Source organism: Leclercia sp. GLN_9 (genome assembly GCF_043105735.1).
In the GTDB taxonomy this organism is placed as follows: Bacteria; Pseudomonadota; Gammaproteobacteria; order Enterobacterales; family Enterobacteriaceae; genus Enterobacter; species Enterobacter adecarboxylatus.
This window is the reverse complement of the sequence record NZ_JBICLV010000022.1, coordinates 56,888-112,895: the sequence shown is the minus strand read 5'-3', so window position 1 is coordinate 112,895 and position 56,008 is coordinate 56,888. Positions and strand designations below refer to the sequence as shown.

At 54.5% G+C, this 56,008-nt stretch carries 56 protein-coding genes and 2 tRNA genes (1 of these 58 only partly in view); 35 read left to right on the top strand and 23 right to left on the bottom strand.

The window, feature by feature from the left end:
* Positions 1-60: 60 nt before the first annotated feature.
* The 3 genes from ACF8PE_RS15790 to pepA form a co-directional block, all read right to left on the bottom strand.
* Complete coding sequence (locus ACF8PE_RS15790) at positions 61-2,916, bottom strand: valine--tRNA ligase (RefSeq protein WP_059307103.1); 2,856 nt, start codon at positions 2,914-2,916, stop codon at positions 61-63.
* Positions 2,916-3,359: a DNA polymerase III subunit chi gene (gene holC, locus ACF8PE_RS15785; protein ID WP_059307104.1), complete on the bottom strand. Its 444-nt coding sequence runs from the start codon at positions 3,357-3,359 to the stop codon at positions 2,916-2,918. The genes ACF8PE_RS15790 and holC overlap by 1 nt, the downstream gene beginning before the upstream one ends.
* 119 nt (positions 3,360-3,478) lie before the next feature.
* A complete protein-coding gene (gene pepA / locus ACF8PE_RS15780; protein WP_032614499.1) occupies positions 3,479-4,990 on the bottom strand; it encodes a leucyl aminopeptidase in 1,512 nt (503 codons plus the stop codon).
* A gap of 266 nt (positions 4,991-5,256) precedes the next feature.
* Here pepA and lptF point away from each other — a divergent pair, with 266 nt between their 5' ends.
* From lptF to mtgA, 5 genes are all read left to right on the top strand, one after another.
* Complete coding sequence (gene lptF, locus ACF8PE_RS15775) at positions 5,257-6,357, top strand: LPS export ABC transporter permease LptF (RefSeq protein WP_032614497.1); 1,101 nt, start codon at positions 5,257-5,259, stop codon at positions 6,355-6,357.
* Positions 6,357-7,439, top strand: coding sequence for an LPS export ABC transporter permease LptG (lptG, locus tag ACF8PE_RS15770; protein WP_151586564.1), 1,083 nt, complete (start codon positions 6,357-6,359; stop codon positions 7,437-7,439). Before lptF ends, lptG begins: the two co-directional genes overlap by 1 nt.
* A gap of 134 nt (positions 7,440-7,573) precedes the next feature.
* Entirely contained in the window at positions 7,574-9,907 is a 2,334-nt protein-coding gene (arcB, locus tag ACF8PE_RS15765; RefSeq protein WP_059307105.1) for an aerobic respiration two-component sensor histidine kinase ArcB, read from the top strand.
* Positions 9,908-10,135: 228 nt separating this feature from the next.
* A complete protein-coding gene (gene elbB, locus ACF8PE_RS15760) occupies positions 10,136-10,789 on the top strand; it encodes an isoprenoid biosynthesis glyoxalase ElbB (RefSeq protein WP_151586562.1) in 654 nt (217 codons plus the stop codon).
* Positions 10,786-11,511 carry a monofunctional biosynthetic peptidoglycan transglycosylase gene (gene mtgA / locus ACF8PE_RS15755; protein WP_155167431.1) on the top strand — a complete coding sequence of 242 codons (726 nt, stop codon included), beginning with the start codon at positions 10,786-10,788 and terminating at the stop codon, positions 11,509-11,511. The genes elbB and mtgA overlap by 4 nt, the downstream gene beginning before the upstream one ends.
* Here mtgA and npr read toward each other — a convergent pair.
* The 11 genes from npr to ACF8PE_RS15700 form a co-directional block, all read right to left on the bottom strand.
* Complete coding sequence (npr, locus tag ACF8PE_RS15750) at positions 11,508-11,780, bottom strand: PTS phosphocarrier protein NPr (RefSeq protein WP_032614489.1); 273 nt, start codon at positions 11,778-11,780, stop codon at positions 11,508-11,510. The genes mtgA and npr overlap by 4 nt on opposite strands.
* Complete coding sequence (rapZ, locus tag ACF8PE_RS15745) at positions 11,777-12,631, bottom strand: RNase adapter RapZ (RefSeq protein WP_032614487.1); 855 nt, start codon at positions 12,629-12,631, stop codon at positions 11,777-11,779. The genes npr and rapZ overlap by 4 nt, the downstream gene beginning before the upstream one ends.
* 45 nt (positions 12,632-12,676) lie before the next feature.
* Entirely contained in the window at positions 12,677-13,168 is a 492-nt protein-coding gene (gene ptsN, locus ACF8PE_RS15740; protein ID WP_032614485.1) for a PTS IIA-like nitrogen regulatory protein PtsN, read from the bottom strand.
* A gap of 82 nt (positions 13,169-13,250) precedes the next feature.
* On the bottom strand, positions 13,251-13,538 hold the full coding sequence (hpf, locus tag ACF8PE_RS15735; RefSeq protein WP_032614483.1) for a ribosome hibernation promoting factor: 288 nt from the start codon (positions 13,536-13,538) through the stop codon (positions 13,251-13,253).
* 22 nt (positions 13,539-13,560) lie between these two features.
* Positions 13,561-14,994 carry an RNA polymerase factor sigma-54 gene (gene rpoN, locus ACF8PE_RS15730; protein WP_032614481.1) on the bottom strand — a complete coding sequence of 478 codons (1,434 nt, stop codon included), beginning with the start codon at positions 14,992-14,994 and terminating at the stop codon, positions 13,561-13,563.
* 47 nt (positions 14,995-15,041) lie between these two features.
* Positions 15,042-15,767: an LPS export ABC transporter ATP-binding protein gene (lptB, locus tag ACF8PE_RS15725; protein ID WP_032614478.1), complete on the bottom strand. Its 726-nt coding sequence runs from the start codon at positions 15,765-15,767 to the stop codon at positions 15,042-15,044.
* A 6-nt stretch (positions 15,768-15,773) separates the two neighbouring features.
* Entirely contained in the window at positions 15,774-16,349 is a 576-nt protein-coding gene (lptA, locus tag ACF8PE_RS15720) for a lipopolysaccharide ABC transporter substrate-binding protein LptA (RefSeq protein WP_032614476.1), read from the bottom strand.
* The gene (gene lptC / locus ACF8PE_RS15715) at positions 16,318-16,893 is read right to left on the bottom strand and encodes an LPS export ABC transporter periplasmic protein LptC (protein WP_032614475.1); all 576 of its coding nucleotides are present in this window, start codon (positions 16,891-16,893) and stop codon (positions 16,318-16,320) included. Before lptC ends, lptA begins: the two co-directional genes overlap by 32 nt.
* A complete protein-coding gene (kdsC, locus tag ACF8PE_RS15710) occupies positions 16,890-17,456 on the bottom strand; it encodes a 3-deoxy-manno-octulosonate-8-phosphatase KdsC (RefSeq protein WP_077226309.1) in 567 nt (188 codons plus the stop codon). The genes lptC and kdsC overlap by 4 nt, the downstream gene beginning before the upstream one ends.
* 14 nt (positions 17,457-17,470) lie before the next feature.
* On the bottom strand, positions 17,471-18,457 hold the full coding sequence (gene kdsD / locus ACF8PE_RS15705) for an arabinose-5-phosphate isomerase KdsD (protein ID WP_032614472.1): 987 nt from the start codon (positions 18,455-18,457) through the stop codon (positions 17,471-17,473).
* Between the two features lie 13 nt (positions 18,458-18,470).
* Complete coding sequence (locus ACF8PE_RS15700) at positions 18,471-19,448, bottom strand: calcium/sodium antiporter (protein WP_032614470.1); 978 nt, start codon at positions 19,446-19,448, stop codon at positions 18,471-18,473.
* A gap of 229 nt (positions 19,449-19,677) precedes the next feature.
* Here ACF8PE_RS15700 and mlaF point away from each other — a divergent pair, with 229 nt between their 5' ends.
* The 7 genes from mlaF (at position 19,678) to murA (ending at position 24,463) form a co-directional block, all read left to right on the top strand.
* Positions 19,678-20,490 (top strand): phospholipid ABC transporter ATP-binding protein MlaF, encoded by an 813-nt coding sequence (gene mlaF, locus ACF8PE_RS15695; protein WP_032614468.1) that lies wholly within the window; start codon positions 19,678-19,680, stop codon positions 20,488-20,490.
* A 7-nt stretch (positions 20,491-20,497) separates the two neighbouring features.
* Complete coding sequence (mlaE, locus tag ACF8PE_RS15690; RefSeq protein ID WP_032614466.1) at positions 20,498-21,280, top strand: lipid asymmetry maintenance ABC transporter permease subunit MlaE; 783 nt, start codon at positions 20,498-20,500, stop codon at positions 21,278-21,280.
* Between the two features lie 4 nt (positions 21,281-21,284).
* Entirely contained in the window at positions 21,285-21,839 is a 555-nt protein-coding gene (gene mlaD / locus ACF8PE_RS15685; RefSeq protein ID WP_032614464.1) for an outer membrane lipid asymmetry maintenance protein MlaD, read from the top strand.
* Positions 21,840-21,842: 3 nt separating this feature from the next.
* Complete coding sequence (mlaC, locus tag ACF8PE_RS15680; protein WP_144838497.1) at positions 21,843-22,481, top strand: phospholipid-binding protein MlaC; 639 nt, start codon at positions 21,843-21,845, stop codon at positions 22,479-22,481.
* On the top strand, positions 22,478-22,771 hold the full coding sequence (gene mlaB / locus ACF8PE_RS15675) for a lipid asymmetry maintenance protein MlaB (protein ID WP_032614460.1): 294 nt from the start codon (positions 22,478-22,480) through the stop codon (positions 22,769-22,771). The genes mlaC and mlaB overlap by 4 nt, the downstream gene beginning before the upstream one ends.
* 126 nt (positions 22,772-22,897) lie before the next feature.
* Positions 22,898-23,152: a BolA family iron metabolism protein IbaG gene (gene ibaG, locus ACF8PE_RS15670; RefSeq protein WP_032614457.1), complete on the top strand. Its 255-nt coding sequence runs from the start codon at positions 22,898-22,900 to the stop codon at positions 23,150-23,152.
* A 51-nt stretch (positions 23,153-23,203) separates the two neighbouring features.
* Entirely contained in the window at positions 23,204-24,463 is a 1,260-nt protein-coding gene (murA, locus tag ACF8PE_RS15665; RefSeq protein WP_059307107.1) for a UDP-N-acetylglucosamine 1-carboxyvinyltransferase, read from the top strand.
* Between the two features lie 62 nt (positions 24,464-24,525).
* Here the strand turns inward: murA and sfsB are convergent, their stop codons facing one another.
* Positions 24,526-24,810, bottom strand: a complete 285-nt coding sequence (gene sfsB, locus ACF8PE_RS15660) for a DNA-binding transcriptional regulator SfsB (RefSeq protein ID WP_032614453.1) — start codon at positions 24,808-24,810, stop codon at positions 24,526-24,528.
* A 229-nt stretch (positions 24,811-25,039) separates the two neighbouring features.
* Positions 25,040-26,011, bottom strand: coding sequence for an octaprenyl diphosphate synthase (ispB, locus tag ACF8PE_RS15655; protein ID WP_059307108.1), 972 nt, complete (start codon positions 26,009-26,011; stop codon positions 25,040-25,042).
* 256 nt (positions 26,012-26,267) lie between these two features.
* Here ispB and rplU point away from each other — a divergent pair, with 256 nt between their 5' ends.
* The 4 genes from rplU to cgtA all read left to right on the top strand — a co-directional run bounded on the left by rplU (position 26,268) and on the right by cgtA (position 29,109).
* On the top strand, positions 26,268-26,579 hold the full coding sequence (rplU, locus tag ACF8PE_RS15650; RefSeq protein ID WP_015960603.1) for a 50S ribosomal protein L21: 312 nt from the start codon (positions 26,268-26,270) through the stop codon (positions 26,577-26,579).
* Positions 26,580-26,598: 19 nt separating this feature from the next.
* Positions 26,599-26,856 (top strand): 50S ribosomal protein L27, encoded by a 258-nt coding sequence (gene rpmA / locus ACF8PE_RS15645; RefSeq protein WP_007673187.1) that lies wholly within the window; start codon positions 26,599-26,601, stop codon positions 26,854-26,856.
* A gap of 96 nt (positions 26,857-26,952) precedes the next feature.
* Complete coding sequence (locus ACF8PE_RS15640; RefSeq protein WP_032614449.1) at positions 26,953-27,918, top strand: DMT family transporter; 966 nt, start codon at positions 26,953-26,955, stop codon at positions 27,916-27,918.
* A 15-nt stretch (positions 27,919-27,933) separates the two neighbouring features.
* Positions 27,934-29,109 carry an Obg family GTPase CgtA gene (cgtA, locus tag ACF8PE_RS15635; protein WP_032614446.1) on the top strand — a complete coding sequence of 392 codons (1,176 nt, stop codon included), beginning with the start codon at positions 27,934-27,936 and terminating at the stop codon, positions 29,107-29,109.
* A gap of 36 nt (positions 29,110-29,145) precedes the next feature.
* Here the strand turns inward: cgtA and pmrB are convergent, their stop codons facing one another.
* Genes pmrB through dacB form a run of 3 tightly spaced genes read right to left on the bottom strand, consistent with a single transcriptional unit; the run spans position 29,146 to position 32,284 of the window.
* Positions 29,146-30,189, bottom strand: a complete 1,044-nt coding sequence (pmrB, locus tag ACF8PE_RS15630) for a two-component system sensor histidine kinase PmrB (protein WP_032614444.1) — start codon at positions 30,187-30,189, stop codon at positions 29,146-29,148.
* Positions 30,186-30,848, bottom strand: a complete 663-nt coding sequence (gene pmrA, locus ACF8PE_RS15625; protein ID WP_032614441.1) for a two-component system response regulator PmrA — start codon at positions 30,846-30,848, stop codon at positions 30,186-30,188. Before pmrA ends, pmrB begins: the two co-directional genes overlap by 4 nt.
* 2 nt (positions 30,849-30,850) lie before the next feature.
* Entirely contained in the window at positions 30,851-32,284 is a 1,434-nt protein-coding gene (gene dacB, locus ACF8PE_RS15620) for a serine-type D-Ala-D-Ala carboxypeptidase (protein WP_150872558.1), read from the bottom strand.
* Positions 32,285-32,530: 246 nt separating this feature from the next.
* On the opposite strand from dacB, the gene greA reads away from it, so the two are divergent.
* Positions 32,531-33,007, top strand: a complete 477-nt coding sequence (gene greA / locus ACF8PE_RS15615) for a transcription elongation factor GreA (RefSeq protein WP_032614436.1) — start codon at positions 32,531-32,533, stop codon at positions 33,005-33,007.
* A 152-nt stretch (positions 33,008-33,159) separates the two neighbouring features.
* Here the strand turns inward: greA and yhbY are convergent, their stop codons facing one another.
* The gene (gene yhbY / locus ACF8PE_RS15610; RefSeq protein ID WP_032614629.1) at positions 33,160-33,453 is read right to left on the bottom strand and encodes a ribosome assembly RNA-binding protein YhbY; all 294 of its coding nucleotides are present in this window, start codon (positions 33,451-33,453) and stop codon (positions 33,160-33,162) included.
* Positions 33,454-33,575: 122 nt separating this feature from the next.
* Between yhbY and rlmE the strand changes: the two genes are divergently transcribed.
* The 6 genes from rlmE (at position 33,576) to ACF8PE_RS15580 (ending at position 39,167) form a co-directional block, all read left to right on the top strand.
* Positions 33,576-34,202, top strand: a complete 627-nt coding sequence (rlmE, locus tag ACF8PE_RS15605) for a 23S rRNA (uridine(2552)-2'-O)-methyltransferase RlmE (protein WP_032614435.1) — start codon at positions 33,576-33,578, stop codon at positions 34,200-34,202.
* Positions 34,203-34,304: 102 nt separating this feature from the next.
* On the top strand, positions 34,305-36,239 hold the full coding sequence (gene ftsH, locus ACF8PE_RS15600) for an ATP-dependent zinc metalloprotease FtsH (RefSeq protein ID WP_032614434.1): 1,935 nt from the start codon (positions 34,305-34,307) through the stop codon (positions 36,237-36,239).
* A 96-nt stretch (positions 36,240-36,335) separates the two neighbouring features.
* Entirely contained in the window at positions 36,336-37,184 is an 849-nt protein-coding gene (folP, locus tag ACF8PE_RS15595) for a dihydropteroate synthase (RefSeq protein WP_077226312.1), read from the top strand.
* Positions 37,177-38,514, top strand: a complete 1,338-nt coding sequence (gene glmM, locus ACF8PE_RS15590; RefSeq protein ID WP_032614429.1) for a phosphoglucosamine mutase — start codon at positions 37,177-37,179, stop codon at positions 38,512-38,514. The genes folP and glmM overlap by 8 nt, the downstream gene beginning before the upstream one ends.
* Positions 38,515-38,734: 220 nt before the next feature.
* On the top strand, positions 38,735-39,067 hold the full coding sequence (gene secG, locus ACF8PE_RS15585) for a preprotein translocase subunit SecG (protein WP_032614427.1): 333 nt from the start codon (positions 38,735-38,737) through the stop codon (positions 39,065-39,067).
* 13 nt (positions 39,068-39,080) lie between these two features.
* Positions 39,081-39,167, top strand: a tRNA-Leu gene (locus tag ACF8PE_RS15580).
* Positions 39,168-39,360: 193 nt separating this feature from the next.
* Here ACF8PE_RS15580 and argG read toward each other — a convergent pair.
* Positions 39,361-40,707, bottom strand: a complete 1,347-nt coding sequence (gene argG / locus ACF8PE_RS15575) for an argininosuccinate synthase (RefSeq protein WP_032614424.1) — start codon at positions 40,705-40,707, stop codon at positions 39,361-39,363.
* 286 nt (positions 40,708-40,993) lie between these two features.
* Here argG and ACF8PE_RS15570 point away from each other — a divergent pair.
* From ACF8PE_RS15570 to mtr, 12 genes are all read left to right on the top strand, one after another.
* Positions 40,994-41,070 (top strand) — tRNA-Met (locus tag ACF8PE_RS15570).
* 207 nt (positions 41,071-41,277) lie between these two features.
* On the top strand, positions 41,278-41,730 hold the full coding sequence (rimP, locus tag ACF8PE_RS15565; protein WP_032614627.1) for a ribosome maturation factor RimP: 453 nt from the start codon (positions 41,278-41,280) through the stop codon (positions 41,728-41,730).
* Positions 41,731-41,757: 27 nt separating this feature from the next.
* Complete coding sequence (gene nusA / locus ACF8PE_RS15560; protein WP_032614421.1) at positions 41,758-43,245, top strand: transcription termination factor NusA; 1,488 nt, start codon at positions 41,758-41,760, stop codon at positions 43,243-43,245.
* Between the two features lie 24 nt (positions 43,246-43,269).
* Positions 43,270-45,966, top strand: coding sequence for a translation initiation factor IF-2 (gene infB / locus ACF8PE_RS15555; protein ID WP_032614419.1), 2,697 nt, complete (start codon positions 43,270-43,272; stop codon positions 45,964-45,966).
* A gap of 103 nt (positions 45,967-46,069) precedes the next feature.
* Complete coding sequence (gene rbfA / locus ACF8PE_RS15550; RefSeq protein WP_032614418.1) at positions 46,070-46,471, top strand: 30S ribosome-binding factor RbfA; 402 nt, start codon at positions 46,070-46,072, stop codon at positions 46,469-46,471.
* Positions 46,471-47,415, top strand: coding sequence for a tRNA pseudouridine(55) synthase TruB (gene truB / locus ACF8PE_RS15545; RefSeq protein ID WP_032614417.1), 945 nt, complete (start codon positions 46,471-46,473; stop codon positions 47,413-47,415). The genes rbfA and truB overlap by 1 nt, the downstream gene beginning before the upstream one ends.
* A gap of 151 nt (positions 47,416-47,566) precedes the next feature.
* A complete protein-coding gene (gene rpsO / locus ACF8PE_RS15540; protein ID WP_032614416.1) occupies positions 47,567-47,836 on the top strand; it encodes a 30S ribosomal protein S15 in 270 nt (89 codons plus the stop codon).
* A 241-nt stretch (positions 47,837-48,077) separates the two neighbouring features.
* Positions 48,078-50,210 carry a polyribonucleotide nucleotidyltransferase gene (gene pnp / locus ACF8PE_RS15535; protein ID WP_077226313.1) on the top strand — a complete coding sequence of 711 codons (2,133 nt, stop codon included), beginning with the start codon at positions 48,078-48,080 and terminating at the stop codon, positions 50,208-50,210.
* 110 nt (positions 50,211-50,320) lie between these two features.
* On the top strand, positions 50,321-51,205 hold the full coding sequence (gene nlpI, locus ACF8PE_RS15530) for a lipoprotein NlpI (RefSeq protein WP_059307114.1): 885 nt from the start codon (positions 50,321-50,323) through the stop codon (positions 51,203-51,205).
* A gap of 106 nt (positions 51,206-51,311) precedes the next feature.
* The gene (yrbN, locus tag ACF8PE_RS15525) at positions 51,312-51,392 is read left to right on the top strand and encodes a protein YrbN (RefSeq protein WP_098946273.1); all 81 of its coding nucleotides are present in this window, start codon (positions 51,312-51,314) and stop codon (positions 51,390-51,392) included.
* Entirely contained in the window at positions 51,385-53,301 is a 1,917-nt protein-coding gene (locus tag ACF8PE_RS15520; RefSeq protein WP_032614409.1) for a DEAD/DEAH family ATP-dependent RNA helicase, read from the top strand. Before yrbN ends, ACF8PE_RS15520 begins: the two co-directional genes overlap by 8 nt.
* Positions 53,302-53,443: 142 nt before the next feature.
* On the top strand, positions 53,444-54,685 hold the full coding sequence (gene mtr, locus ACF8PE_RS15515) for a tryptophan permease (RefSeq protein WP_392495062.1): 1,242 nt from the start codon (positions 53,444-53,446) through the stop codon (positions 54,683-54,685).
* A 78-nt stretch (positions 54,686-54,763) separates the two neighbouring features.
* On the opposite strand, the gene ACF8PE_RS15510 is transcribed toward mtr, so the two are convergent.
* Together ACF8PE_RS15510 and ACF8PE_RS15505 are read right to left on the bottom strand one after the other, a co-directional pair.
* Positions 54,764-55,771, bottom strand: coding sequence for a luciferase-like monooxygenase (locus ACF8PE_RS15510; RefSeq protein ID WP_392495061.1), 1,008 nt, complete (start codon positions 55,769-55,771; stop codon positions 54,764-54,766).
* An 88-nt stretch (positions 55,772-55,859) separates the two neighbouring features.
* Positions 55,860-56,008, bottom strand: the 3' end of a protein-coding gene (locus ACF8PE_RS15505; protein ID WP_262658800.1) for a U32 family peptidase. Its footprint extends 730 nt past the window's final position; 149 of the gene's 879 nt are visible here — the last part of the coding sequence; the start codon falls outside the window, past its right edge — the gene reads right to left on this strand; its stop codon occupies positions 55,860-55,862.

The window sequence follows — 56,008 nt, the reverse complement described above, 5'->3', positions numbered from 1 at the left end:
CAAGCGAGGAGTTTTCAGGAAGAATCCCCCTTACGCCCTGAAGCGTAAGGGGGTAACGCTTTACAGCGCGGCGATAACCGCCTGCTGCTCAATCAGCTTCGCTTTAGCATCCGCGAAACCAACCAGACGTTCACGCTCTTTGGCGATGACCGCTTCCGGGGCGCGGGCAACAAAGCCTTCGTTAGACAGTTTACTTTCGATCTTACCGATTTCGACTTCGACTTTGGCCACTTCTTTTGCCAGACGCGCCAGCTCAGCATCTTTATCAACCAGGCCAGCCATCGGGATCAGCAGCTCGGCGCCGTCGATGATTTTGGTCACGGAGACCGGACCTTTATCATCCGCAGGCAGCACGGTGATGCTCTCCAGACGGGCCATAGTCTGCAGGAAGGTGTTGTTCTCGGTCACGCGACGCACCGCAGCTTCACTGCAACCGCGCAGCAGCAGCGCCAGTGGTTTACCCGGGGAGATGTTCATCTCGGCACGGATGTTACGCACGGCAACGATCGCCTGCTTCAGCCACTCGGTATCGGCAGCCGCGGCTTCATCAACCTGCGCGGCATCGAAGGCCGGGAACGGCTGCAGCATGATGGTATCGGCATTAATGCCAGCAATCACCTTCACGCGCTGCCAGATGGTTTCGGTGATGAACGGGATGATCGGGTGCGCCAGGCGCAACAGACCTTCCAGAACGGTGATCAGGGTGTTGCGCGTACCGCGCAGTTCCGCTTCAGATCCGCCATTCATTACCGGTTTGGTCAGCTCCAGGTACCAGTCACAGAACTGGTTCCAGGTGAACTCGTACAGGATGCCTGCCGCGATATCGAAGCGATAGCTATCCAGCGCCTCGCGGAACGCTTTGGTCGTCTGGTTGAATTCAGCCAGGATCCAGCGGTCTGCCAGCGACAGGGTCATTTCGCCGCCGTTAAAGCCGCAATCCTGATCTTCGGTGTTCATCAGCACAAAGCGGCTGGCGTTCCACAGCTTGTTACAGAAGTTGCGATAACCTTCCAGACGTTTCATGTCCCAGTTAATGTCGCGGCCGGTTGAGGCCAGCGCTGCCAGGGTGAAACGCAGGGCGTCGGTGCCGTGTGGCTCGATACCGTCCGGGAACTGCTTCTCGGTGCGCTTGCGGATCTTCTCAGCCAGCTGCGGCTGCATCATGTTGCCGGTACGTTTCTCCAGCAGATCTTCCAGGGAGATACCGTCCACCATGTCCAGCGGGTCGATAACGTTGCCCTTGGACTTGGACATCTTCTGGCCTTCGTCGTCGCGGATCAGACCGGTCATGTAGACGGTATGGAACGGAACCTGCGGCTTGCCATCTTCATCTTTGATGAAGTGCATGGTCATCATGATCATGCGGGCGATCCAGAAGAAAATAATGTCGAAGCCGGACACCATTACGCTGGTTGGGTGGAACTGACGCAGCGCGTCGGTGTTTTCTGGCCAGCCGAGGGTGGAGAAAGTCCACAGCGCGGAGGAGAACCAGGTATCCAGCACGTCTTCGTCCTGACGCAGCGCCACGTCAGCGCTCAGGTTGTTTTCCTGACGCACTTCGTCTTCAGTACGGCCAACGTAGACGTTGCCGTCGTTGTCGTACCACGCCGGGATGCGGTGACCCCACCACAGCTGACGGGAGATACACCAGTCCTGAATATCGCGCATCCAGGAGAAGTACATGTTTTCGTACTGCTTTGGCACGAACTGAATGCTACCGTTCTCAACCGCTTCTACAGCCGGTTTCGCCAGCACGTCAGCACGGACGTACCACTGGTCGGTCAGCATCGGCTCGATCACCACGCCGCCACGGTCGCCGTAAGGAACGGTCAGATCGTGAGGTTTGATCTCTTCCAGCAGGCCCAGGGCATCAACAGCGGCAACCACTGCTTTACGCGCGGCAAAACGTTCCAGCTTCTGGAACTCAGCCGGGATATCGCTTGAGTAAACGTCGGACTCTTCGCCTTTGGTGTCGTACACTTCCGCGCTTTCACGGATGTCGCCATCAAAGGTCAGGATGTTGATCATCGGCAGGGCGTGACGACGGCCAACTTCATAGTCGTTAAAGTCGTGCGCGGGGGTGATTTTCACGCAACCAGTGCCTTTTTCCATGTCGGCGTGTTCATCGCCCACAATCGGAATGCGGCGGTTAACCAGCGGCAGCACCACGAATTTACCAATCAGATCTTTATAACGCGGATCTTCCGGGTTCACGGCCACGCCGGTATCGCCCAGCAGAGTTTCTGGACGCGTGGTAGCGACGACCAGATAATCTTTACCGTCTGCGGTTTTCGCGCCGTCGGCCAGCGGATAGCGGATATGCCACATGGAGCCTTTAGACTCGCGGTTTTCCACTTCCAGGTCTGAGATGGCGGTGCGCAGTTTCGGATCCCAGTTTACCAGGCGCTTGCCACGGTAAATCAGATCTTCTTTATACAGACGGACAAATACTTCTTTAACGGCGTTAGAAAGGCCTTCGTCCATGGTGAAGCGCTCGCGCTCCCAGTCCACGGAGTTGCCGAGACGGCGCATCTGACGGGTAATGGTGCCGCCGGATTCTGCTTTCCACTGCCAGATTTTGTCGATAAAGGCGTCGCGACCGTAGTCGTGGCGGGTTTTACCTTCTTCAGCGGCAATTTTACGCTCAACCACCATTTGGGTCGCAATACCCGCGTGGTCCGTCCCCGCTTGCCAGAGGGTGTTTTTACCCTGCATGCGCTGGTAACGGATCATGGTATCCATGATGGTCTGCTGGAAGGCATGACCCATATGCAAACTGCCGGTGACGTTCGGCGGCGGGATCATGATGCAGAAGGACTCTTTGCTTTCATCGCCGTTAGGCTTGAAATAGCCCTGCTGTTCCCAGTGCTCGTAAAGCGGCTGTTCGATATCGCGTGGGTTATATGTCTTTTCCATTATTTCCAGGTTGCCGTATTCAGGTTAAAACCAGCCAGGCGGTACGCTTTATAGCGTTCGCGCGCCAGTTGTTTCAAAGAATCTTCGTGAGGGACAAAGTCTACCACTTCTGTGAAAGCGGTGGCAAAATCTGCAAAGCCGATGCGCAGGCTGATTAAAATATCCCGCGGGCTGCTGTTGCGTTTTTGCGGCCAGGCGATCTCCACCGGCGCGCCACCGCGCGGTCCTTCTCCCGCAAGATTATGCGGAACAAAGCTTTCAGACGGTCGTGCCCACAGGGCTTCATCCAGACGGATGGCCTGCTGCTCATCTTCGCAGGCAATCAGCACGCGAAGACCTGCGCGCCAACGTTCTGCGGCAATCTCACACACCAGCTGTTCAACGGCGCTTAAGCCATCCTGTTGGGTGTCATTGTCCAGAAGATAGAACGTTGCGTTTTTCATATATGGGGCTTCTTGTGGTGGATTTAAATGCAAAGCCGGGTGGCGCTGCGCGTACCCGGCCTACGGTTAAATGCCGTTTGCAGGCCGGGTAAGGCGAAGCCGCCCCCCGGCGTTTTACATTACTCTTCGCCGTTAAACCCGGCACGATTGAGCAGGAACTGCGAGAGCAGGGCCACAGGGCGGCCAGTGGCGCCTTTGGCTTTACCGGAACGCCATGCCGTACCGGCGATATCCAGGTGCGCCCAGTTGTATTTGCGGGTAAAGCGCGCCAGGAAGCAGGCTGCAGTAATTGCACCGCCAGGACGCCCACCGATGTTAGCCATATCCGCAAAGTTGGACTCCAGCTGCTCCTGGTACTCATCGGCCATTGGCAGACGCCAGGCACGGTCGCCCGCCTGTTCAGAGGCGCCGATCAGCTCATGTGCCAATGGATTGTGGTTCGACATCAGGCCGGTGATGTGATGGCCCAGCGCAATCACGCAGGCACCAGTCAGGGTGGCCACGTCGATAACCGCTTCTGGCTCGAAGCGTTCAACGTAGGTCAGCACGTCACACAGCACCAGACGGCCTTCAGCATCGGTGTTCAGCACTTCAACAGTCTGCCCGGACATGGTGGTCAGCACGTCGCCAGGGCGATAAGCACGGCCGCCCGGCATGTTTTCACAGCCTGCCAGTACGCCAATTACGTTGATAGGCAACTGGAGTTCCGCGACCATGCGCATCACGCCGTAGACCGCCGCTGCACCGCACATGTCGTACTTCATCTCATCCATGCCTTCGGCCGGTTTGATGGAGATACCGCCGGAGTCGAAAGTCAGGCCTTTACCGACCAGCACAATTGGACGCACGTCTTCAGACGGGTTGCCCTTGTACTCAATGACTGACATCAGGGATTCGTTTTGTGAACCGTTGCCGACCGCCAGATAGGAGTGCATACCCAGTTCTTTCATCTGCTGCTCGCCAATCACGCGGGTGACGACGTTTTGGCTGTAGGAGTCCGCCAGCTGGCGCGCCTGGGAGGCGAGATAACCGGCATTACAGATGTTTGGCGGCATGTTGCCGAGGTCTTTCGCGGCTTTGATACCGGCAGCGATCGCCAGACCATGCTGAATGGCGCGCTCGCCGCTGGTCAGTTCACGGCGGGTTGGTACGTTAAAGACCATTTTACGCAGCGGACGGCGAGGTTCGCTTTTGGTGGTTTTTAGCTGATCGAAGCTGTACAGCGTCTCTTTCGCTGTTTCAACGGCCTGACGCACTTTCCAGTAGGTGTTGCGGCCTTTGACGTGCAGTTCGGTCAGGAAGCACACGGCCTCCATTGAGCCAGTATCATTCAGCGTATTAATCGTTTTCTGAATAACCTGTTTGTACTGGCGCTCATCCAGCTCGCGCTCTTTGCCACAGCCAATCAGCAGGATGCGCTCGGACAATACGTTCGGCACATGATGCAGCAACAGCGTCTGTCCTGGTTTGCCCTCCAGCTCGCCACGGCGCAGCAGGGCGCTGATGTAGCCATCGCTGATTTTATCGAGTTGTTCTGCGATCGGAGAGAGTCTGCGGGGTTCAAACACGCCGACGACGATGCAGGCACTCCGCTGTTTTTCCGGGCTACCGCTTTTTACACTGAACTCCATGAACTACGCTCCTGAATCTTAAAGACAACAGCGGCAGCTACGGATAGAATTGAAACCTTTCGTAACTCATGCCCGCTGTTGCGGTGACTTCGTGTTAATCTTACGTTATTACGGTTTCGACACGTCATAACAACTGCTGAAGCGCGAATCCGCCGGGTGTTGTAATCTTAGCGATGATTTCGACGACTCAAGAGAATAAATGACGTTTAAGCCATGAAACAAGCGATTTTCCTGCAAAGAGACGGGTTTTTACGGGCGTATTTAATGTGATAATCATAAGATATCTGGTGCGGGAGACGCTAAAAAGCCAGTTGGCGATACTCTTCATCCTGCTTCTGATCTTTTTCTGTCAGAAACTGGTGAGGATCCTCGGCGCGGCTGTCGACGGCGAAATTCCCACAAATCTGGTGCTTTCTCTGCTCGGGTTAGGCGTGCCTGAAATGGCGCAGCTTATCCTGCCATTAAGCCTTTTCCTCGGACTGCTGATGACGCTCGGTAAGCTTTATACCGAAAGTGAAATCACCGTCATGCATGCATGCGGTCTGAGCAAAGCGGTACTGATTAAAGCCGCCATGGTTCTGGCGCTGTTTACCGGCATCGTGGCCGCGGTGAACGTGATGTGGGCCGGGCCTGTCTCCTCGCGTCATCAGGATGAGGTGCTGGCTGAAGCGAAAGCGAACCCCGGCATGGCCGCACTGGCGCAGGGGCAGTTCCAGCAGGCGACCGACGGTAACTCCGTGCTGTTTATTGAAAGCGTGGATGGCAGCCGCTTTAACGACGTCTTCCTCGCGCAACTCCGCCCCAAAGGTAATGCCCGCCCATCCGTGGTCGTGGCCGATTCCGGTCAGCTCACCCAGGGTAAAGACGGTTCGCAGATCGTGACCCTGAACAAAGGCACCCGCTTCGAAGGCACAGCGTTGCTGCGTGATTTCCGCATTACCGACTTCCAGAACTATCAGGCGATTATTGGTCATCAAACGGTGGCGCTGGATCCTACCGATACTGAGCAGATGAGCATGCGTACGCTGCTTAATACCGATACCAATCGCGCCCGTGCGGAGCTGCACTGGCGAATCACGCTGGTATTCACCGTATTTATGATGGCGTTGATGGTCGTGCCGCTCAGCGTGGTAAACCCACGTCAGGGCCGGGTGCTCTCTATGCTGCCCGCGATGCTGCTTTATCTGGTGTTCTTCCTGCTGCAGACCTCGATCAAATCGAATGGCGGTAAAGGAAAAATCGACCCGGTTATCTGGACCTGGGTGATTAACGGACTCTACCTGCTGTTGGCCGTCATCCTCAACCTGTGGGATACCGTGCCGATGCGCCGTGTACGAGCCAGGTTTACGCGTAAAGGAGCGGTGTAATGCAGGCGTTTGGCGTTCTTGACCGCTATATCGGTAAAACTATTTTTACCACCATCATGATGACGTTATTCATGCTGGTGTCGCTCTCCGGCATCATCAAGTTTGTCGACCAGCTGAAAAAGGCCGGGCAGGGGAACTATGATGCAATGGGCGCGGGCATGTATACCCTGCTCAGTATTCCAAAAGATGTGCAAATCTTCTTCCCGATGGCGGCACTGTTAGGCGCGCTGCTGGGGCTGGGGATGCTGGCGCAGCGCAGTGAGCTGGTGGTGATGCAGGCGTCGGGCTTTACCCGTATGCAGGTTGCCCTGTCGGTGATGAAAACGGCGATCCCGCTGGTATTTCTGACCATGGCAATGGGCGAGTGGATTGCACCGCAGGGCGAGCAGATGGCGCGTAACTACCGCGCACAGATGATGTATGGCGGCTCGCTGCTCTCGACCCAGCAGGGTCTGTGGGCGAAAGATGGCACTAACTTTGTCTATATCGAACGTGTGACGGGCGATAACACGCTCGGTGGCGTGAGTATCTACAGCTTTAACGATCAGCGTCGTCTGCAGGCGGTACGTTATGCCACGTCGGCCACCTTCGATACCGAGAAAAAAGTCTGGCGTCTGTCTCAGGTGGACGAGTCCAACCTGCAGGATCCGAAACAGATCACCGGTTCGCAGACGGTCACTGGCACCTGGAAAACCAACCTGACCCCCGATAAGCTCGGTGTGGTGGCGCTGGATCCTGATGCGCTCTCCATCAGCGGCCTGCACAACTACGTGAAGTACCTGAAGTCGAGCGGCCAGGACGCCGGACGTTACCAGCTCAATATGTGGAGCAAGATCTTTCAGCCGCTCTCCGTGGCGGTCATGATGCTGATGGCGCTGTCATTTATCTTCGGCCCACTGCGTAGCGTTCCCATGGGGGTACGTGTCGTAACCGGTATCAGCTTCGGCTTTGTCTTCTACGTTCTCGATCAGATCTTCGGTCCGCTGACTCTGGTTTACGGTATCCCGCCAGTTATTGGTGCGTTGCTGCCGAGCGCCTCCTTCTTCCTGATCAGCCTCTGGATGCTCCTGAAGCGCTCCTGACCCCTGACACCTCATCTCCCTCTTTGGGAGGTGAGGTGTATCCTCTGTTTTACCCCTCACTTTTTTGCACAACCTTCAACGTCTTGCCTGAAATTTGAGTATTATTGTGCGATGACGTCGTGAAGAGATCCCCTATGAAGCAAATTCGGTTACTGGCGCAATATTATGTCGATCTGATGATGAAGCTCGGCCTGGTACGCTTCTCCCTGTTGCTGGCGTTGGCGCTGGTGGTTCTGGCGATTGTGGTGCAGATGGCTATTACCATGGTGCTGCACGGTCAGGTTGAGAGCATTGACCTTATTCGGTCGATTTTCTTTGGCCTGTTGATCACCCCCTGGGCGGTCTATTTCCTCTCCGTCGTGGTTGAACAGCTGGAAGAGTCGCGCCAGCGGCTGACCCGGCTGGTGGAAAAGCTGGAAGAGATGCGCGAGCGCGACCTGAAGCTCAACGTGCAGTTAAAAGACAACATTGCTCAGCTGAACCAGGAGATTTCAGATCGTGAAAAAGCCGAGGCCGAGCGCCAGACCACGCTGGAACAGCTGAAAATTGAAATGAAAGAGCGCGAGCAGACGCAAATTCAGCTCGAGCAGCAATCGTCGTTCCTGCGCTCTTTCCTCGATGCCTCCCCGGATCTGGTCTTCTACCGCAATGAAGACAAAGAGTTCTCCGGCTGTAACCGGGCGATGGAGCTACTGACCGGCAAGAGCGAAAAGCAGCTCGTCAGCCTGCGCCCGCAGGATGTCTATTCACCCGAGGCGGCAGCCAAAGTTATCGAAACTGACGAGAAGGTCTTCCGGCATAACGTCTCACTGACCTACGAACAGTGGCTCGACTACCCGGACGGGCGCAAAGCCTGCTTCGAAATCCGCAAAGTGCCTTACTACGATCGCGTCGGTAAACGCCACGGGCTGATGGGCTTCGGGCGTGATATTACCGAGCGTAAGCGCTATCAGGATGCCCTGGAGCGCGCCAGCCGCGATAAAACCACCTTTATCTCTACCATCAGCCATGAGCTGCGTACCCCGCTCAACGGCATCGTGGGGCTCAGCCGCATTCTGCTCGATACCGAACTCACGACCGAGCAGGAGAAATATCTGAAAACGATCCATGTTTCAGCGGTCACGCTCGGCAATATCTTCAACGATATTATTGATATGGATAAGATGGAACGACGTAAGGTTCAGCTGGATAACCAGCCGGTGGACTTCACCGGTTTCCTTGCCGATCTGGAGAACCTCTCCGGCCTGCAGGCCCAGCAGAAAGGGCTACGCTTTGTGATGCAGCCAACGCTGCCACTGCCGCATAAGGTGGTGACTGACGGCACACGCCTGCGTCAGATCCTGTGGAACTTGATCAGCAACGCGGTCAAGTTCACCCAGAGCGGCCAGGTTGCGGTTCGCGTGCGTTACGGCGAGGGCGAGATGCTGCACTTCGAGGTAGAGGATTCCGGTATCGGTATCCCGCAGGAGGAGCAGGACAAAATCTTCGCCATGTATTATCAGGTTAAAGATAGCCACGGCGGCAAGCCCGCCACCGGAACCGGTATTGGCCTGGCGGTATCGCGCCGCCTGGCGAAGAGCATGGGGGGCGACATCACGGTGAGCAGCAACCCAGGTCACGGCTCCGTCTTTAAACTGAGCGTTCGTGCCCCGGCGGTTGCGGAGGAGGTCGAAGACACCTTCGACCACGACGCGATGCCGCTGCCTGCCCTGCATGTGCTGCTGGTGGAAGATATTGAGCTGAACGTGATTGTGGCGCGGTCGGTGCTGGAGAAACTCGGCAGCAGCGTGGATGTCGCCATGACCGGCAAGGCTGCGCTGGAGATGTTCACCCCAGGAGAATACGACCTGGTGCTGCTGGATATCCAGCTCCCGGACATGACCGGCCTGGACATCTCGCGTGAACTCACCAGCCGTTATGCCAGTGATGAACTGCCGCCGCTGGTGGCACTCACCGCCAACGTGCTGAAAGACAAGAAAGAGTATCTGGATGCCGGTATGGACGATGTACTGAGCAAACCGCTGGCGGTGCCGGCCTTAACCGCCATGATTAAGAAGTACTGGGACACCTGTGACGAAGAGGAGAGCACCATGACGACGGTAGATACGGAAAAAGCGCAGTCTTTGCTGGATATCGACATGCTTGAGCAGTACATCGATCTGGTGGGGCCGAAGTTGATTACCGACGGCCTGGCCATTTTCGAAAAGATGATGCCGGGTTATCTGAACGTGCTGGAGTCCAACCTGACGGCGCGGGATCGGAAAGGTATCGTAGAAGAGGGCCATAAGATCAAAGGTGCGGCCGGCTCGGTCGGTTTGCGTCATCTGCAGCAGCTTGGTCAGCAGATCCAGTCCCCGGATTTACCAGCGTGGGAAGATAACGTGGGTGAATGGGTTGAAGAGATGAAGCAGGAGTGGCAAAACGATGTGGCCGTTCTGAAAGCCTGGGTGGAAAGCAGAAAAAAATGACCCCGGCTAAACCGGGGTGCGCGAATACTGCGCCAACACCAGGGAAATCGTGGCTGCGCCTGAAGATGTTTTTTTAAGATAATGGCGTAGCCGGAAAATTTAGGCCGCACGCAGTTAAGATAGCAAAACTTAAATACTTTGTTACATGAATCAGTTAAATGTGTGAAGCACACCATTTTAATCAGAATTTTTAATGTGCATGTAACATTTTTCGAGAGGGATCGCAGGATGAAAAAGGTTGGCGTGGTACTGAGCGGTTGCGGGGTTTACGATGGTTCTGAAATTCATGAAGCGGTTCTGACGCTGCTGGCGCTGACGCGCAACGGCGCAGAAGCGGTCTGTTTCGCCCCGGACAAAGCCCAGTCTGATGTCATTAATCACCTTACCGGTGAGCCGCTGGCGGAAAGCCGAAATGTCCTGATTGAGGCGGCGCGAATTGCACGCGGCCAGATCCGCCCACTCAGTGAAGCGCGTGCCGCCGAACTGGATGCGCTGATTGTACCGGGCGGTTTTGGTGCCGCAAAAAACCTGAGCAATTTTGCCCATGAAGGCAGCGCCTGCCAGGTAGAGAGCGATTTAAAAACCCTGGCGCTGCAGATGCATGAGGCCGGTAAACCCTTGGGCTTTATCTGTATCGCTCCGGCTATGCTGCCCGCCATCTTCGATATCCCGCTGCGTCTGACCATCGGCACTGACATTGATACTGCCGAGGCCATTGAGGATATGGGCGGCGAGCACATCCCTTGCCCGGTGGACGATATCGTGGTCGACGAAGATAACAGGATCGTGACTACCCCTGCGTACATGCTGGCGCAGAACATTGCGGAAGCCGCGACCGGTATCGAGAAGCTGGTTACCCGTGTGCTGGTGCTGGCTGAATGAGATTGAAGCGTCCCCGATGTGGCTGGGTAAGACGGATCGTCATCCGCGTTCTGCTGGTGCTGGCGGTCTTCTGGGGCGGCGGTATCACCCTGTTCAGCTTCGTGCCGGTGCCGTTTTCCGCAGTGATGATTGAACGTCAGCTGGGGAGCTGGCTGCGAGGGGATTTCAGCTACGTTGCCCACTCTGACTGGGTGAGCATGGATGAGATCTCGCCGTGGATGGGACTGGCCGTTATTGCTGCTGAAGATCAGAAATTCCCGGACCACTGGGGATTCGACGTTGGGGCGATAGAGAAGGCGTTAGCGCATAACGAGCGCAATGAGAGCCGTATTCGCGGCGCATCGACGCTTTCTCAGCAGACGGCGAAAAACCTGTTTTTGTGGGACGGACGTAGCTGGATGAGAAAAGGGTTTGAAGCCGGGCTGACGCTGGGGATCGAAACGGTGTGGAGTAAAAAACGCATCCTGACGGTGTACCTGAATATTGCAGAGTTTGGCGAAGGGGTGTTTGGTGTTGAAGCCGCTGCCCAGCGCTATTTCCATAAACCTGCGAGCCGACTGTCAGCATCAGAGGCCGCGCTGCTGGCCGCCGTGTTACCGAACCCCATTCGCTTTAAGGCCAGTGCGCCTTCAGGCTATGTTCGCAGCCGTCAGGCGTGGATCCTGCGCCAGATGCGTCAACTGGGCGGGGAATGGTTTATGCAGGCCCATAAGCTGCATTAATCTTCATCAAACCCGGCGTTGAACAATGCAATCACCGCCGCCAGCGCCTCGACTTCCTGTGGGCCGGTCGCTTCGATTTCGATCTGTCGGCCCTTGGCGGAGTCCAGCATCAGCAGCGCAATCACGCTATTGGCTTCGGCTTCAGTGCCTTCGTCATTACGCAGCAGAACTTCCGCGTCAAACCCCTGCATCAGTTCAAATAACTTCATCGCCGGGCGTGCATGCATGCCCAGCTTATTGGTGATCTCAACGGTCTGCTTTACGGTCATGTTTTACGTTTTTCCAGCGTACGATGACGGGACTGCACATTTTTGCCGCGCGAGCGGAAATAGTCAGCCAGTTGCTCAGCAATATAGACCGAACGGTGTTTGCCCCCGGTACAGCCAATCGCCACCGTCAAATAGCTGCGATTGTTTGTTTCCAGCATCGGCAACCAGAGTTCAAGGTAGCTGCGCGTCTGATAGATAAAGTTGTGGACTTCCGTATGCCTGTCAAGGAACGCGGCAACAGGTTTATCGAGGCCGGTCATTGGACGCAGCTTCGGATCCCAGTGCGGGTTCGGCAGGAAACGCACGTCAAACACATAGTCTGCATCGATAGGAATACCATGCTTAAAGCCGAAGGATTCAAACACCATCGTCAGCTCACGCTCGCGTTTGCCCAGCAGACGGGTACGCAGCATCTCCGCCAGCTCATGCACGGACATTTCAGAGGTATCAACGATCAGATCGGCACGAGAGCGCAGCGGCTCCAGCAGATCGCTTTCCTGGTCGATGGCACTTTCCAGCGACAGATTTTTGCTGGAGAGCGGATGCAGACGGCGGGTATCACTATAGCGACGGATCAGTGTATTGCGATCGGCATCAAGGAACAGCAACTGAGGTGAAAACGCCTCTGGCAAATTGCTCATCGCCTGCTCAAAGATCTCCGGCGATTCAGGCATGTTACGCACGTCGATGCTGACCGCGGCGGAGATCTGTCGATCCGCCAGCGATCTCGCCAGCTCAGGCAGCAGCACCACCGGCAGGTTATCCACGCAGTAAAAGCCCATATCTTCCAGCGCACGCAGGGCAACCGATTTGCCGGATCCCGAACGACCGCTGACGATCATCAGCACCATGTACCGTTTCTCCTCAGGACTACAGATGTCAAAGCCATCACCCGATTACGCATCATCCTGACTGCCTTCCGTTTCCGTAATGATTTGATAAAGCTCCTCATCGCTCTGTGCCGCGCGCAAACGGCGACAGATGGTTTTATCCGCCAGACGTTTGGCCACCAGCGAGAGGGTGTGCAAATGTGTTTTGGTCTGATCGGCTGGCACCAGCAGGGCAAACAGCAAATCGACAGGCTGGTTATCAATGGCATCAAAGGCGATAGGTGTTTCCAGCTGAACAAACACGCCTACAGCGCGCAGCGTATCCTCTTCAAGTTTGCCATGGGGAATGGCGATGCCGTTGCCGATGCCGGTACTGCCCATTTTTTCACGGGTCAGGATCGCTTCAAACACCACTTGCGGCGGCAGGCTCAGCTGTTTTGCAGCCAGTTCACTGATGATCTCCAGCGCACGTTTTTTGCTCTGGCAGTGGACGGCACTGCGGGTACATTCCTGATTAAGGACACTGCTCAGTTGTAGAGTTGAATCGTTATTCATCATAATTTCACCTAAGCGCTAACTGTACAAAGGGCCCGTTGTGTTTCACAACAGGCCAACCTGCACCCGTTAACTGCCCGGACAATTAGTGTTGTTTCAGTTTGTCTTTATGTTTGTTTAGCTGTCGTGCCAGCTTGTCAATCAAGCCGTCGATAGCCGCGTACATGTCTTGTCCTTCCGCACTGGCATGAATTTCGCCTCCGTTAACGTGCAAGGTCGCATCCGAGATATGCGTCACTTTCTCCACTTTTAACACAATGTAGACCTGGTTGATCCTCTCGAAATACTGCTCAAGCTTGGCGAACTTAGTGTTCACAAAATCGCGCAGGGCCTCAGTAATTTCGACGTTGTGTCCAGTGATGTTGAGCTGCATAGTGTCTTCCTTATCGGTTGTGTCAGACCAGTTGTTTACGCTGGTTGGACGGCGGAATGGATAAAGACTCTCGATACTTCGCAACAGTACGGCGTGCCACCATGATACCTTGATCGGACAGCATGGTGGTTAACTTACTGTCGCTCAGTGGTTTCGCGGGGTTTTCCGCGGCGATCAATTTTTTCACCAGCGCCCGGATGGCTGTAGAAGAAGCTTCGCCACCGCCTTCGGTATTGACATGGCTGGAGAAAAAATACTTAAGCTCAAAAATACCGCGCGGGCTGTGCAGATACTTCTGCGTCGTCACGCGGGAAATCGTTGATTCATGCATCTCGACGGCCTGGGCGATATCCGCCAGCACCATCGGTTTCATAAATTCTTCACCTTGTTCAAAGAAGGCCTGCTGTTGCTCTACGATGCAGCGGCTCACGCGTAGCAGCGTATCATTGCGGCTCTCGAGGCTTTTGATCAGCCAGCGCGCCTCCTGCAGGTTGCTGCGGATAAATTGGTTATCCGAGTCGTTGCGCGAACTGGTGCACATCGAGGCGTATTGCTGATTAATTTGCAGGCGCGGGATGCTGTCGGAATTCAGCTCCACGGTCCACAGGCCGTTATGCTTGCGTACCAGTACATCGGGAATAACGTACTCAGGCTCGCTTGTCTGGATGGATTGCCCCGGACGCGGATCCAACGACTGAATAAGATTGACCGCCTCTTTCAGGATCTCTTCTTTCAATCGCGTCACGCGCATCAACGAGCGGAAGTCGTGGTTGGCCAGCAGATCCAGATGCTCGCTGACGATCAGACGAGCCTCTTCCAGCCACGGCGTCTCTTTGACGAACTGCGAAAGCTGAATCAGCAGGCAGTCACGTAAATCACGTGCCGCAACGCCAATCGGATCAAAACGCTGCACGCGCTTCAGGACCGCTTCGACCTCTTCAAGATCGATCTCATCATCACCGATGCTTTCCAGAATGTCGTCCAGCGGCACGGTTAAATAGCCGGTCTCATCGACGGCATCGACAATGGAGGTGGCAATGGCGCGATCGGTATCGGAAAACGGTGTTAGCTCCACCTGCCACATCAGGTAATCCTGGAGGGACTGGGTGGTTTCGCCCTGATACACCGGTAACTCATCATCCTGGTAATCGGCGCGCGTACCGGATGGCGTACCGGCGGTGTAGATCTCATCCCAGCTGGCATCAAGAGGAAGCTCGTCAGGCATCTCTTTTTGCTCCAGCGCGTCGACGCTGTCGAGCGTTTCGTTATCCTGCGTTTGCTGGGTTTCTACCTCGTCGTGAAGATCGGTTTGCTCAAGCAGGGGATTACTGTCCAGCGCTTGCTGAAGCTCCTGCTGAAGTTCTAGCGTCGACAGCTGCAACAGACGAATGGCCTGTTGTAACTGCGGCGTCATTGCCAGCTGTTGGCTGAGCCTTAATTGCAAACCTTGCTTCATGTTCAGAGCATTTTTCTCCGTTTAGGCGAGACTGAACTTCTACCCTATCAGAGTCTGAAGTCTTCCCCAAGATACACGCGCTTAACATGATCGTCTTCGAGGATCTGCTGCGGTGTACCGTGGGCGATAAGATGGCCCTGGCTGACGATGTAAGCACGTTCACAGACTGCCAGCGTCTCACGAACGTTGTGGTCGGTGATCAGTACGCCCAGACCACTGTCGCGCAGATGCTCAATAATCCGTTTAATGTCGATAACCGAAATCGGGTCAACGCCCGCAAAAGGCTCATCGAGCAGAATGAATTTTGGGTTAGCGGCCAGCGCGCGGGCAATTTCCACACGGCGGCGTTCACCACCGGAGAGCGCCTGGCCCATGCTGTCGCGCAGATGTTCGATATGGAACTCTTCCATCAGCTCGTTGGCGCGATCCTGACGCTGCTCAGAGGTCAAATCGTCACGAATCTGCAGTACCGCCATCAGGTTGTCGAAGACGCTCAGACGACGGAAGATCGAGGCTTCCTGCGGCAGGTAGCCGATACCGCGACGCGCACGCGCGTGGAGGGGCAGCAGGCTGATGTCTTCGTCATCAATAATGATGTTACCCGCATCACGCGGCACAATCCCTACCACCATATAAAAGGTGGTGGTTTTACCTGCACCGTTAGGACCCAACAGGCCGACAATTTCGCCGGAGTTGACGGTCAAACTGACATCTTCCACTACGCGACGGCCCTTGTAGGCTTTGGCGAGATTCTTTGCAGTTAATGTTGCCATAACGAATTAGTTACTCTTTTTCTGTGCCGGGGCCTGAGGGTTCTGTGCCGGAGCCTGAGTGCTGTTTTTGTCCTGCAGCTGCGATGGGACCAGGACGGTCGTCACGCGTTTGCCTTTTTCACTGAAGGCCTGCATTTTTTGTTCTTTCACCAGATAGGTGATCTTGTCGCCCTTGATGTTGCTGTCGAGCTGCTCCAGGTACGCATTCCCGGTCAGCACCACAAAGTCTTTCGCCAGCTCGTAGTGCATCTGGGAAGCGTGGCCTTTCACCGGCTTGCCGTTGTCCTGCATCTGGTAGAAGGTGGCCGGGTTGCCGTAGCCATCGATAATCTCTTTACCGTCTTCCCCGCCAGGACGTGTTACCACCACCTTATCGGCGTTGATTTTGATAGTGCCCTGAGTCACCACAACATTGCCGGTAAAGGTCACTACATTGCCCTGCATATCGAGCGACTGCGTATCGGATTCGATATGAATCGGCTGCTCGGTATCACCCGTCACAGCAAGCGCAGGCACGCTGACGGCCAGCAGCGCGCTGGCAATAACAACATTAAGGCTGAGTTTGTTTGCTTGGAATTTCATAGGAGGTTCTAACCTTTTCAATCAGCTCTGCGTTCTTGCTGCGTAAGTTCCCGCGCATTCTCAGACCGCTGGAATTAAATGTGGTGCCGTATAACGTAACCAGATCCTGCGACGTTACATCCTGAGTCACAAGGTTAATCTGTGCGTTATCGGTTGTGATTTTGCGCAGCTGTGCGTCTGCGGTCAGCGCATTCACCTCAACATGACCATACAGATAAAGCATACGGTCATTCGTCAGTTTTGCCCGGTCTGATTTAATCGACCATGTTGGAACTTTATTGGTATCAAACGTGGTCATCACCGGTTGGGTAAACCATGAGACGCCCTGTTCGGAAAAATACTCAACATGTTGAGCGATAAGGCGGTAATTCAGCGCCCCTTCCGGGCTGTACACCACGGTATCGCTGTGATCGCTTTTGTATGTTGGATCGTTAGTATTGACCGTCGGCGCTTGTTCGTCGTCCTTGTCAGCGAGATTCACGCCAATCAGTACCAGTGCTACCAGCGAAAGCAGAATAATAACCCAACGTCTGGTTTTACTCATATCGATTGCCCTTTGGCCTCATCAAGCTTACCTTGCGCCAGCAGCAGCAGGTCGCAGACTTCTCTCACTGCGCCGCGGCCACCGTTGATACGGGTGACGTAGTCAGCGCGCGGGATCAAAAGTGGATGGGCATCAGCCACGGCGACGCTCAGGCCCACTTCCGCCATCACTGGCCAGTCAATGAGATCGTCTCCGACATAGGCGACATTTTCCGGGGCGATGGCAAGTTTACCAAGTAAGTCCCTGAAAGCGACCATCTTATCGGATTGTCCCTGATAGAGATGGGTGATGCCCAGCGTTTCGCAGCGATCTTCTACTAGTTTAGCCTTACGCCCGGTGATAATGGCGACTTCTATGCCAGAAGTGAGCGCACAGCGAATGCCATAGCCATCACGGACGTTAAAGGCCTTCAGCTCTTCGCCATTGTTGCCCATATAAATCAGGCCATCAGAGAGCACGCCATCCACATCCAGGATCAGCAGGTGAATGTTTTCGGCCTGCGACATCATCTGCGCACTGACCGGGCCATAACAGGTTGCAAGGGATGCACCCGTATTACTCATTGTCTTATCCTTCATTACACTACGCCTGCGCGCAGCAGATCATGCATATGTATCACACCCAGCAACTGGTCGCCATCGGCAACCATAACGGAGGTGATATGGCGGGACTGCATCAGGTTTAACACTTCGACAGCCAGCGTACCGGGACGCACCCGGATCCCCCCGGCCGTCATCACATCGGCGATACCCAACTTACGGACATCGACTCCCATGTCAAAGACGCGGCGTAGGTCGCCGTCGGTAAAGATTCCTTCGATCGTCATCTGGTCGTTACAGATGACAGTCATGCCGAGATTTTTACGGGTAATCTCCAGCAGCGCATCGCGCAAAGAGGCGTCTTTGCTGACATGCGGAATTTCATCCCCGGTGTGCATGATGTCATTCGCCCGCAGCAGCAATTTACGTCCCAGCGCACCGCCCGGATGGGAAAGGGCGAAGTCTTCGGCGGTAAAACCGCGGGCTTCGAGCAGGGCGACAGCCAGCGCATCACCCATTACCAGCGCAGCGGTGGTACTGGAGGTCGGGGCCAAACCCAACGGGCACGCCTCTTTTGGCACTTTGACGCACAGATGGATATCCGCGGCGCGCGCCATGCTACTCTCAGGGCGGCTGGTAATACAGATGAGGGGAACGTGGAGCCGCTTCAATACCGGGATCAGCGCCAGGATTTCATTCGATTCGCCAGAGTTCGATAAGGCGATGACGATATCCTGTGCCGACACCATTCCCAGGTCACCGTGCGCCGCTTCTCCGGGATGAACGAAAAAGGCCGTGGTGCCGGTACTGGCGAAGGTGGCCGCCATTTTACGGCCAATGTGGCCGGATTTGCCCATTCCCATCACCACGACTTTGCCGGAACAGTGGAAAATTTTCTCACACGCGAGGCTAAAATCCTGATTAATGTATTGATCTAACTGCGCCAGACCTTCACGTTCTATCTCCAGAACTTGTTTTCCTGCTTTCTGAAAGTCAAAACCCGGCTGCAATTCTATTTGCGACATAATGCGTTTCCGTTTACCCAGAGAGAAGCGGCGAGAGCCAGTACAGCATCGCCATCCATACGACAAATCCCACCGTCAGCAGCGCACCAACGCCCTGACCAATCTGCCTTTTACGCCGCCAGCAGAGCAGGGCGAAGATGGCGCTGACTAACACCATCACGCCATAATCGCGGCTGAACGCGAGCGGATTAAACGCGCCAGGGGCGATCAGGGCCGGCAGGCCCAGCACGATAGCAATATTGAAAATATTGGAACCGATAATATTGCCAATCGCCATGTCATCTTCGCCTTTACGCGCACCGGCAATCGCCGTGGCCAGCTCAGGCAGACTGGTGCCAATGGCAATCACCGTCAGGCCAATGGTGAGCTCGCTCATGGCGAAGTAATTGGCCAGCACCGTGGCGTTATCCACGATCATCTGCGTCGCCATTGGCATGATGATAAGCGCCACACCCAGCCAGAGCAGCGCAACGGGTAAGTTCCCCTCACGCGGCAGCTCTGCTACCTGCTCGCGGGTCAGGGAGTCATTGCCCTGCTTTTCTGCCGCCCGGGCCAGCTTAACAATGTAAAACAACCAGATGACCGCCAGCGCCAGTAAGAAAATGCCATCGCTGAGGGTTAACTGCCCGTCATATAACACATAACCGGCCAGCAAACTGACAATTAACATTAGCGGCAATTCGCGCCGCAGAACATCAGAATGCACGCGAAATGGATGCAGCAGCGCGGCAAGCCCCAGGATGAGCAGGATATTAACGATGTTGGAGCCAATGGCCGTGCCCACGGCGAGATCGACCTGATCGTGCATCGAGGCGGCGACAGAGACGATGATCTCTGGCAGAGAGGTGCCAACGCTGACCACCGTCATCCCAATAATCAGGGGGGGAACGCCAAATAAACGACACAGAATTGATGCGGAAAACACCAGACGGTCGGCACTGTAGACCACCAAAAGTAAACCAATTATTAACAGTGCCGTTGCAAGAAGCATCAAAAGTCCTTTCTTCAGGTATACTCGCCGGTCCACCGAGAAAAAATCTCTGCCGCTGCATACTGTCTGTAGACGTAACGTGTTCCTAATTTTGACTTTATGCGTTGTAAAAGTAAAACAAATGCCAGCTTTCGCTTAGTCGCAGAGATAATATTCTGTAAAAATGTTGGTTTTGCGCCAAAATCAGGCATCAAGCCGATCCTGAACCGGCAACAGAAAGGAAATGTACATGAGCCTGAATGGGGCGAATATAGTCGATGTCCGCGGCGTCAGCTTCACGCGCAGTAGCCGGGTCATTTTTGACAACATCTCTCTCACCGTGCCTCGCGGTAAAATTACCGCCATCATGGGGCCTTCCGGCATTGGTAAAACGACGTTACTGCGTCTGATTGGTGGGCAGATCCCGCCGAGCCAGGGCGAGATCCTCTTTGACGGCGAAAATATCCCGGCGATGTCCCGCTCGCGCCTCTATACCGTACGTAAACGCATGAGCATGCTTTTTCAGTCCGGGGCACTTTTTACTGACATGAACGTCTTTGATAATGTCGCTTATCCGCTGCGCGAGCATACTCATCTGCCGCCAGAACTGTTGAAAAGCACGGTCATGATGAAGCTCGAAGCCGTCGGCCTGCGTGGCGCAGCCAAACTGATGCCTTCCGAACTCTCTGGCGGTATGGCCCGCCGTGCGGCGCTGGCGCGTGCGATCGCGCTGGAACCGGATCTGATCATGTTCGATGAGCCGTTCGTCGGTCAGGATCCCATCACTATGGGTGTGCTGGTCAAACTGATCTCTGAATTGAACAGCGCGCTGGGTGTGACCTGTATCGTGGTGACTCACGACGTACCCGAAGTGCTGAGCATTGCCGATTACGCCTATATCGTGGCGGATAAAAAAATTGTGGCGCACGGTAGCGCACAATCCTTGCAGAGCAACAGCGATGCGCGTGTCCGTCAGTTCCTCGACGGCATTGCCGATGGCCCCGTGCCGTTCCGTTATCCGGCCGGCGATTATCATAAAGATTTATTGGGAATAGGGAGTTAAGCCACTCATGCTGTTAAATGCGTTGGCCGCTCTCGGACACCGTGGCATAAAAACCATCAGGACGTTCGGGCGTGCCGGGTTGATGTTATTCAATGCGCTGGTCGGGAAACCGGAATTCCGCAAACATGCCCCTCTGCTGGTTCGCCAGCTATATAATGTCGGCGTGCTGTCGATGCTCATTATCATCGTTTCCGGCGTCTTCATCGGGATGGTGCTGGGGCTGCAAGGGTATCTTGTCCTCACCACCTATAGCGCGGAGACCAGCCTCGGTATGCTGGTGGCGCTCTCCCTGCTGCGTGAGCTGGGGCCGGTGGTTGCTGCGCTGCTGTTCGCAGGGCGTGCCGGTTCGGCGCTGACGGCGGAAATCGGCCTGATGCGCGCCACCGAGCAGCTCTCCAGTATGGAGATGATGGCCGTGGATCCGCTGCGTCGGGTGATCTCGCCGCGTTTCTGGGCGGGCATGATCTCTCTGCCATTGCTGACTATCCTCTTTGTTGCCGTCGGGATCTGGGGCGGTTCGATGGTTGGTGTGCAATGGAAAGGGATCGATGCCGGTTTCTTCTGGTCAGCGATGCAAAGTGCGGTTGACTGGCGTCTGGACCTGGTTAACTGCCTGATAAAAAGCGCGGTATTTGCCGTGACGATCACCTGGATAGCGCTGTTCAATGGCTACGATGCCATCCCGACGTCTGCCGGTATCAGCCGGGCCACCACCCGCACTGTTGTTCATTCGTCGCTGGCCATACTGGCTCTGGATTTTGTGCTCACCGCACTGATGTTTGGGAAATGAGTTCATGCAAACGAAAAAAGTAGAAATTTGGGTAGGTATATTTGTTTTGCTGGCGCTGCTGGCCGCACTGTTTTTGAGCTTCAAAGTGGCGGATGTCACCACAATCCGCACCGAGCCGACATACCGTATTTATGCCACCTTCGATAATATTGGCGGCCTGAAAAGCCGTTCTCCGGTGCGTATTGGCGGGGTAGTGGTAGGGCGTGTTGCCGATATCACCCTCGACGAGAAAACCTATCTGCCGCGCGTTGCGCTGGATATTGAAGAGCGCTACAACCACATCCCGGATACCAGCTCGTTGTCTATCCGCACTTCTGGCCTGTTAGGGGAACAATACCTGGCGCTGAACGTCGGTTTTGAAGACCCGGAACTGGGAACGACTATCCTTAAAGACGGTGGCGTGATTCAGGATACGAAGTCAGCCATGGTGCTGGAAGACATGATTGGTCAGTTCCTTTACAACAGTAAAGGGGGTGACGAGAATCAAGCTGCTCAGACACCTGCGCAGAGTGACATTACGCCGCCTGTTGGCACGACGAATTCATCTCAGGAGAAGTAATTCATGATTAAACGACTGTTAATGGTTGCCATGCTGATGATTGCCCCTTTGACTGCCGCTAACGCAGCCGATCAGAGCAATCCCTATCAACAGATGAATGAGGCGGCTAAGAAAACCTTCGATCGCCTTAAAAACGAGCAGCCGAAAATTCGTTCCAATCCCGACTACCTGCGCGATATCGTTGATCAGGAGCTGCTGCCCTATGTTCAGGTAAAATATGCCGGGGCACTGGTGCTGGGACGTTACTATAAAGACGCATCACCCGCGCAGCGTGAAGCCTACTTTGCTGCGTTCCGTGAGTATCTGAAGCAGGCCTACGGTCAGGCGCTGGCGATGTACCACGGTCAGACCTACCAGATTGCGCCGGAACAGCCGCTTGGCTCTGCCACCATCCTGCCTATTCGCGTGACCATCGTCGATCCGAACGGTCGTCCGCCAGTGCGTCTGGATTTCCAGTGGCGTAAAAACAGCCAGAGCGGTAACTGGCAGGCGTACGACATGATTGCTGAAGGCGTCAGCATGATCACCACCAAGCAGAACGAGTGGAGCGACCTACTGCGTACCAAGGGCATTGATGGCCTGACTGCACAGCTAAACAGCATCTCACGCCAGCAAATTACCCTGGATGAGAGCAAAAAATGATGTCGCAGCTCAGCTGGTCCCGTGAGGGTGAGACGTTATTACTCACTGGCGAGCTGGATCAGGATTATCTGAATTCTCTGTGGGATGCACGTCATGAAGCCATGCAGGGCGTTTCCTGTATCGACCTCGGCGGCATTTCCCGCGTGGATACGGCGGGCGTCGCGCTGCTGGTTCATCTGGTGGCAACAGGCAAAGGGCAGGGCAAGCAGGTGAGGCTCTCGGGCGTTAGCGATAACGTTATCACCCTGGCCCAGCTCTATAATTTGCCGGAAGACGTATTGCCGCGTTAATTTTTTCAGTACGTTACTATCAAAAGCCCCGACTGTTTCATCGTCGGGGCTTTTTGCTTGTTTAAGACCGCGCCACTTTGCTCTAAGATGTTGGGCTTGTTTTCACTACCAGATGATATAGATCCCATGGAAAATCATGAAATCCAGACCGTGCTGATGAACGCACTTGCCCTCCAGGAAGCCCACGTCTCCGGCGACGGCAGCCACTTTCAGGTTATTGCTGTGGGAGAAATCTTTGACGGCATGAGCCGCGTGAAAAAACAGCAGGCTGTTTATGCGCCGCTGATGGAATATATCGCGGATAATCGCATCCATGCCCTGTCGATCAAGGCGTTCACCCCAACTGAGTGGGCACGCGATCGCAAACTAAACGGTTTTTGAGCTGAGGGTGATTTGCCCGCAGCACGGTTGAATTCATACAGAGAGTAAATCATGGACAAATTTCGTGTTCAGGGGCCTACGCGTCTCCAGGGCGAAGTCACAATTTCCGGCGCCAAAAACGCCGCGCTGCCGATCCTCTTCGCCGCACTGCTTGCGGAAGAGCCGGTAGAGATCCAGAACGTCCCGAAACTGAAAGACATTGATACCACCATGAAGCTGCTTGGCCAGCTGGGTACCAAGGTTGAGCGTAACGGATCCGTGTGGATCGACGCCAGCAACGTGAATAACTTTTCCGCGCCGTATGACCTGGTGAAAACCATGCGTGCCTCTATTTGGGCGCTGGGTCCGCTGGTGGCCCGTTTTGGTCAGGGTCAGGTTTCACTGCCGGGCGGCTGCGCCATCGGTGCGCGTCCGGTCGATCTGCATATTTTTGGCCTCGAGAAGCTGGGCGCTGAAATCAAACTGGAAGAGGGCTACGTCAAAGCCTCCGTTAATGGTCGCCTGCAGGGCGCGCATATCGTGATGGATAAGGTGAGCGTTGGCGCCACTGTCACCATCATGTCTGCGGCTACGCTGGCAGAAGGCACCACCATCATCGAGAACGCCGCGCGCGAGCCGGAGATCGTGGACACGGCGAACTTCCTGAATACCCTGGGGGCGAAGATCACCGGCCAGGGTACCGACCGTATCACCATCGAAGGCGTTGAACGCCTGGGTGGCGGTGTGTATCGCGTTCTGCCCGACCGTATCGAAACCGGGACCTTCCTGGTGGCCGCGGCTATTTCCGGCGGTAAAATCGTCTGCCGTAACGCACAGCCCGATACGCTGGATGCGGTCCTGGCTAAGCTGCGTGATGCCGGTGCAGATATCGAAACCGGAGAAGACTGGATCAGTCTCGATATGCACGGTAAGCGTCCTAAGGCCGTGAACGTACGTACCGCTCCGCACCCGGCATTCCCGACCGATATGCAGGCGCAGTTCACCCTGCTGAACCTGGTGGCAGAAGGGACGGGCTTCATTACCGAAACCATCTTCGAAAACCGTTTTATGCACGTACCGGAACTGATCCGTATGGGTGGGCATGCGGAGATCGAAAGCAACACAGTGATCTGCCATGGCGTAGAAAAACTGTCCGGTGCGCAGGTAATGGCAACGGATCTGCGTGCGTCTGCGAGCCTGGTGCTGGCGGGCTGTATTGCGGAAGGTACAACGCTGGTAGACCGTATTTATCACATCGACCGCGGCTATGAACGCATCGAAGATAAACTGCGCGCGCTGGGTGCAAATATTGAGCGTGTGAAAGGCGAGTAATCGTTAAGGCAGCCCCCTGCCATGTCGACTGGGGGGTTGCTATCCCGTTTAAAGGAGCGTCATTATTGGCGCTCTTTTTGTTGTCTTCTCTGGCGCATCATGCGCGTTCTGTCGACAAACTCGTGGGTTATCGGGTCATGATAGCGTGATGGCCAAATGACCCAGGGATCGGTACCTAATGCCGTGGCAATGATCAGTTCTCCCTTCGGCCAGGGGCGCGTCAGCGCGTTTGCCAGGGTGGATGAACTCAGACCATTACGACGGGATTCCGCCGCCAGTGATGTTCCCTTTTTACGCAGCGCGGCAATGATATCGGCCGAGTGCCAGTCGATAAACTTCTTATCCATTCAGCGATCCCTCTGTTCTGGTACATTCCCGTCATTTCCATTAAATGACGTAGTTACTATACCTTCTTCGAACAGCGGTTCTAAAAAGTTCGCGTTACTGGAAGCAACATTCAGATTTTGCCAGGGCTTTAATCATGCGGCCTGTAAGCGGATTCTTTAGCAATGTTATGGATAATATTTGGAGCTTACAGGAACTCTCTTGTCAGAAAAAAGAGAGTTCCCCTGGCCGTTATCGATCGCGCTGAACAGCAATATGCGCGAGACCAATCAGGGCATCTCGCCATGGGCTGTCAGGGATGACCTGAAGTGCGGCTATGGCTTTATCGGCTTCTTCCTCGGCACGCTGACGCGTCCATTCCAGGGAACCACAGTTGGCCATTGCTTCCAGTACAGGTTCCAGAAGATGTCGGCCGTTTCCTTGCTCGATGGCTTCACGGATGAGGCTTGCCTGTTCAGGAGTGCCGTTACGCATGGCATGCAGCAGCGGGAGCGTCGGTTTGCCCTCATTGAGATCGTCCCCGACATTTTTGCCCAGCGTTTCGCCATCGGCGCTGTAATCGAGCAGGTCGTCGATCAGCTGGAAGGCGGTGCCGAGATAGCGCCCGTAATCCTGCAGGCCACGTTCCTGTTCCTCACTGCAGCCAGCAAGAATACCAGAGCACTGGGCCGCCGCCTCAAACAGACGCGCCGTTTTGCTGTAGATCACCCGCATATAGTTCTCTTCGGTGATGTCCGGGTCGTTGACGTTCATCAGCTGCAGAACTTCGCCTTCCGCGATCACGTTCACCGCTTTGGACATCACTTCGAGTACCTTCAGCGAGCCCAGGCTGGTCATCATCTGGAAGGCGCGTGTATAGATAAAATCACCTACCAACACGCTGGCGGCATTGCCAAACGCCGCGTTGGCGGTGGCTTTACCACGACGCATATCAGACTCATCCACAACGTCATCATGCAGCAACGTGGCGGTATGGATAAATTCGATCAGCGCCGCGATCGTGACGTGCGCATTACCCTCATAACCTACCGCGCGAGCGGCCAGTACTGCGATCATCGGACGGATGCGTTTGCCCCCACCGCTGACGATGTAGTAACCCAACTGATTGATTAGGGAAACGTCAGAGTCGAGCTGTTCCAGGATCGCTGCATTCACACCCGCCATATCTTGCGCGGTTAACTCATTGATTTTTTCTAAATTCATCGCAAAAGCCGGGCTTATAGTCCTGTTTTCCACATTTCAAATGGGTTAACGTAGGGTTCGGTTTATCAATAGTAGCGCTGATTGTACTGAAAAAACGCCCCAGATAAACGTTACCGTACGTGTTGTGTTTTTTTTCTTCATGTATTGACGGTAGCACTTGTCAAAGGCTCGCGTTTTGCGTAATATTCGCGCCCTATTGTGAATATTTATAGCGCACTCTGAATCACACGAGGATGTGCGCGGAAGCGGAGTTTATATGTACGCGGTTTTCCAAAGTGGTGGTAAACAACACCGAGTAAGCGAAGGTCAGACCGTTCGCCTGGAAAAGCTGGACATCGCAACTGGCGAAGCTGTTGAGTTCGCTGAAGTTCTGATGATCGCAAACGGTGAAGAAGTCAAAATCGGCGTTCCTTTCGTTGATGGCGGCGTTATCAAAGCTGAAGTTGTTGCTCATGGTCGTGGCGAGAAAGTTAAAATCGTTAAGTTTCGTCGTCGTAAACACTACCGTAAGCAGCAGGGCCACCGTCAGTGGTTCACTGATGTGAAAATTACTGGCATCAGCGCCTAAGACCTGAGGAGAGATTTAAATGGCACATAAAAAGGCTGGCGGCTCCACACGTAACGGTCGCGATTCAGAAGCTAAACGCCTTGGCGTTAAGCGTTTCGGTGGCGAAACTGTTCTGGCGGGTAGCATCATCGTTCGTCAGCGTGGCACCAAATTCCACGCTGGTAACAACGTAGGTTGCGGTCGTGACCACACTCTGTTTGCTAAAGCAGACGGTAAAGTGAAATTTGAAGTTAAAGGCCCGAACAACCGTAAATACATCAGCATTGTTGCTGAGTAAGGTTTTCTCGGTCCGGTAACGGATTAAAGCCCCGCAACGTGTTGCGGGGCTTTTTACATTGGAAACCCGGTAATTTTTTCTGTAGGGAAAACGGGCATGAAGCAGCAGGCCGGCATTGGTATTCTCCTGGCACTTATCACAGCGATGTGCTGGGGAGCATTGCCCATTGCAATGAAGCAGGTGCTGGAAGTGATGGAGCCACCCACGGTGGTGTTCTACCGCTTTCTGATGGCCGGTATTGGTCTGGGGGCTATCCTGGCAATCAAGGGTAAGCTGCCGCCGATGCGCATCTTCCGCAAGCCGCGCTGGCTTATTGTGCTGGCGATTGCGACAGGCGGTCTGTTCGGTAACTTCATCTTGTTCAGCTCTTCCCTGCAGTATCTTAGCCCTACCGCCTCGCAAGTTATTGGCCAGCTGTCACCGGTTGGCATGATGATCGCCAGTGTCGTTATTCTCAAAGAGAAAATGCGCGGCACGCAGGTGATCGGGGCAATAATGCTGCTCTGCGGTCTGGTGTTGTTCTTCAATACCAGCCTGATAGAGATCTTTACCCGGCTGACGGATTACACCTGGGGTGTGATTTTCGGCGTGGGTGCCGCGGCGGTGTGGGTGAGTTACGGCGTCGCGCAAAAGGTGTTATTACGCCGTCTGGCGTCACAGCAGATCCTGTTTTTGCTGTACACTTTATGTACTATTGCACTGCTGCCGCTGGCGAAACCGGGAGTTATTACCCAGTTAAGCGACTGGCAGTTGGCGTGTCTGATCTTTTGTGGTCTGAACACGTTAGTAGGTTATGGCGCGCTGGCAGAAGCGATGGCGCGCTGGCAGGCAGCACAGGTGAGCGCACTGATTACGCTTACCCCGCTGTTTACGCTGTTATTTTCAGATTTATTATCAATGGCCTGGCCCGATTTCTTCGTCAAACCGATGTTAAACCTGTTGGCTTATCTCGGTGCGTTTGTCGTGGTTGCGGGCGCGATGTATTCCGCCATTGGTCATCGTCTTTGGGGACGTTGGCGCAAAAGTGAAGCGGTTGTAGTTGTCCCCCGCTCAGGCGAATGATTTACGGAGAGTAAAATGAAGTTTGTTGATGAAGCAACGATCCTGGTCGTGGCAGGTGATGGCGGTAATGGTTGCGTAAGCTTCCGCCGTGAAAAATACATTCCGCGTGGCGGCCCTGATGGCGGCGACGGCGGTGACGGCGGTGACGTATGGCTTGAAGCCGACGAAAACCTTAACACCCTGATCGACTACCGTTTCGAAAAAGCTTTCCGCGCAGAGCGTGGCCAGAACGGCCAGAGCCGTGACTGTACCGGTAAGCGCGGCAAAGATGTCAGCGTGAAAGTGCCGGTCGGGACGCGCGTTATCGACCAGGGTACAGGTGAAACCATGGGTGATATGACCAAACACGGTCAGCGCCTGATGGTGGCAAAAGGCGGCTGGCACGGTCTGGGCAACACCCGCTTCAAATCCTCCGTCAACCGTTCCCCGCGTCAAAAAACGATGGGTACACCGGGCGACAAGCGCGATCTGCAGCTTGAGCTGATGCTGCTGGCAGACGTCGGGATGCTGGGGATGCCAAATGCCGGTAAATCCACCTTCATCCGTGCGGTCTCTGCGGCCAAGCCGAAAGTGGCTGACTATCCGTTTACCACCCTGGTACCAAGCCTGGGCGTGGTGCGTATGGATACCGAGAAGAGCTTCGTTGTTGCGGATATCCCGGGCCTGATCGAAGGCGCTGCAGAAGGGGCTGGTTTGGGGATTCGCTTCCTGAAACACCTTGAGCGCTGTCGCGTTCTGCTGCACCTCATCGATATCGATCCAATCGACGGTTCCGATCCGGTGGAAAACGCCCGCATCATTGTTGGCGAGCTGGAAAAATACAGCGAGAAGCTGGCTGAGAAGCCACGCTGGCTGGTCTTCAACAAGATCGACCTGATGGACAAAGCAGAAGCCGAAGCCAAAGCGAAAGCTATCGCCGAAGCGATGGGATGGGAAGATAAATACTATCTCATCTCCGCTGCAAGCCAGATGGGCGTGAAAGATCTGTGCTGGGACGTGATGACCTTTATCATCGAGAACCCGGTGACTCAGGCAGAAGAAGCGAAGCAGCCTGAAAAAGTCGAATTCATGTGGGATGACTACCACCGTCAGCAGCTTGAAGAGCAGGTGGTTGAAGAAGACGATGAAGACTGGGATGACGACTGGGACGAAGACGACGAAGAAGGCGTCGAATTCATCTACAAGCGTTAAGACCGTCAATGGCCCCCTTATGAAGGGGGCTTTTTTTTAGTTCAATTTTGTCGGTATCCAGCAGCCGACCGTCAGCCCACCTTCGGGACGGTTTTCCAGCGTCAGTTTGCCGCGGTGGAGCTGCACGATACGTTGCACGATGCTTAACCCCAGCCCACTGCCACCGTAGCGTTGATCGATACGGCGAAACGGTTCGGTAATGGACTGGCGATGGGCCTCATCAATGCCAGGGCCCTGATCGCAAACGCTCACCAGCGTGCCATCATCCACTTCCTGCATTCTGACTTCAATGGTTGTCCCCGCCGGGCTGTAACGCACCGCGTTTTCCAGCAAATTGCGCAGCATCAGCCGTAATAATGTCGCATCGCCCTGGACGCTCAGGGAGCCCGTCTGCGGCCAGATCAGGGTGTGATCTTTGGTTTCATTCTCCAGCGCCAGCGGTGCAAAGATGTTATCCCGCCAGTTCACCGTGTCGTAATGCCCGCTGGCCAGAGCCTGGCTCGCGCGGGCCAGCATCAGAAGTTGCTCAACGGTATGCATCAGTTGGTCGATACGGGCAATCAGCGTCGTCGCCTGAGACGAGCCTGACTGCGCCATCAGCTCAAGGTGAAGGCGTATGCCTGCCAGAGGCGTACGCAGCTCGTGTGCGGCATCAGCGGTGAACAGGCGCTCCTGTTTAATGGTTTGATCCAGCCGGGCAAGAAGCTGGTTCAGAGAGGTCGTGACGGCGCCAATCTCCTCCATGTCAGAATACATCGGCAGGGGGGTGAGATTGTCGGCAGAGCGGTTTGCCAGGCTGGCGCGGAGCTGATTGAGGGGACGGGTGATCCAGGTGACGGCCCAGAAGGAGAACAGCAGCGTAAAACCGACCATTACCAGCGAAGGCACCAGCAACGAGGCGATCGCCTCGCGGATCTCTTTCTCTACATGCTGGTTGCGCGCTTTGGCAGAAAGCGTCTCGCTGACCAGGAAGCTGATTTGCTCCCGGCTTTCATGCCAGAGCCAGATGACGCTGACCAGCTGACAGAACAGCAGAATAACGGCCAACAGCACCATCAGACGACGGCGCATGCTGTTCATTTTTGGCTCTCAAGACGATAGCCCACGCCGCGCACGGTTTTGATTCGGTCTCTACCCAGCTTACGGCGCAGATTATGGATATGGACCTCCAGCGTGTTTGAGCCCGGATCGTCCTGCCAGGAGTAGATATCCTGCTGAAGGGTTTCACGGTGAACCGTCTGGCCGGTACGCATGATCAGGCGTGTCAGCAGGGCGAACTCTTTCGGCGTCACTTCAACCGGCCGGGACTGCTGTAACACCTGCTGAGTCTGCAAATTTAATGTCAGATCGCCGTCACTGAGCAGGTTATCACTGTGTCCCTGATAACGCCGGATCAAAGCTCTGGCCCGAGCCTGCAGTTCCCCCAGGGCAAAGGGTTTTACCAGATAGTCGTCGGCGCCGGAGTCCAGGCCGTTGATCCTGTCTACCAGCGCATCGCGCGCCGTCAGGATCAGCACCGGATTGTTCACCCCGCGACGACGCCACTGGCTGAGCAGGGTAGCTCCATCTTTATCCGGCAGGCCAAGATCGAGGATCACCAGGCTGTACTCGCCGCTCTGGATAAGGCCATCAGCCTCGGCGGCAGTACCCGCGCAATCGAGCGTATAGCCCTCGGCAGTGAGCGCCATAGCCAGCCCTTCCTGCAGCAACAGATCGTCTTCGACAATGAGTAATTTCATCGCTAGTTATTCTGGTAAATATCCTTGTAAAGCCGGCTCTCAAAGCGCACCAGCGGAATACGGCGATTGCGTTGGTCTGCAGGTTCAACCGCGTAGCCTGAAAGATACTGTACAAATGCCATCCGCTGCCCGCTGGCCGTGGTAATAAAGCCGGCAAGGTTATAAACCCCCTGTAGCGAGCCAGTCTTCGCGGAGACTTTGCCATCGACACCCGCGGCGTGCAGACCGGCCCGGTATTGCAGGGAACCGTCATAACCGGCGAGCGGCAACATCGAGATAAAGTTTAGTTCAGTGTCATGTTGAGCAATGTACTGAAGGACCTGCATCATAGTAGCAGGGGAGATAAGGTTATGCCGCGAAAGACCGGAGCCATCGACCGCGATGGTATTCCCCAGATCAATACCGGCCTGCTGACGGAGGATCTGCCTGACCGCATCAGAACCGGCACGCCAGGTGCCTGGTACGCCGAAGCGGGCATGGCCGATCATGCGAAACACGGTGTCAGCGATCATGTTGTCGGATTTTTTCAGCATGATCTTCAGCAGATCGTGCAGTGGTGCCGATTGCTTACTGGCAATCACGGTACCCGGCTCGTTGCTTTGTGTCTGGCGTAACAGCGTGCCGCTGTAGGTGATTTTGGCCTGCTTCAGTTCGTCCTTCAGGATCGCCCCGGCATAACCAGCGCCATCCTGGATAGCGAAGGCCAGCGGCAGCGGATCGGCGCGTTGCGTCAGGCAACCGGTCAGCGTATAGCGGTTGAGATCGCCTGGAACCACATCCAGTTCGCAGTACTGCGCTTCCGGCGACCCTTTCGCCAGGGTACGTACCTGGCTGAACATATTAACCGGATAGTAGGACGCCACCCGGATAAAGGCTAAATCATTGGCTTTTGGCGCGCTGTACAACGAGATGGAGAAGCAATTGCGATCAACAATCGCGGCTGCAGGCGGCGCGCTAAAGCATTGGGTCATGTCGTTCCACGGCCAGCCGGGGGCTTTATCATGGCTGGCGAAGATGGACGTATCGATAAGCACATTCCCTTCAATGCGCTGTACGCCAGACTTCTTTAGCACGGCGACCATGTTGCGAATATCCTGACGCTTAAACGTGGGATCCCCGCCAAAACGGGCGATAAGATCGCCTTTCAACACGCCATCTTCGACGTTGCCTTTGCTCTCAAGCGTGGTGGTAAAGCGAAAGTCAGGCCCCAACTGCAGCAGGGCAGCCAGCCCCGTAATCACTTTTTGCGTACTGGCGGGCAGGGCCATCTGCTGGCTGTGGTAATCAATCTCAGGGGCCTGAGCACCGACCTTCTGCACCATCAGGGCGAGATTGGCGCCATCGGGCAGCTGATTGATATACTCGTCAACGTTCGCTGCCTGGACAGTGAACGCAATAGTGGTGGTCAATCCGATGATAAATCTGGAAAATCGCATAATCTCGCGCTAACAACCCGGAAACAAACCGCCATACTACGACCCAACGCCCTGTAAAGTAAACGATGACCCATACTGAACTTCGCGTTAAAATACGTATCAAATTGAAAAATTGCTGCTGACCTGGAACTTTGTTTCCGGGTCAGTTTTCTTTTGCTTCTGACCTGTGTCAGGCTGTGATGCCTGCGGGGCCAGTCGTCGGGTCGGTTCCCCGTACCCAACAGGAATGTCAAAGAGGTATAACAAATGCAAGCTATTCCGATGACCTTACGTGGGGCTGAAAAACTGCGTGAAGAGCTGGATTTTCTGAAATCTGTTCGCCGCCCTGAAATCATTGCGGCCATTGCGGATGCGCGTGAGCATGGCGATTTGAAAGAGAATGCCGAGTATCACGCAGCGCGTGAGCAGCAGGGTTTCTGTGAAGGGCGTATCAAAGATATCGAAGCCAAGCTGTCGAATGCGCAGGTGATTGATATCACCAAAATGCCAAACAACGGGCGTGTCATTTTTGGTTCCACCGTTACCGTGATCAATCTGGATAACGATGAAGAAGTTTCTTACCGCATCGTGGGTGATGATGAGGCAGATTTTAAGCAGAATCTGATCTCAGTAAACTCGCCGATTGCCCGCGGTCTGATTGGCAAAGAGCAGGACGATGTGGTCACCATCCGCACCCCGGGTGGGGAAGTGGAGTTTGAAATTATCAAGGTTGATTACCTGTAATTCGCTTCTCCCGCCAGATGTTGATACATTGTAAAGATAGGAAAAAGGCCGCATAGCGGCCTTTTATCAACTCAAGGAGCATGGCATTTTGCTCACCTGCTAATGAAAAACCCCTCGTTTTACACAGAAAATGTGTTCAATTCAGGATAATCTTAGCGTGGCAGCGAGATTTTACGCTCTTTAGATGGACGGTAGAGCACCAGCGTTTTACCGATGACCTGTACGTTACAGGCGCCGGTTTCGCGCACGATTGCTTCCACGATCAAAGTCTTAGTGTCTCTGTCTTCAGAGGCGATTTTCACTTTGATTAATTCGTGGTGCTCCAGCGCTTGTTCAATCTCGGCCAGTACCCCTTCGGTCAAACCATTGTTGCCAAGCATAACTACAGGCTTGAGCGGATGTGCCAGACCTTTAAGGTGCTGTTTTTGTTTAGTACTCAGATTCATCGTATATTTTTGCTTACGTTGGGATTGAAAACGGTTCATTCTACCGCCATCTCCCTAATATCGCCAAATTGCTATGTGGAAATTTACACCGCTGGCTACGATGAACCAGGACGGAAAGTTAAATGACAGGTAAAAAGCGTTCTGCAAGCTCGAGCCGCTGGCTCCAGGAACACTTTAGCGATAAATATGTTCTACAGGCACAGAAAAAGGGGTTACGTTCCCGTGCCTGGTTTAAACTTGATGAAATACAGCAAAGTGACAAACTCTTTAAGCCGGGGATGACAGTAGTCGACCTCGGTGCAGCGCCCGGAGGATGGTCGCAATATGCGGTGACACAAATCGGCGGAACCGGCCGAATCATCGCCTGCGATCTTTTACCTATGGATCCCATCGTTGGTGTGGACTTCCTTCAGGGCGATTTTCGTGATGAATTAGTACTGAAAGCGTTACTTGAACGTGTAGGTGACAGTAAAGTTCAGGTTGTCATGTCCGATATGGCGCCAAATATGTGCGGAACACCGGCGGTGGATATCCCTCGCTCCATGTATCTGGTAGAACTGGCGTTAGAAATGTCCCGTGATGTATTAGCGCCGGGTGGTAGTTTTTTAGTGAAGGTGTTCCAGGGCGAAGGTTTCGAGGAGTATCTGAAGGAAATTCGCTCCCTGTTTACGAAGGTCAAAGTTCGTAAGCCGGACTCTTCGCGTGCTCGTTCACGTGAAGTGTATATTGTAGCGACCGGGCGAAAATGATAGCCGGTGAATTCCAGACGAAAGTTTGAAATGAATCGGATACTGAGTATCCTGACGCTGTTTTTAACACAGTTGTAATAAGAGGTTAATCCCTTGAGTGACATGGCGAAAAACCTAATACTCTGGCTGGTCATTGCCGTTGTGCTGATGTCAGTATTCCAGAGCTTTGGGCCCAGCGAGTCTAATGGCCGTAAGGTGGACTACTCTACCTTCCTGCAAGAGGTCAACCAGGATCAGGTTCGCGAAGCGCGTATCAACGGACGTGAGATCAACGTTACCAAGAAAGATAGTAACCGTTACACGACTTACATTCCGGTGAACGATCCTAAGCTGCTTGATAACCTTCTGACTAAAAACGTCAAGGTGGTAGGTGAGCCGCCGGAAGAGCCAAGCCTGCTGGCTTCTATCTTCATTTCCTGGTTCCCGATGCTGCTGCTTATCGGCGTCTGGATCTTCTTTATGCGTCAAATGCAGGGCGGCGGTGGCAAAGGTGCCATGTCGTTCGGCAAGAGTAAGGCGCGTATGTTGACGGAAGACCAGATCAAAACCACTTTTGCTGACGTTGCTGGTTGCGACGAAGCAAAAGAAGAGGTGGGTGAGCTGGTTGAATACCTGCGTGAACCGAGCCGTTTCCAGAAACTGGGCGGTAAGATCCCGAAAGGCGTCCTGATGGTCGGCCCTCCGGGTACCGGTAAAACCCTGCTGGCGAAAGCCATCGCCGGTGAAGCGAAGGTTCCGTTCTTTACCATTTCCGGTTCTGACTTCGTGGAAATGTTCGTTGGTGTCGGTGCATCCCGTGTGCGTGACATGTTCGAACAGGCCAAGAAAGCCGCACCGTGCATCATCTTCATCGATGAAATCGACGCCGTAGGCCGCCAGCGTGGCGCAGGCCTGGGTGGCGGTCACGATGAACGTGAGCAGACGCTGAACCAGATGCTGGTTGAGATGGACGGCTTCGAAGGTAACGAAGGTATTATCGTTATCGCGGCAACTAACCGCCCGGACGTTCTTGACCCTGCGCTGCTGCGTCCAGGTCGTTTCGACCGTCAGGTTGTAGTTGGTCTGCCAGACGTTCGTGGTCGTGAACAGATCCTGAAAGTGCACATGCGTCGCGTACCGCTGTCCCCGGACATCGATGCGGCAATTATTGCACGTGGTACGCCGGGCTTCTCCGGTGCGGATCTGGCTAACCTGGTGAACGAAGCTGCCCTGTTTGCTGCTCGCGGCAACAAGCGTGTGGTTTCGATGGTGGAGTTCGAGAAAGCGAAAGACAAAATCATGATGGGTGCGGAACGCCGCTCCATGGTGATGACAGAAGCGCAGAAAGAGTCCACGGCTTACCACGAAGCAGGCCATGCGATTATCGGTCGCCTGGTACCGGAACACGATCCGGTGCATAAAGTGACGATTATTCCGCGCGGTCGTGCGCTGGGCGTAACCTTCTTCCTGCCGGAAGGCGATGCGATCAGCGCCAGCCGACAGAAACTGGAAAGCCAGATTTCGACCCTGTACGGCGGTCGTCTGGCGGAAGAGATTATTTACGGTGTGGAACATGTTTCGACCGGTGCGTCCAACGACATTAAAGTCGCGACAAACCTGGCACGTAACATGGTGACCCAGTGGGGCTTCTCCGACAAACTCGGTCCGCTGCTGTATGCAGAAGAAGAGGGTGAAGTGTTCCTCGGCCGCAGCGTCGCGAAAGCGAAGCACATGTCCGACGAAACCGCACGTATCATCGACCAGGAAGTGAAATCGCTCGTTGAACGTAACTACGGTCGCGCGCGTCAGATCCTGAACGAGAACATGGATATCCTGCACGCAATGAAAGATGCGCTCATGAAATATGAAACCATCGATGCGCCGCAGATCGACGACCTGATGGCACGCCGTGATGTGCGTCCGCCAGCGGGTTGGGAAGATCCAGGTACCTCCAACAACTCTGACAACAATGGCACGCCACGTGCGCCGCGTCCGGTCGATGAACCGCGTACGCCAAACCCGGGCAACACCATGTCAGAACAGTTGGGCGACAAATAAGTCACCGCTGTAGATGATGTTCTCTTTACCTGAAACCCTGGGGCTTGCCCCGGGGTTTTTCTTGTCTGCTTAATTAAAAAAAATCAGGGATTTGCCATGAAACTCTTCGCCCAGGATTCTTATCTCGATCTGACTCATCCCCATGTGATGGGGATCCTGAACGTCACGCCAGACTCCTTCTCCGATGGCGGTACGCATAACACGCTGATTGAGGCGGTCAAACATGCGAATATGATGATCAACGCCGGGGCGACCATCATCGACGTGGGTGGGGAGTCAACGCGACCGGGCGCAGCGGATGTCAGCGTTGATGAAGAGTTGTCCCGGGTTATTCCGGTGGTCGAAGCCCTTGCGCAGCGTTTCGAGGTCTGGATTTCGGTGGATACCTCTAAACCCGAGGTGATTCGCGAATCAGCGAGAGTAGGCGCTCACATTATTAATGACATTCGCTCCCTTACCGAGCCGGGCGCGCTGGAGGCTGCGGCGGAGACCGGGTTGCCGGTCTGTCTGATGCATATGCAAGGCCAGCCGAAAACCATGCAGGATGCGCCAAAGTACAATGACGTGTTTGCTGATGTGAATCGCTACTTTGTTGAACATATCGCGCGTTGTGAACGTGCCGGTATCGCAAAAGAGAAATTGCTGCTCGACCCGGGATTCGGTTTCGGTAAAAATCTCTCTCATAACTACGAGCTTCTTGCGCGCTTATCTGAGTTTCACCATTTTGGCCTGCCGCTGCTGGTCGGGATGTCACGAAAATCAATGATAGGTCAGTTGCTTAACGTTGGGCCATCCGACCGCCTGAGCGGGAGTCTGGCCTGCGCGGTCATTGCAGCGATGCAGGGAGCGCATATTATTCGCGTCCATGACGTAAAAGAGACAACAGAAGCCATGCGAGTGGTGGAAGCCACACTGGCAGCTAAGGGAAATAACCACTATGAGTAATCGTAAATATTTTGGCACTGATGGCATTCGTGGACGCGTGGGCGATGCGCCAATTACACCTGAGTTTGTGCTGAAGTTAGGCTGGGCAGCAGGGAAGGTACTGGCCAGCCACGGCTCACGCAAAATCATCATTGGCAAAGATACACGCATCTCTGGCTATATGCTTGAATCGGCGCTGGAAGCCGGTCTTTCTGCCGCGGGGCTTTCTGCCTCCTTTACGGGACCAATGCCGACGCCAGCCGTTGCTTATCTCACCCGTGCGTTCCGTGCAGAAGCAGGGATTGTAATCTCTGCCTCGCATAACCCCTTCTACGATAATGGCATCAAATTCTTCTCAATCGATGGCACCAAACTGCCGGATGATGTTGAAGAAGCCATCGAAGCGGAAATGGAAAAAGAGCTGACCTGCGTTGACTCCGCTGAGCTGGGTAAAGCCAGCCGTATCGTCGATGCGGCAGGTCGCTACATCGAATTCTGTAAAGGTACTTTCCCGAACGAGCTGAGCCTGAGTCATCTTAAAATCGTGGTCGACTGTGCGAATGGTGCCACCTACCACATTGCTCCGAACGTTTTCCGCGAACTGGGTGCGCAGGTTGTGGCCATTGGCTGTGAACCGAACGGGCTGAACATCAACGCCGAAGTGGGCGCAACGGATGTTCGCGCTCTGCAGGCGCGCGTGCTGGCAGAGAAGGCCGATCTCGGCATCGCCTATGACGGCGACGGCGACCGCGTGATCATGGTTGACCATGAAGGTAACAAGGTCGACGGGGATCAGATCCTCTATATCATTGCTCGTGAAGGTCTGCGTCAGGGGCAGTTGCGCGGCGGTGCCGTCGGTACGCTGATGAGCAACATGGGTCTGGAGCTGGCACTTAAACAGCTGGGTATTCCGTTTGCGCGCGCGAAAGTGGGCGATCGCTACGTACTGGAAAAACTGCAGGAGAAAGGCTGGCGCATTGGTGCGGAAAACTCCGGCCACGTGATCCTGCTGGACAAAACCACCACCGGTGACGGCATTGTGGCAAGCCTGCAGGTGGTCGCGGCAATGGTGCGTAACCATATGTCCCTGCACGATCTGTGTAGCGGGATGAAAATGTTCCCGCAGATCCTGGTTAACGTTCGCTTCACAGCCGGTAAAGGCGATCCGCTGGAAAACGACAACGTGAAAGCAGTGATGGCTGAAGTCGAAGCGGCGTTGGGTTCGCGTGGCCGCGTCCTGCTGCGTAAATCAGGTACCGAGCCACTGATCCGCGTGATGGTGGAAGGTGAAGACGAAGCGCAGGTGACTGAGTTTGCCCATCGCATCGCTGATGCCGTAAAAGCGGCGTAACGCCGTTAAGTGCTTAAAAAGGCGGCGCTTGCCGCCTTCGTTTTGTTCATTAGTGGCGGTTTTGCTGTTTTTTTCCGCACTTGATACAATGAGCTGAAATTGCCCTTGCGAAGGTCATTCGCTTTGGTTAGTATTCACACCCGCTTCAGTGGGAAAGCAAAACTCCTGCTTATTGGTCGAAGCATTGGTATGCGGCAACTCCGCAAGGAACAGGTTGATTATGTACGAAGCTCTTTTAGTAGTTTTCCTTATTGTAGCCATCGCTCTGGTAGCGTTGATCATGCTGCAGCAAGGTAAAGGCGCTGATATGGGGGCCTCTTTTGGAGCAGGCGCTTCTGGTACGCTGTTCGGTTCAAGTGGTTCTGGTAACTTCATGACCCGCGCAACGGCGATTCTGGCAACGCTGTTTTTCATCATCAGTCTGGCGCTTGGCAATATCAACAGCAACAAGACCAGTAAAGGAAGCGAGTGGGAAAATCTGAGCGCACCGGCGAAATCCGAGCAGACTCAGCCAGCTGCACCGGCTAAGCCGACCAGCGATATCCCGCAGTAATAGTAGTATCAGTGCTGAGGTGGTGGAATTGGTAGACACGCTACCTTGAGGTGGTAGTGCCCTAACGGGCTTGTGGGTTCGAGTCCCATCCTCAGTACCAATATTCCGAAGAAAAGACGTCGCAAGACGTCTTTTTTTTTGTCTGTCGTTTATGTCCGTGGTTTGTAAGGGTGTAGGGCGGGTAAGCGCAGTGCCAACCACTGTTTTGCCCGCCAGCGTGATGCTTGCCGGAACTACGAAACCTCAGAAACAAAAAAGCGCCCTCAGGCGCCTTTTGCATTTCGGTACAGTGATTACTGCTTATCGCTGTTTTCCAGATTCTCAACCTGCGGCAGACCATTACCTGTTGAGACAGAGAGCAGGCCATTCTCGGTATAGGTGAACAGCTTGGCACGGGTATCGGTGATATCCAGGTTACGCATGGTCAGCTGGCCGATACGATCGTCAGGCGAGAAGACGGAATCGCCTTTCTCCATGGTCAGACGCTCTGGCTGGTAGGTCAGGTTGTCAGACACGGTGTTCAGAATGGAGTAGTCATTGCCACGACGCAGCTCCAGGGTCACTTCACCTGTAATGGCGCTTGCTACCCAACGCTGCAGGGCATCACGCAGCATCAGTGCCTGCGGATCGAACCAGCGGCCCTGATACAGCAGTTTGCCCAACTGACGGCCATGGGAGTGATACTGCTCGATGGTGTCTTCGTTATGAATACCTGTCAGCAGACGCTCGTAAGCGATGTGCAGCAGCGCCATCCCCGGGGCTTCATAGATGCCACGGCTCTTGGCTTCGATGATACGGTTTTCAATCTGATCGCTCATTCCCAGACCGTGACGCCCGCCGATGCGGTTGGCTTCCAGCATCAGCTCCACATCGTCAGAGAAGGTCTGGCCATTCAGGGCAACCGGGTGGCCGCGTTCAAAACGCACGGTCACTTCTTCCGCCTGGATTTTGACGTTTTCGTCCCAGAACTTCACGCCCATGATTGGGTTAACGATCTTCACGCTGGAGTTCAGGAACTCCAGGTCTTTTGCTTCGTGTGTCGCACCCAGCATGTTGGAGTCGGTAGAGTAGGCTTTCTCGACTGACATTTTGTAGTCAAAGCCGCAGGCGATCATAAATTCGGACATTTCGTGACGGCCGCCCAGCTCGTCGATAAAGTCAGTGTCCAGCCACGGCTTGTAGATCTGCAGTTCGGCATTGGTCAGCAGGCCATAACGGTAAAAACGTTCGATGTCGTTGCCTTTATAGGTGCTACCATCACCCCAGATGTTGACGCCGTCGTCTTTCATGGCGGCAACCAGCATAGTGCCGGTAACCGCACGGCCCAGCGGGGTAGTGTTGAAATAGGTCAGGCCGCCGGTGGTATTATGGAAAGCGCCACACTGAATGGCAGCAATACCTTCGGCAACCAGCTGCTTACGGCAGTCAATCAGGCGAGCATTCTCTGCACCGTACTCCATGGCACGACGAGGGATCGCTTCATAATCGTCCTCATCTGGCTGACCCAGGTTCGCAGTATATGCATAAGGAACCGCTCCCTTCTGGCGCATCCACAGCAGTGCAGCGCTGGTATCCAGGCCGCCTGAAAAAGCGATGCCAATACGTTGTCCTTGCGGAAGATGCTTGAGAATCGTCGTCATAAAATAAAACCCTGCTTGATTGACTGATGAGTGATTGCTTTCACCCTAAATGCATTTTTATGCAGAATAAGTGAGTTTTCATTTAATCATCTTTTGGCAAGTACCGAAAGAGATTCGTGTATTTTTTGTAAAAATTTCCCGCCTTAATCGCTGCGGTTAGCAGGGTTGACAGAGGGGGCGCGCTATCAATATACTAAACGCCGATTTTACGTCCCGTCCTCGGTACCAAATCCCAGCATTATTTGCATTTTTTACCCACAGAGAGTAGAATTTGCCACGTTTCAGGCGCGGGGTGGAGCAGCCTGGTAGCTCGTCGGGCTCATAACCCGAAGGTCGTCGGTTCAAATCCGGCCCCCGCAACCACTTTCCTATAAAGTCCTTTTTCAAATATACTGTGAAGACTTAGCGCCTTCGTAGCTGGATTTGAAAAAATTCTTTTTGAAAGTGCTCCAGGCCACTGTTGTGGCTATAGGGTTCAGTTATCTAAAGCCCCGATTTATCGGGGTTTTTTGTTATCTGACTACAGAATAACTGGGCTTTATGCCCTTTTTTTACGTCTTGGGGGTGGGCTTGTCCACATTAGACCAAAAATTAACAGAGATGATTAAAGCACCAGTCGAAGCACTGGGCTACGAACTGGTCGGCATCGAATTCATTCGCAGCCGTACATCCACGCTGCGCATCTATATTGATAGTGAAGATGGCATCAATGTTGATGATTGTGCTGATGTTAGCCACCAGGTGAGTGCGGTTCTTGATGTTGAAGATCCTATTACCGTCGCCTATAACCTGGAAGTTTCCTCGCCTGGTCTGCATCGCCCGCTGTTTACTGCTGAACACTACACCCACTACATTGGTGAAGAAGCGGCTATCGTCCTGCGTATGGCTGTACAAAACCGCCGTAAATGGCAGGGCGTTATTAAGGCCGTTGACGGTGAGATGATCACAGTAACAGTCGAAGGCAAAGATGAAGTGTTCGCGCTGAGTAATATCCAGAAGGCGAACCTGGTTCCCCACTTTTAACAGTCTGGATGAGGTGAAAAGCCCGCGATGAACAAAGAAATTTTGGCTGTTGTTGAAGCCGTCTCCAACGAAAAATCACTGCCGCGTGAAAAGATTTTCGAAGCGCTGGAAAGTGCACTGGCTACGGCAACCAAGAAAAAATACGAGCAAGAGATCGATGTTCGTGTAGAAATCGATCGCAAGAGCGGCGACTTCGATACTTTCCGTCGTTGGGTTATCGTGGAAGAAGTGACCCAGCCAACGAAAGAGATCACTCTCGAAGCGGCACGTTACGAAGATGAGAGCCTGAATATCGACGATTACGTTGAAGATCAGATCGAATCTGTCACCTTCGACCGTATCACCACCCAGACTGCTAAACAGGTTATCGTACAGAAAGTTCGTGAAGCTGAGCGCGCTATGGTCGTTGACCAGTTCCGCGAGCATGAAGGTGAGATCATCACGGGCGTGGTGAAGAAAGTTAACCGCGACAACATCTCCCTGGATCTGGGTAACAACGCTGAAGCAGTGATTCTGCGTGAAGATATGCTGCCACGTGAGAACTTCCGTCCGGGTGACCGTATTCGCGGCGTACTCTATTCCGTGCGTCCAGAAGCGCGTGGCGCTCAGCTGTTCGTGACCCGTTCTAAACCTGAAATGCTGATCGAACTGTTCCGCATTGAAGTGCCAGAAATTGGCGAAGAAGTGATCGAGATTAAAGCCGCTGCCCGCGATCCGGGTTCCCGTGCGAAAATCGCGGTGAAAACCAACGACAAGCGTATCGACCCTGTTGGTGCTTGCGTCGGTATGCGTGGTGCGCGTGTTCAGGCAGTTTCGACTGAACTGGGCGGCGAGCGTATTGATATCGTTCTGTGGGACGACAACCCGGCGCAGTTCGTGATCAACGCGATGGCACCGGCTGATGTTGCGTCTATCGTGGTAGACGAAGACAAACACACCATGGATATCGCCGTGGAAGCAGGCAATCTGGCGCAGGCTATCGGCCGTAACGGTCAGAACGTCCGCCTGGCTTCACAGCTGAGCGGCTGGGAACTCAACGTAATGACCGTTGATGACCTGCAGGCTAAGCATCAGGCTGAAGCCCATGCGGCCATTGATACCTTCACTAAGCATCTGGACATTGACGAAGATTTCGCCACCGTTCTGGTTGAAGAAGGTTTCTCAACGCTGGAAGAACTGGCCTATGTGCCAATGAAAGAACTGCTGGAAATCGACGGCCTGGATGAAGCCACCGTTGAAGCCCTGCGTGACCGCGCTAAAAACGCACTGACCACCCTGGCACTGGCTCAGGAAGAAAGCCTTGGTGATAACAAGCCGGCTGATGACCTGCTGAATCTGGAAGGTCTTGATCGTGCGATTGCGTTCAAGCTGGCTGCCCGTGGTGTTTGTACGCTGGAAGATCTCGCTGAACAAGGCGTTGATGACCTGGCTGATATCGAAGGTTTAACCGACGAGAAAGCCGGCGAGCTCATCATGGCCGCACGTAATATTTGCTGGTTCGGCGACGAAGCGTAATAAACTGTAGCAGGAAGGAACAGCATGACTGATGTAACTGTAAAAACGCTGGCTGCTGAAATTCAGACTTCCGTGGACCGCCTGGTACAGCAATTTGCTGATGCAGGGATCCCGAAGTCTGCTGATGACTCAGTGACCGCGCAAGAGAAACAAACTTTATTATCGCACCTGAACCGTGAACACGGCTCGGCGCCTGATAAACTGACGTTACAGCGTAAAACGCGCAGTACGTTAAATGTTCCTGGTACCGGTGGAAAAAGCAAATCGGTACAAATCGAAGTCCGCAAGACACGCACCTTTGTAAAACGTGATCCGCAAGAGGCTGAACGCCTTGCCGCGGAAGAGCAGGCGCAGCGTGAAGCGGAAGAACAAGCTCAGCGTGAGGCGGAAGCAACCGCCAAACGTGAGGCAGAATTAAAAGCTGAACGTGAGGCCGCAGAAAAAGCGAAGCGCGATGCCAGTGAAAAAGCGAAGCGTGACGCTGCGGAAAAAGACAAAGTGAGCAATCAACAGACTGACGAAATGACCAAAACTGCCCAGACGGAAAAAGCCCGTCGTGAAAATGAAGCTGCCGAGCTGAAGCGTAAAGCCGAAGAAGAAGCTCGTCGCAAGCTGGAAGAAGACGCACGTCGTGTTGCTGAAGAAGCACGTCGTATGGCAGAAGAAAACGCAGGTGTTTGGGCTGAGCAAGAGAAAGCGAAAGGTGATGAGGATAAGAGCGATTATCACGTCACCACTTCTCAGCATGCGCGCCAGGCCGAAGACGAAAACGACCGTGAGGTTGAAGGTGGTCGTGGCCGTACCCGTACTGCATCAAAAGCTGCCCGCCCTCAGAAGAAGGGTAACAAACACGCCGAATCTAAAGCCGATCGCGAAGAAGCGCGTGCCGCGGGTCGCGGTGGTAAAGGTGGCAAGCGTAAAGGTTCCGCTCTGCAGCAAGGCTTCCAGAAGCCAGCTCAGGCCGTTAACCGTGACGTTATCATCGGTGAAACCATCACTGTTGGCGAACTGGCGAACAAGATGGCCGTTAAAGGTTCTCAGGTCATCAAAGCGATGATGAAGCTGGGCGCGATGGCGACCATCAACCAGGTTATCGACCAGGAAACCGCACAGCTGGTTGCCGAAGAGATGGGCCACAAAGTTATCCTGCGTCGTGAAAACGAGCTGGAAGAAGCGGTAATGAGCGACCGTGACACGGGCGCAGCCGCTGAGCCGCGCGCACCGGTTGTGACCATCATGGGTCACGTTGACCACGGTAAAACTTCTCTGCTGGACTACATTCGTTCCACGAAAGTGGCCTCCGGCGAAGCAGGCGGCATTACCCAGCACATCGGTGCCTACCACGTAGAAACCGACAATGGGATGATCACCTTCCTGGATACCCCGGGCCACGCCGCGTTTACCTCTATGCGTGCTCGTGGTGCGCAGGCGACGGATATCGTTGTTCTGGTGGTTGCAGCAGACGATGGCGTGATGCCGCAGACTATCGAAGCTATCCAGCACGCGAAAGCGGCGCAGGTGCCTCTGGTCGTTGCAGTGAACAAAATCGATAAGCCAGAAGCGGATATGGATCGCGTTAAAAACGAACTGTCCCAGTACGGTGTTATGCCAGAAGAGTGGGGCGGCGAGTCTCAGTTCATCCCGGTTTCTGCAAAAGTGGGTACCGGTATTGATGACCTGCTGAACGCTATCCTGCTGCAGGCTGAAGTTCTGGAGCTGAAAGCGGTTCGCAATGGTATGGCGAGCGGTGCGGTGATCGAATCCTTCCTGGATAAAGGTCGTGGCCCGGTTGCGACTGTTCTGGTACGTGAAGGTACCCTGAACAAAGGCGACATCGTGCTGTGTGGCTTCGAATATGGCCGTGTTCGTGCAATGCGTGACGAACTGGGTCGCGAAGTACTGGAAGCAGGTCCGTCCATTCCTGTGGAAATCCTCGGTCTGTCCGGTGTTCCGGCTGCCGGTGATGAAGTAACCGTTGTTCGTGACGAGAAGAAAGCGCGTGAAGTTGCACTGTACCGTCAGGGCAAATTCCGTGAAGTTAAACTGGCTCGTCAGCAGAAATCTAAACTCGAGAACATGTTTGCCAACATGACCGAAGGCGAAGTTCACGAAGTGAACGTCGTTCTGAAGGCAGACGTGCAGGGTTCTGTGGAAGCGATCTCCGACTCTTTACTGAAACTGTCTACCGACGAAGTGAAAGTGAAGATCATCGGTTCTGGCGTAGGTGGTATCACCGAAACCGACGCAACCCTGGCTGCAGCATCCAACGCGATTCTGGTTGGCTTCAACGTCCGTGCCGATGCTTCTGCGCGTCGCGTGATCGAATCAGAAAGCCTGGATCTCCGCTACTACTCCGTCATCTATCACCTGATCGACGAAGTGAAAGCGGCAATGAGCGGTATGCTGTCTCCAGAGCTGAAACAGCAGATCATCGGTCTGGCTGAAGTACGTGACGTGTTCAAATCACCGAAATTCGGTGCGATCGCGGGCTGTATGGTTACCGAAGGCAACATTAAGCGTCACAACCCAATCCGCGTTCTGCGTGACAACGTGGTTATCTATGAAGGCGAGCTGGAATCCCTGCGCCGCTTCAAAGATGACGTTAACGAAGTCCGTAACGGCATGGAATGTGGTATCGGCGTGAAGAACTACAACGACGTTCGCGTAGGCGATATGATCGAAGTGTTCGAGATCATCGAGATCCAACGCAGCATCGACTAATCCCCTGCGGATCAGTCCACATGTAAGCCGGGATCGCCTCGCGCCACCCGGCAAGAATTATCAAAAGGGGCTAAAAGCCCCTTTTTTGTCTGGAGAATTTATTATGGCGAAAGAATTTGGTCGCCCGCAGCGCGTAGCTCAGGAGATGCAAAAAGAGATCGCAATCATCCTGCAGCGCGAAATTAAAGATCCACGCCTGGGCATGATGACGACGGTATCTGGTGTAGAAGTGTCCCGCGATCTGGCCTATGCCAAGGTGTTTGTGACCTTCCTGAATGACCATGACGAAGCGGCAGTTAAGCTGGGCATCAAAGCCCTGCAGGATGCCTCTGGTTTTATCCGCTCTCTGCTGGGCAAAGCTATGCGCCTGCGTATCGTGCCGGAACTGACCTTCTTCTACGACAACTCACTGGTTGAAGGGATGCGCATGTCCAACCTGGTCACCAGCGTGGTGAAGCAGGATGATGAGCGTCGTGTGAACCCGGACGATAACAAGGAGGACTAATGAGTCGTCCTCGTCGTCGCGGTCGCGACGTACACGGCGTGCTGCTACTGGATAAGCACCAGGGTGCTTCCAGCAACGACGTGCTGCAAAAGGTTAAGCGTATTTATAACGCGAACCGTGCCGGACATACCGGTGCGCTTGATCCGCTGGCGACCGGGATGTTGCCGGTTTGCCTGGGTGAAGCGACGAAGTTTTCCCAGTATCTGCTGGATTCCGACAAACGCTACCGCGTGATTGCCAGGCTGGGCCAGCGCACGGACACCTCCGATGCGGATGGCCAGGTGGTCGAAGAACGTCCGGTGGCGTTCAGCGCTGAACAGCTTGCGGCTGCGCTGGAGAGTTTCCGCGGCGACACCCAGCAGGTGCCGTCGATGTATTCAGCACTGAAATACCAGGGCAAAAAACTCTACGAGTACGCGCGCCAGGGTATTGAGGTGCCACGCGAAGCCCGCCCGATTACGGTGTATGAACTGCTGTTCATTCGCCACGAAGGGGATGAGCTGGAGCTGGAAGTTCACTGCTCAAAAGGCACTTACATCCGTACCATCATTGACGACCTGGGTGAAAAACTGGGTTGTGGCGCGCACGTGATTTATCTGCGCCGTCTGGCGGTGAGTAAATACCCGGCAGAACGGATGGTGACGCTGGAGCAGCTCCAGGCGCTGGTTGAGCAGGCCCAGGAGCAAGGTATTGATGCTGCCGATTTGCTGGATCCGCTGCTGATGCCTATGGACAGTCCAGCTTCGGACTATCCGGTGGTCAATCTGCCGCTGACCTCGTCCGTTTACTTTAAAAACGGCAACCCGGTGCGCACCACTGGCGTTCCTCACCAGGGGTTAGTGCGCGTGACGGAAGGCGATGACAATACCTTTATCGGCATGGGCGAAATTGACGACGAAGGTCGTGTTGCACCACGCCGTCTGGTGGTCGAATATCCGGCATAACTGACGCCTCACCTTGCGATAAGCAGGGGAGGCGGGTAGAATATTGCCGCTTAACGTCTGGTAAATTGTTTAACAATTGGCAAGCGTTATACATGGGATAGCTGAATTAGAGATCGGCATCCTTTCATTCTTTATACTTTGGAGTTTTAAAATGTCTCTAAGCGTTGAAGCTAAAGCTAAAATCGTTTCTGAGTTTGGTCGTGATGCTAACGACAGCGGTTCTACCGAAGTTCAGGTTGCACTGCTGACTGCACAGATTAACCACCTGCAGGGTCACTTTGCAGAGCACAAAAAAGATCACCACAGCCGTCGTGGTCTGCTGCGCATGGTTTCTCAGCGTCGTAAACTGCTCGACTACCTGAAGCGTAAAGATGTTGCACGCTACACCGCGCTGATCGAGCGTCTGGGTCTGCGTCGCTAAGTCTTGCGAGTTTCAGAAAAGGGGGCCTTATGGCCCCTTTTTTCAACCAGACCGCAGCAATTCACTGGAAACTAATGTATTGTTGCTATAAATGATCTTCATTGCAGAGGTTCGCGCGGCTAATGAGAGGCTTCACCCATGGGGGTGTCGGTTGTCATTAGTCGCGAGGATGCGAAGAAGGTCCGGTTAAACGTCAGCACGCCTCTGGTGTGCTGTCATTCATTTAAGAAAGGACAGAATCTTGCTGAATCCGATCGTTCGTAAATTCCAGTACGGTCAGCATACCGTCACGCTGGAAACCGGCATGATGGCGCGTCAGGCCACTGCTGCTGTTATGGTAAGCATGGATGACACCGCGGTATTCGTAACCGTGGTTGGCCAGAAAAAAGCAAAACCAGGTCAGGACTTCTTCCCACTGACCGTTAACTACCAGGAGCGTACCTACGCTGCCGGTAAAATCCCGGGTGGTTTCTTCCGTCGTGAAGGCCGTCCAAGCGAAGGCGAAACCCTGATTGCGCGTCTGATTGACCGCCCGGTTCGCCCGCTGTTCCCGGAAGGCTTCGTTAACGAAGTTCAGGTTATCGCCACCGTTGTTTCCGTTAACCCACAGGTTAACCCGGACATCGTTGCGATGATCGGCGCATCTGCAGCCCTGTCTCTGTCTGGTATTCCATTCAACGGTCCAATCGGTTCTGCTCGCGTAGGTTACATCAACGACCAGTACGTTCTGAACCCAACTCAGGACGAGCTGAAAGAGAGCAAGCTGGACCTGGTTGTTGCCGGTACCGAAGCTGCGGTACTGATGGTTGAATCCGAAGCAGAACTGCTGAGCGAAGACCAGATGCTGGGCGCGGTGGTGTTTGGCCACGAGCAGCAGCAGATCGTTATCCAGAACATCAACGACCTGGTGAAAGAAGCCGGTAAACCACGTTGGGACTGGCAGCCAGAAGCGGTTAACGAAGCGCTGAACGCGCGCGTTGCTGCGCTGGCTGAATCTCGTCTGAGCGATGCTTACCGCATCACCGACAAGCAGGAGCGTTATGCTCAGGTTGACGTCATCAAATCTGAAACCATCGCTACGCTGGTGGCAGAAGATGACTCCCTGGACGCTAACGAACTGAGCGAAATTCTGCACGCGATCGAGAAAAACGTTGTTCGTAGCCGCGTTCTGGCAGGCGAGCCACGTATCGATGGCCGTGAAAAAGACATGATCCGTGGTCTGGATGTGCGTACTGGCGTGCTGCCACGTACTCACGGTTCCGCACTGTTCACCCGTGGTGAAACTCAGGCGCTGGTAACTGCGACCCTGGGTACTGCCCGTGACGCACAGAACATCGACGAACTGATGGGCGAGCGCACTGACAGCTTCCTGTTCCACTACAACTTCCCTCCGTATTCCGTGGGTGAGACCGGTATGGTTGGCTCGCCGAAGCGTCGTGAAATTGGTCACGGTCGTCTGGCGAAGCGCGGCGTTCTGGCTGTTATGCCTGATGCTGATAAGTTCCCGTACACCGTTCGCGTGGTTTCTGAAATCACCGAATCTAACGGCTCCTCTTCTATGGCTTCCGTGTGTGGTGCTTCTCTGGCACTGATGGACGCGGGTGTTCCGGTGAAAGCAGCTGTTGCGGGTATCGCGATGGGTCTGGTGAAAGAAGGCGACAACTACGTTGTTCTGTCTGACATCCTGGGCGACGAAGATCACCTGGGTGATATGGACTTCAAAGTTGCGGGTTCCCGCGAAGGTATCTCTGCCCTGCAGATGGATATCAAAATTGAAGGCATCACCAAAGAGATCATGCACGCTGCGCTGAACCAGGCGAAAGGTGCGCGTCTGCACATCCTGAGCGTGATGGAACAGGCGATTAACGCGCCACGTGGCGACATTTCTCAGTTCGCACCACGTATCCACACCATCAAGATCAGCCCGGACAAGATCAAAGACGTTATCGGTAAAGGCGGTTCTGTTATCCGTGCTCTGACCGAAGAGACCGGCACCACCATCGAAATCGAAGATGACGGTACTGTGAAGATCGCAGCGACCGACGGTGAGAAAGCGAAATTCGCTATCCGTCGTATCGAAGAGATCACCGCAGAGATCGAAGTGGGCCGTATCTATAGCGGTAAAGTGACCCGTATCGTTGACTTTGGCGCATTCGTTGCCATCGGTGGCGGTAAAGAAGGTCTGGTACACATCTCTCAGATCGCTGACAAGCGCGTTGAGAAAGTGACCGATTACCTGCAGATGGGTCAGGAAGTTCCGGTTAAAGTTCTGGAAGTTGACCGTCAGGGCCGTATCCGTCTGAGCATTAAAGAAGCGACCGAGCAGTCATCTGCCGCTGCACCGGAAGCTCCGGCAGCAGAACAGGGCGAGTAAGGTTGCCGTTTGCCCTCCGCGTAAGCGGGGGGCTTGTTATCAGGCAGGACGCCTTGTTGAGCCGCCGGGGGACAGGACGTTCATCCAATAGTTGTCTTCGGGAGTGGGAAATGAAGCCTTTTCTGCGCTGGTGTTTCGTTGCGACAGCTTTGACGCTGGCAGGATGCAGCAACTCTGCCTGGCGTAAAAGTGAAGTCCTCGCAGTGCCACTGCAACCGACTTTGCAGCAGGAAGTGATTCTGGCACGCATGGAACAAATTCTTGCCAGTCGGGCTTTAACCGATGACGAACGCGCACAGCTTTTATATGAGCGCGGAGTGTTGTATGATAGTCTCGGTCTGAGGGCACTAGCGCGAAACGATTTTTCACAAGCGTTGGCGATCCGACCGGATATGCCTGAAGTATTCAATTACTTAGGTATTTATTTAACGCAGGCCGGCAATTTTGATGCTGCCTATGAAGCGTTTGATTCTGTACTTGAGCTTGATCCAACTTACAACTACGCGCACTTGAATCGCGGGATCGCCCTGTATTACGGCGGTCGTGACAAGTTAGCGCAAGATGATCTGCTGGCGTTTTATCAAGACGATCCTAACGATCCTTTCCGTAGCCTGTGGCTTTACATTGTTGAGCAGAAGCTCGATGCAAAGCAGGCCAAAGACGCGTTAAACCAACGCTTCGAAAAATCGGACAAGGAGCAGTGGGGATGGAATATTGTCGAGTTCTACCTGGGCAACATCAGCGAAGCAACGCTGATGGAAAAGCTCAAGGCAGACGCAACGGATAACACCTCGCTCGCTGAGCATCTCAGTGAAACCAACTTCTATTTAGGTAAGTACTACCTAAGTCTGGGGGATATGGACAGCGCTACGGCACTGTTCAAATTAGCGGTTGCTAACAACGTACACAACTATGTTGAGCACCGTTATGCATTGTTGGAATTATCGCTCTTGGGCCAGGAGCACGACGACCTGGCAGAATCGGACCAGCAATAGCTGACGACATAAACATCAGCCCGTAATCTTTTGATTGCCATCATCTTAACCGGTGAGGGCGTTGTTGTTCGTCAATACACCTACTTTGAGCCGGTTCACACTTTCAATGAAAATTACCGAAAATTTTCACGATGAGTTATGTAGACTGGCCGCCATTAATATCGAGGCACTTGTACTACATGGCTGAATTCGAAACCACTTTTGCAGATCTGGGCCTGAAGGCTCCTATCCTTGAATCCCTTAACGATCTGGGTTACGAAAAACCATCTCCGATCCAGGCAGAGTGTATCCCACATCTGCTCTCTGGTCGTGACGTGCTGGGCATGGCCCAGACTGGTAGCGGTAAAACTGCAGCGTTCTCGCTGCCGCTGCTAAACAACATTGATCCTGACCTGCGCGCGCCGCAGATCCTCGTACTCGCTCCGACCCGTGAACTGGCTGTTCAGGTTGCGGAAGCGATGACTGAATTCTCTAAACATATGCGCGGCGTAAACGTGGTTGCCCTGTACGGCGGCCAGCGTTATGACGTGCAGTTACGCGCCCTGCGTCAAGGCCCACAGATTGTCGTCGGTACGCCGGGTCGTCTGCTGGATCACCTGAAACGCGGTACGCTGGATCTCTCTAAACTGAGCGGTCTGGTACTGGATGAAGCTGACGAAATGCTCCGCATGGGCTTCATCGAAGACGTAGAAACCATCATGGCGCAGATCCCGGAAGGTCATCAGACCGCTCTGTTCTCTGCAACCATGCCAGAAGCGATCCGTCGTATTACCCGTCGCTTCATGAAGGATCCGCAGGAAGTGCGTATCCAGTCCAGCGTAACCACGCGCCCGGACATCAGCCAGAGCTACTGGTCTGTATACGGTATGCGTAAAAACGAAGCGCTGGTGCGTTTCCTGGAAGCAGAAGATTTTGATGCGGCGATCATCTTCGTTCGTACCAAAAATGCGACCCTGGAAGTGGCTGAAGCCCTGGAACGTAGCGGCTACAACAGCGCAGCGCTGAACGGCGACATGAACCAGGCCCTGCGTGAGCAGACTCTGGAGCGTCTGAAAGACGGTCGTCTGGATATCCTGATTGCAACCGACGTGGCAGCACGTGGTCTGGACGTTGAGCGTATCAGCCTGGTTGTTAACTACGACATCCCGATGGACTCTGAGTCTTACGTTCACCGTATCGGCCGTACCGGTCGTGCAGGTCGTGCGGGTCGTGCGCTGCTGTTCGTTGAGAACCGCGAGCGTCGTCTGCTGCGTAACATCGAACGCACCATGAAGCTGACCATTCCAGAAGCCGACCTGCCTAACGCAGATCTGCTGGGCAAACGCCGTCTGGAAAAATTCGCCGCGAAAGTACAGCAGCAGCTGGAAAGCAGCGACCTGGATCAGTACCGTGCGCTGCTGGCGCAGATCCAGCCAACCGCTGAAGGCGAAGAGCTGGATATGGAAACGCTGGCTGCCGCTCTGCTGAAGATGGCTCAGGGCGAACGTAGCCTGATCGTGCCACCTGATGCGCCAATGCGTCCTAAGCGTGAATTCCGTGACCGTGACGATCGTTTCGAACGTCGTGGCGACCGCAACGATCGTGGCCCACGTGGCGACCGTCCAGAGCGTGGTGGTGAAGACCGTCCACGTCGCGAACGTCGTGACGCAGGCGAAATGGAACTGTACCGCATTGAAGTGGGCCGTGATGATGGCGTTGAAGTTCGTCACATCGTTGGTGCTATCGCTAACGAAGGCGACATCAGCAGCCGTTACATTGGTAACATCAAGCTGTTTGGTTCCCACTCTACCATTGAGCTGCCAAAAGGCATGCCGGGCGAAGTACTGCAGCACTTTACTCGCACCCGCATCCTGAACAAGCCGATGAACATGCAGCTGCTGGGTGATGCTCAGCCACGCCCGGACCGTGGTCCGCGTCGTGATGGCGATCGTCCTGCTGGCCGTGGCTTCGGTGGCGGCGAACGTCGTGAAGGCGGTCGTGGTCCTCGTCGTGAAGGCGCTGCGCCAGGAGCAGGTCGTTTCAGCGGTGAGCGCCGTGAAAGCCGTGGCCCACGTCGCGAAGATGGCAGCGCTCCTGCCCGTCGTCGTGACGCGTAAGCCTTACGCTTCAGTCGTAAAGTAAAATATACAGCCCCGATAATGTTATCGGGGCTTTTTTTATTCCCTTTGTACTACCGTACTGGTACAGTGCAGCACATTAAGATGCAGGTCCCAAATTATTGACTGGAGAAAAGGCTGTATGGCGACACTAACCACCACCCAAACGTCACCCTCACTGCTTGGCGGTGTGGTGATCATCGGCGGTACCATTATCGGCGCAGGGATGTTCTCTCTGCCAGTGGTGATGTCCGGGGCGTGGTTCTTCTGGTCGCTGGCGGCGCTGATCTTCACCTGGTTCTGTATGCTGCACTCTGGCCTGATGATCCTCGAAGCTAACCTGAACTACCGCATTGGTTCGAGCTTTGACACCATTACCCGCGACTTGCTCGGCAAGCGCTGGAACATCGTCAACGGCATCTCGATTGCCTTTGTGCTCTACATTCTGACCTACGCCTATATCTCGGCAAGCGGTTCGATTCTGCATCACACCTTCTCGGAGATGTCTCTGGACGTGCCTGCGCGGCTGGCGGGGCTGTGCTTCGCGCTGGGCGTGGCGTTCATCGTCTGGATGAGCACCAAAGCGGTGAGCCGCATGACGGCCATTGTGCTGGGCGCGAAAGTCATTACTTTTTTCCTGACCTTCGGCAGCCTGCTGGGGCACGTTACGCCTGCGACGCTGTTTAATGTGGCGGAGAGCAATACCTCGTACTCTCCCTATCTGCTGATGACGCTGCCGTTCTGCCTGGCGTCGTTTGGCTATCACGGCAACGTGCCGAGCCTGATGAAGTACTACGGCAAAGATCCGCGCACCATTACCCGCTGCCTGGTCTATGGCACGCTGCTGGCGCTGGGGCTGTATGTGATCTGGCTGCTGGGAACCATGGGCAACATCCCTCGCCCGGAATTTATCGGCATTGCGCAGAAGGGCGGTAACATCGATGTGCTGGTGCAGGCTCTGAGCGGGGTGCTGAACAGCCGCAGTCTGGATCTGCTACTGGTGATTTTCTCTAATTTTGCTGTGGCCAGCTCTTTCCTCGGCGTGACACTGGGCCTGTTTGATTATCTGGCCGATCTTTGTGGCTTTGATGATTCCGCGCTGGGCCGTCTGAAAACCGCGCTGCTGACCTTCCTGCCACCGGCCATTGGTGGCCTGCTGTGGCCGAACGGTTTCCTGTATGCCATTGGCTATGCAGGGCTGGCGGCAACCATCTGGGCGGCGATTGTGCCCGCGCTGCTGGCACGTAAATCACGTAAACGTTTCGGTAGCCCAAAATTCCGCGTCTGGGGCGGCAAACCGATGATTGCTTTGATTCTGGTATTCGGGATGGGGAACGCCCTGGTACACGTACTGTCGAGCTTTAACCTGTTGCCTGTTTACTAGTAACGCTCCTCACTCCTCTCCCAACGGGAGAGGAAGATGATCGTAGGCCGGGCAGGCGCAGCGCCGCCCGGCAAAAAATTACCCCACGAGTTCCTCTTTCACCTGCATTGCCAGATCGAACGAATGCAATCGCGCCTGGTGATCGAAAATCTGGCCATTCACCATGATCTCGTCGGCCTGGGTTTCACGCAGCACCGCTTCCAGTCCATGGAGGACTTTCGCTTTATCACCCACCAGCGACATGCTCAGCGCCTGCTGGACGCCATACTGCTCTGAAGCGGACCACAGCTGATGCATATTCTCCACCGGCGGTGGCAGTTGCCCTGTTTCGCCGCGGCGTAGCTTCATAAACGCCTGCTGCATGGAGGTAAACAGGAACTCCGCATCGCGGTTGCTGTCAGCGGCAATGATATTGATACACACCATCGCGTACGGTTTTTCGAGCCGTGATGAGGGTTTGAAGTTGGTGCGATAAAGATGCAGCGCCTGGTGCAGCATATCCGGCGCAAAGTGTGAGGCGAAGGCAAACGGCAGCCCCAGTTGCGCGGCCAGTTGGGCGCTGTACAGGCTGGAACCCAACAGCCAGACCGGGATCTGCTCCCCGTAACCCGGCACCGGGCGTACCTGTGGGTTCGGGTCATGCGCGTCGAACCAGGCCACCAGTTCCGCCACATCGCGCGGGAAGTTGTCGATATCGCCACCCATATGACGGCGCAACGCGCGCATGGTGGGCTGATCGCTGCCCGGTGCACGCCCCAGCCCCAGATCGATTCGGCCAGGGTAGAGGGTATTCAGGGTGCCAAACTGTTCGGCAATCACCAGCGGAGAATGGTTCGGCAACATCACGCCGCCCGAGCCTAAATGGAGGGTAGTGGTATTGGCTGCCAGATAGCCGAGCAGCACCGAGGTGGCCGCACTGGCGATCCCAACCATGTTGTGGTGCTCCGCCAGCCAGTAGCGATGATAGCCGCGCTGTTCAGCCAGGCGAGCGAGATCCAGAGAGTGGGTAAACGCTTCCCGGGCCGAGGAGCCTTCAGGTATCGGCGCCAGGTCCAGCACCGAAAACGGAATGGATTTATCAGTCATAACAGCTCACTTTGTCGACGGTGAATCTTTAATACTGCATCAAAATTTAATAACCGTTGTTAACAAAGTGAGCTTTTACATTTCATCTTTACGCCTGCAGCTCCAGCCCGGCCAGCCGTCGCCAGTAGCCGTTGCACTCGCTGTTTGCCGTCAGCGGCAGCGGGGCAGCGCCCTGCTCGTTGGCGCGGAAGGCGTCAATCATGGCGAAGGTTTCCTTGCCCAGCGGCGACAGACGCA

Excerpts from the sequence above, each read along its gene's own strand:
- ACF8PE_RS15790 (WP_059307103.1), bottom strand. The coding sequence starts at position 2,916 with ATGGAAAAGACATATAACCCACGCGATATCGAACAGCCGCTTTACGAG.
- holC (WP_059307104.1), bottom strand. The coding sequence starts at position 3,359 with ATGAAAAACGCAACGTTCTATCTTCTGGACAATGACACCCAACAGGAT.
- pepA (WP_032614499.1), bottom strand. The coding sequence starts at position 4,990 with ATGGAGTTCAGTGTAAAAAGCGGTAGCCCGGAAAAACAGCGGAGTGCC.
- lptG (WP_151586564.1), top strand. The coding sequence starts at position 6,357 with ATGCAGGCGTTTGGCGTTCTTGACCGCTATATCGGTAAAACTATTTTT.
- arcB (WP_059307105.1), top strand. The coding sequence starts at position 7,574 with ATGAAGCAAATTCGGTTACTGGCGCAATATTATGTCGATCTGATGATG.
- elbB (WP_151586562.1), top strand. The coding sequence starts at position 10,136 with ATGAAAAAGGTTGGCGTGGTACTGAGCGGTTGCGGGGTTTACGATGGT.
- mtgA (WP_155167431.1), top strand. The coding sequence starts at position 10,786 with ATGAGATTGAAGCGTCCCCGATGTGGCTGGGTAAGACGGATCGTCATC.
- npr (WP_032614489.1), bottom strand. The coding sequence starts at position 11,780 with ATGACCGTAAAGCAGACCGTTGAGATCACCAATAAGCTGGGCATGCAT.
- rapZ (WP_032614487.1), bottom strand. The coding sequence starts at position 12,631 with ATGGTGCTGATGATCGTCAGCGGTCGTTCGGGATCCGGCAAATCGGTT.
- ptsN (WP_032614485.1), bottom strand. The coding sequence starts at position 13,168 with ATGATGAATAACGATTCAACTCTACAACTGAGCAGTGTCCTTAATCAG.
- hpf (WP_032614483.1), bottom strand. The coding sequence starts at position 13,538 with ATGCAGCTCAACATCACTGGACACAACGTCGAAATTACTGAGGCCCTG.
- rpoN (WP_032614481.1), bottom strand. The coding sequence starts at position 14,994 with ATGAAGCAAGGTTTGCAATTAAGGCTCAGCCAACAGCTGGCAATGACG.
- lptB (WP_032614478.1), bottom strand. The coding sequence starts at position 15,767 with ATGGCAACATTAACTGCAAAGAATCTCGCCAAAGCCTACAAGGGCCGT.
- lptA (WP_032614476.1), bottom strand. The coding sequence starts at position 16,349 with ATGAAATTCCAAGCAAACAAACTCAGCCTTAATGTTGTTATTGCCAGC.
- lptC (WP_032614475.1), bottom strand. The coding sequence starts at position 16,893 with ATGAGTAAAACCAGACGTTGGGTTATTATTCTGCTTTCGCTGGTAGCA.
- kdsC (WP_077226309.1), bottom strand. The coding sequence starts at position 17,456 with ATGAGTAATACGGGTGCATCCCTTGCAACCTGTTATGGCCCGGTCAGT.
- kdsD (WP_032614472.1), bottom strand. The coding sequence starts at position 18,457 with ATGTCGCAAATAGAATTGCAGCCGGGTTTTGACTTTCAGAAAGCAGGA.
- ACF8PE_RS15700 (WP_032614470.1), bottom strand. The coding sequence starts at position 19,448 with ATGCTTCTTGCAACGGCACTGTTAATAATTGGTTTACTTTTGGTGGTC.
- mlaF (WP_032614468.1), top strand. The coding sequence starts at position 19,678 with ATGAGCCTGAATGGGGCGAATATAGTCGATGTCCGCGGCGTCAGCTTC.
- mlaE (WP_032614466.1), top strand. The coding sequence starts at position 20,498 with ATGCTGTTAAATGCGTTGGCCGCTCTCGGACACCGTGGCATAAAAACC.
- mlaD (WP_032614464.1), top strand. The coding sequence starts at position 21,285 with ATGCAAACGAAAAAAGTAGAAATTTGGGTAGGTATATTTGTTTTGCTG.
- mlaC (WP_144838497.1), top strand. The coding sequence starts at position 21,843 with ATGATTAAACGACTGTTAATGGTTGCCATGCTGATGATTGCCCCTTTG.
- mlaB (WP_032614460.1), top strand. The coding sequence starts at position 22,478 with ATGATGTCGCAGCTCAGCTGGTCCCGTGAGGGTGAGACGTTATTACTC.
- ibaG (WP_032614457.1), top strand. The coding sequence starts at position 22,898 with ATGGAAAATCATGAAATCCAGACCGTGCTGATGAACGCACTTGCCCTC.
- murA (WP_059307107.1), top strand. The coding sequence starts at position 23,204 with ATGGACAAATTTCGTGTTCAGGGGCCTACGCGTCTCCAGGGCGAAGTC.
- sfsB (WP_032614453.1), bottom strand. The coding sequence starts at position 24,810 with ATGGATAAGAAGTTTATCGACTGGCACTCGGCCGATATCATTGCCGCG.
- ispB (WP_059307108.1), bottom strand. The coding sequence starts at position 26,011 with ATGAATTTAGAAAAAATCAATGAGTTAACCGCGCAAGATATGGCGGGT.
- rplU (WP_015960603.1), top strand. The coding sequence starts at position 26,268 with ATGTACGCGGTTTTCCAAAGTGGTGGTAAACAACACCGAGTAAGCGAA.
- rpmA (WP_007673187.1), top strand. The coding sequence starts at position 26,599 with ATGGCACATAAAAAGGCTGGCGGCTCCACACGTAACGGTCGCGATTCA.
- ACF8PE_RS15640 (WP_032614449.1), top strand. The coding sequence starts at position 26,953 with ATGAAGCAGCAGGCCGGCATTGGTATTCTCCTGGCACTTATCACAGCG.
- cgtA (WP_032614446.1), top strand. The coding sequence starts at position 27,934 with ATGAAGTTTGTTGATGAAGCAACGATCCTGGTCGTGGCAGGTGATGGC.
- pmrB (WP_032614444.1), bottom strand. The coding sequence starts at position 30,189 with ATGAACAGCATGCGCCGTCGTCTGATGGTGCTGTTGGCCGTTATTCTG.
- pmrA (WP_032614441.1), bottom strand. The coding sequence starts at position 30,848 with ATGAAATTACTCATTGTCGAAGACGATCTGTTGCTGCAGGAAGGGCTG.
- dacB (WP_150872558.1), bottom strand. The coding sequence starts at position 32,284 with ATGCGATTTTCCAGATTTATCATCGGATTGACCACCACTATTGCGTTC.
- greA (WP_032614436.1), top strand. The coding sequence starts at position 32,531 with ATGCAAGCTATTCCGATGACCTTACGTGGGGCTGAAAAACTGCGTGAA.
- yhbY (WP_032614629.1), bottom strand. The coding sequence starts at position 33,453 with ATGAATCTGAGTACTAAACAAAAACAGCACCTTAAAGGTCTGGCACAT.
- rlmE (WP_032614435.1), top strand. The coding sequence starts at position 33,576 with ATGACAGGTAAAAAGCGTTCTGCAAGCTCGAGCCGCTGGCTCCAGGAA.
- ftsH (WP_032614434.1), top strand. The coding sequence starts at position 34,305 with ATGGCGAAAAACCTAATACTCTGGCTGGTCATTGCCGTTGTGCTGATG.
- folP (WP_077226312.1), top strand. The coding sequence starts at position 36,336 with ATGAAACTCTTCGCCCAGGATTCTTATCTCGATCTGACTCATCCCCAT.
- glmM (WP_032614429.1), top strand. The coding sequence starts at position 37,177 with ATGAGTAATCGTAAATATTTTGGCACTGATGGCATTCGTGGACGCGTG.
- secG (WP_032614427.1), top strand. The coding sequence starts at position 38,735 with ATGTACGAAGCTCTTTTAGTAGTTTTCCTTATTGTAGCCATCGCTCTG.
- argG (WP_032614424.1), bottom strand. The coding sequence starts at position 40,707 with ATGACGACGATTCTCAAGCATCTTCCGCAAGGACAACGTATTGGCATC.
- nusA (WP_032614421.1), top strand. The coding sequence starts at position 41,758 with ATGAACAAAGAAATTTTGGCTGTTGTTGAAGCCGTCTCCAACGAAAAA.
- infB (WP_032614419.1), top strand. The coding sequence starts at position 43,270 with ATGACTGATGTAACTGTAAAAACGCTGGCTGCTGAAATTCAGACTTCC.
- rbfA (WP_032614418.1), top strand. The coding sequence starts at position 46,070 with ATGGCGAAAGAATTTGGTCGCCCGCAGCGCGTAGCTCAGGAGATGCAA.
- truB (WP_032614417.1), top strand. The coding sequence starts at position 46,471 with ATGAGTCGTCCTCGTCGTCGCGGTCGCGACGTACACGGCGTGCTGCTA.
- rpsO (WP_032614416.1), top strand. The coding sequence starts at position 47,567 with ATGTCTCTAAGCGTTGAAGCTAAAGCTAAAATCGTTTCTGAGTTTGGT.
- nlpI (WP_059307114.1), top strand. The coding sequence starts at position 50,321 with ATGAAGCCTTTTCTGCGCTGGTGTTTCGTTGCGACAGCTTTGACGCTG.
- yrbN (WP_098946273.1), top strand. The coding sequence starts at position 51,312 with ATGAAAATTACCGAAAATTTTCACGATGAGTTATGTAGACTGGCCGCC.
- ACF8PE_RS15520 (WP_032614409.1), top strand. The coding sequence starts at position 51,385 with ATGGCTGAATTCGAAACCACTTTTGCAGATCTGGGCCTGAAGGCTCCT.
- mtr (WP_392495062.1), top strand. The coding sequence starts at position 53,444 with ATGGCGACACTAACCACCACCCAAACGTCACCCTCACTGCTTGGCGGT.
- ACF8PE_RS15510 (WP_392495061.1), bottom strand. The coding sequence starts at position 55,771 with ATGACTGATAAATCCATTCCGTTTTCGGTGCTGGACCTGGCGCCGATA.